This is a genomic window from Streptomyces sp. NPDC006430 (assembly GCF_040612395.1).
Classification (GTDB): domain Bacteria; phylum Actinomycetota; class Actinomycetes; order Streptomycetales; family Streptomycetaceae; genus Streptomyces.
The window spans coordinates 160,563-218,233 of the sequence record NZ_JBEXQA010000005.1 but is presented as its reverse complement, the minus strand read 5'-3'; the positions used below and the strand labels follow the sequence as shown (position 1 = coordinate 218,233).

Below are 57,671 nucleotides of genomic sequence, written 5' to 3'. Positions count from 1 at the left end.
GGTCGGAGCACCTGGCGCGTCCGACAAGATCCTGGAGCCGGGCTCCGAGATCCCGACCCCGATGGCCCCGCGCGAGTACGCCGGGATGAGCATCGGAGGCGGCACAGCCGGCCTCTACATCGGCATGCCGTACGGTCCGATCGAGGGCCGGGCGGTCTACCTGTTCCCGTGGACGATCAGCGGCACGGGCGGTGCGCCCATCGAGACCTTCAAGCCCGGACAGGGTGGCATCCCCGCCGAAGCCAAGACCTTCGGAGCGGTGGTCCGATGAAGGACGAGACGTACGACAAGATGCACGGTGACCTGCGTCGTACGGTGCTGCGACGCGCCTCGATCGCCGCAGTGACCGCCGGAGCCGTCATGGCCACCACGCTCGGCCTGGACCTGTGGGGCGGGACCGGCGCGGCCCGCTCCCCGGAGTCCGTAGCCGTCGGCACACCCGTCCAGACCGAGGCCGAGGCGCTTACCGCCGCCCGCACCAGCGGCAAGCAGGTCGAGGTCCTCGGCCTGCGCACCGAGCAGCGCGAGATCTTCGCCGCACCGGACGGCACGTACACGGCCCGCGAATACACCGAACCGGTACACGCCGTACAGAACGGCAAATGGGTCGACATCGACAAGACGCTGGTCAAGCGGGCGGACGGCAGCGTCGGCCCGAAGGCCGCCACCGTCGGCCTGACCTTCTCCGACGGGGCGGCGGGCAAGCCATTCGTCACGATGCGCCGTGGCACCCGTGAAATGGCGCTGACCTGGCCCTACGGCAAGCTCGCCGCGCCGGTGCTCGACGGCGACACGGCCACCTACCCCGACGCCCTGCCGGGCGTCGACCTCAAGGTGCGCGCCGAAGCGAACGGTTTCGGTCACCTGCTCGTCGTCAAGACCCCCCAGGCCGCGGCCGATCCCCGGCTCCAGCGACTGGACCTCGGCCTGAAGGCCAAGGGGCTGACGTACAAGAAGGACGTGAACGGCGCGGTCACCGCCGTGGACAGCGCGGTCGGCGGGACGGTCTTCCAGTCCGGTGCACCGAGCATGTGGGACTCGGCCGCCTCGCAGGAGGCCGCCGCCCGCGCCAAGGGCCCCAAGGCCGTCACCCAGTCGCTGTCCGCGGCCCGGGCCGACGCGCCCACCGGGAAGGACGCGGCTGCCGCACTCGCCCCCGCCCTGGCGGGCCCGGGCGGCGGCGGGAAGGCCGCGCCCCTCGGAGTCGAGGTGTCGGCGGACAAGCTGACCCTGGTCCCCGACCAGAAGCTGCTGCGCGACGGTGCCACCGTCTTCCCCGTGGTCATCGACCCGATCCAGAAGACCGCCGACCGCTCCGGCTGGACCGGCGTGATGTCGGGCAAGCCCTCGGTGGGCGAGTGGCAGTACTCCGGCAGCGCCGGCGTCGGCAAGTGCCCGACGGACTACAGTGCCGCGTCCTGCGCCGGCGTCGGCACCCGCCGCGTCGCCTTCCAGATCCCGCTGTCCTTCTACAAGGGAAAGCAGATCCTCGGCGCCACCTTCAGTGCCCGCGTCCAGCACGTGTACTGGGCCGACGCCCGTGCCGAACCCATCCAGCTCCAGCGGATCGGGGGCAGCACCGCCCACATCGACAGCGGCAGCAACTGGTCCAACACCCAGAACGGCACGCTGACGACACTGGAGACGCTCAACGAGAAGATCCAGCCCACGAGCTGCGAGTCCCAGGCCAACATGCACTTCAAGTCGGGTGCCAGCGGCGGCCTGACCAACAGCGTGCGCACGGCGGCCAACGAGGGCTGGCCCTCGATGCTCTTCAACCTCCGGGCCCAGGACGAGTCGAGCTTCGGCGGCTGGAAGCGGGTGTGCGGCAACGCGTACCTGAGCATCAGCTACAACACGCTGCCGGGTGTCATCAACGCCGGTGCCATGTCGTCCAACCCCGGCGGCGCCTGTGTCACCGGATCGGGTCGCCCCTACACCGACGTGCCGCCGACGCTCCGCGCTATCGCGAACGACGAGGACTCGGGCGAGCAGGTCAAGGTCCGGTTCAAGGTCGAATGGAAGGACGCGGCCGGTGCGGCCAAGTCCTACGAGCAGGACACGGACTACAAGGCGCCGACTTCCTCGACCCCGTTCGAGCACACGGTGCAGTCCGTCATCCCGGAGAACACCGTGATCTCCTGGAGCGTCGTCACCCATGACGGGGACGGCTGGGGTCCGTGGAGCGCCAAGTGCGAGTTCATGTACGACAAGTCCTTCCCGGGCAAGCCGAACGTCCTTTCAGCGCAGTACCCGGCCACGAAGGAGTACCACGACGGCGTCGGAGCCCCCGGCACGTTCGCCTTCTCGCCCAACCCGAACGATTCCGTGCCTGACACGGACGTCGTCAAGTACCGCTACTCCTTCGACGGTGAGCCCAACACGGAGATCGCCACTGCCACGGCGGGCGGCTCCGTATCGGTGAGCTGGACGCCCACGCGTCCCGGCCCGCACTGGGTCGACGTCACGGCGGTCGACAAGGCCGCGCACCCGAGCGCCGTCGCCCGGCACAGCTTCTACGTGGCCGCGGGGGCCTCCGCCGCCGCCCAGTGGAACCTCGCCGACGCGCCCGGCGGCAACGCGGCCGACGAGGAGACCGGCAAGTACCCGGCCGGCTTCGGCCCCGGCGTCACCTTCGGAGTCCCCGGACCGGGTGGTGCCATCGACTCGGCGGCCCACTTCGACGGCACCGGCGACAGCTGGGTCGATGCGGGCAGCACGGTGCTGGACACCCGGAAGGGCTTCAGCGTCAGTGCCTGGGTCCGCCCGTCGGACCTCACCCGTGACATGACGGTGGTCAGCCAGGACGGCACCGGCGAGCCGGGCTTCGTCCTCGGATACGACGCCAACGCCAAGACCTGGAAGTTCTCCGTCCCGGTCAGCGACGTGGACACGCTCGGCGAGTGGAAGGCCGTCTCCACCGGGGTCACCCCCGTCAAGGACGAGTGGGTGCTGCTGACCGGTCTCTACGACGGCACTGCGGGCAAGCTCCAGTTGTACGTCAACAAGGAGCTCAAGGGCGAAATGATCCGCCGCTCCACCTGGAAGTCGTACGGGCCGCTCCAGATCGGTCGCCACATCGACAAGGCCGGATACGAGGCCGCCTTCGCGGGTGATCTCGCAGAGGTCCGTGTCTTCAGCCGTCCGCTCCTCCCGGGGCAGATCGCCGAGATCACCACGGTCAAGCCGGACCGCAAGGGCTACTGGCAGCTCAACTCCGCACAGTCCGGGGTTTCCCCGAACCTGGTCACCGGCGGCCAGGGGCTGACGCTGGCGGGCAACGCCGCGCTCTACACCCCCGATCCGCTGGACCCGTTCCTGACCGCGCCCATGGTCGGAGCCGGCCAGCTGGTTCTGGACGGCAACGGGGACTACGCCTCGACGGCGAACGCCCCCGTGACCGGAGCCCAGAGCTTCACGCTCTCGGCGCGGGTCCAGATCAGTTCCCTCGACGCCACCGCCTCGCAGACGGTCTTCTCCCTGCCGGGGACGAACGCCAACCGTCTCCAGGTCCGTTACCAGGCCGCCACCAAGCGGTGGGAACTGGCCGTCGCCGGGACGGACACGGCAGGGGCGGCGGTGAAGACCTTCTCCGACGACCAGGCCCTGCCGGACACCAACCCCGTCGGCCAGCACCTGGCCGTCGTCTACGACGCCTTCGCCGGTCAGATCCGGCTCTACGTCAACGGCCAGTTGGCGGCCTCGGCGCGAGGTGTCGAGAACACCACGTGGGCCGCCACCGGCGGCCTCCAGATCGGCCGCTCGGCACTCGGCAACGCCGAGTACTTCGCCGGAGCCATCGACGAGGTCCGCGCGTACAACGGCGCCCTCGACTCCACGGCCGTGGTCCAGCTCGCCGGAACCGGAGAGCTGACCGACCGCTAGGCACTTTCTCGGACAGGTGTGCCCGCCCTGTGCAGGGCGGGCACACCTGTCCGCTCATGCAGTACCTTCCCGCCCCCTTTCTGTGGAGTGCACTGATGTCTCTACGCGGCCGATTGCTGAATCGGCGCATATCCCGACGGACACTGGGTTCCGTCGTCATCGGCCTGAGCCTGGCGCTGTCCGCCTCGTCCGTCCACGCCCTGGAAGCCGCCCCCGGCGGCACCAAGCGGCCCGGGGTCCAGAAGTTCGGCGACCCCGTCAAGGGGACGAAGGCCAAGGTCAAGGGCCGCCCGGCGAACGCCACGGCCAAGGCGGCCGTCAAGAAGTTGGACAAGCCCGTGTGGCCCGGCACGGGCAGCGCCGAGCTGGCCGTCCCCGCGGCCGGGGGCGCCCCCGCGGCCCAGGTGAAGGTGGGCGGCCTGCCCGTCACCGTCACCACCCCGAAGGACACCGCGGGCAAGGCCCCGGCCGCTTCCTTCAAGTCCGCGGCAGTCTCCGGCAGCAAGCAGCCCGGCAAGGTCCAGGTGGACGTCGTCGCCCCCGAACGGGCCGCGAAGCTCGGCGCGGGCGCGCTGCTGCGCGTCCAGCGGGCCGACCAGGCTGCCGACGGCGCCCAGGTCCGGGTCAACGTCGACTACTCGGCCTTCGCCGACGGCTTCGGCGGCAGCTACGGCTCCCGTCTGCGGTTCGTCGAACTCCCGGCTTGCGCCGCCATTGCCCAGCCGGGCAGCGCAGCCTGCCCCGAACTCCCCAAGCCGCTGAAGACGGTCAACAACCCGAACACGAAGACGGTCTCCGCGGACGTCACGGCTCCGGCGCGCCTGGCGGGCATGTCCACGATGGCGGCCGGCGATTCCGCGAGCGGCACCATGGTCGCCCTCGCGGCCGGTGACTCCTCCTCGCAGGGGAACTACGCGGCGACCCCGCTGGCCCCCTCCGCGAAGTGGAGCGTGGCCAACTCCTCGGGCGGCTTCTCCTGGTCCTATCCGCTGCGCACCCCGCCCACCCCGGGTGGCCTGGTGCCGACGGTCGGCCTGGGCTACTCCTCGCAGTCCGCGGACGGCCGCACCTCCGACACCAACAACCAGGGCTCCTGGCTCGGCGAGGGCTTCTCGTACGAACCCGGCTACGTCGAGCGCCACTACAAGCCCTGCGCGAAGGACGGCCAGAGTGCCTCCGCCGAGCAGTGCTGGGCCTTCGACAACGCCACCGTGATGCTGAACGGCACCTCCACCGAGCTGATCAAGGGTGACGCCGACGGCAAGTGGCGGTTCGCCGCCGACGACGGTTCGAAGGTCGAGCAGCTCACGGGCGCCGTCAACGGTGACAACGACGGTGAGCACTGGAAGATCACCACGACCGACGGCACCGAGTACTACTTCGGCAGGAACCGGCTGCCCGGCTGGGCCACCGGCAACGAGGAGACCTCCTCGGTCTGGACCACCCCGGTCTTCGGCAACAACGCGGGCGAGCCCTGCTACAACGCCACCTTCGCCAACGCGTCGTGCCAGCAGGCCTGGCGGTGGAACCTCGACTACGTCAAGGACCGCCAGGGCAACGTCATGTCGTACTTCTACGGCAAGGAGACCAACTCCTACGCCCTGAACGGCAAGACCGACGTCAACGGTACCCCGTACACGGCGAGCGGCTACCTCAAGCGCGTCGACTACGGCCAGCGCGAGGCCACCGTGTACTCGGCCAAGGCTCCGGCCCGCGTGGTGTTCACCACGCAGGAGCGCTGCCTGCCCACCGACACCTTCAAGTGCCTCCCGACCGACTTCAAGAAGGAGAACGCCGCCTACTGGCCGGACGTTCCGATGGACCGGTACTGCGCGGCGAACACCAAGTGCACCGCCACCCAGGTCGCCGCGTCTTTCTGGACCCGCCAGCGTCTGACCGGCGTCACCACGCAGATCCGCAAGGACGCCACGACCTACGAGGACGTGGAAGCCTGGACGTTCACCCACCAGTTCACCGACAACGGTGACCAGTCGAAGACCCTCTGGCTTTCCAAGATCGACCACGAGGGCCGCAGGGGCGGCACCGCCAAGGTCCCCTCGGTCGAACTCATGGGCACGCAGCTGGCGAACCGGGTGGACGGCCTGAACGAGTCCATCGCCCCGTTCTACCGCTTCCGCCTCTCCACCGTGCTCAGCGAGACCGGCGCGCAGCTCGACGTCAACTACGCCCCGACCGAGTGCACGAAGGACGCCCTGCCCAAGCCGGGCGAGTCCACCAAGCGCTGCTACCCGGTCGTCTGGTCCCCGCCGGGCTTCCTCGACCCGATCACCGACTGGTTCCACAAGTACGTCGTCTCGCAGGTCATCGAGACCGACCGCACCGGCGGCGCGCCGGACCAGGTCACCCAGTACGAGTACCAAGGGCCGGCGGCCTGGCGTAAGGCCGAGCCGGACGGCCTGACCGATGACAAGTACCTCACCTGGGGCGGCTGGCAGGGCTACGGCAAGGTCAAGGTGACCACCGGCGGCCGCACAGCGCAGCCGACCCGGATCGACTACACGTACCTCCAGGGCATGGACGGGGACAAGGACTCCGCCGGAGGCACCCGCTCCGTCCAGGTCACGGACTCCGAGGGCGGCACGTACACCGACCACAAGGAGTTCAGCGGCCACGAGCTGGAGGCCGCCACCTACGACGGCGACAAGCTCGTCTCCAAGGTCATCAAGACCCCGATGCGGCACTACACCGCGACGGACACCAATCCCTGGGGCACCAGCCACGCCTCGCTCACCAAGACCGTCAAGACCCGCGGTTACACGGTGACGGAGGGCGGCGACGGCCGCCGCGAGGCCGAGTCGAACGCGACCTACGACCTGACGAACGGGACCGGTCGCATCCTGGAGTCGGAGGACCTGGGCGACCTGTCGACCACGGCCGACGACACCTGCACCCGCACGTCCTACGCGGACAACGCGGCGGCCAACATCCTCTCCGTGACCTCGCGCGTCGAGTCCGTCTCGGTGAAGTGCGCCACGATTCCCGACCGCAAGACTCAGGTGATCTCGGACGAGCGCACCTCGTACGACGGCCTGGCCTTCGGCGTCGCCCCCACCGCGGGCAACGCGACCAAGACCGAGAGGATGACGTCCCACGACGGGACGACCGCGACCTACCAGGTCACCGGTACGACGACGTACGACGCCTTCGGTCGCCCGTCCTCCCAGATCGACGCCGTGGGCGCGGAGACCAAGACGGCGTACACCGACGTCAATGGCCTCATCTCCCAGGTCAAGGTCACCAACGCCCTCGGCCACGTCAACACGAGGGACTTCGATCCCGCCTGGGGCCTGTCCACCGGCCAGACCGACCCGAACGGCAAGCGCGGCGACCTCGCGTTCGACCCGCTCGGCCGGCTGGTCTCCGTCTGGCTCCCGGACCGCTCGAAGAGCGCGGGCCAGACGCCGAGCGTCAAGTACAGCTACAACTACCGGCTCGACAAGCCGGTCTCCGTGAAAACGGAAAAGATCGAGATCGACGGCTCCTACGGAGCCGAGTACGCCCTGTACGACAGCCTGCTGCGTCCGCGCCAGAAGCAGACGGAAGGCCCGTCCGGCACCCGCATGGTGGCGGACACCTTCTACACTCCGACCGGCAAGATCGCCAAGGTCAACGCCACGTACAACGCGGCGGGCGCGGCCTCCGACGAGCTGCTGATCGTCCGCAACGGCGACGTCGGCGCGCAGACCCTCTACGAGTACGACGGCCTGGGCCGCACCACCGCCCAGATCTCCGCCGTGGCGGGCGGTGAGCAGTGGCGGACCACGGTCGTCCACGGCGGCGACCGCACCCATGTGGACCCGCCGGTCGGCGGAACGCCCACGACCACGCTGACCGACGCGCAGGGCCGGACCACCGAGGTGCGCCACTACAAGGGCGCCTCCCCGGTCCCGAACGGTCCGGCCACGGGCTACGACACCACCAAGTACACGTACACGCCGACGGGCAAGCTCAAGCAGCTGACCGACCCGGCGAACAACGTGTGGACCTACAAGTACGACCAGCTCGACCGGCAGATCGAGGCGGTGGACCCGGACTCGGGCAAGCGCACGACCACCTACGACGAGGCCGACCGGCCGACGTCCGTCACGGACGCCCGTGGCAAGACGACCTCGACGGTCTACGACAAGCTCGACCGCGTCCTGACGACGTGGGACGGCCCCGCGAACACCGGGACCAAGCTCACCGAGCAGCGGTACGACAAGGCCGGCTGGCTGGGCTATGTGTGGGCCTCGCTGCGCTACGTCAACGCGACCGAGTACTTCGCCTCGATCACCCAGGCGATGGACGAGTTCTACCAGCCACTGAAGACGGCCTACACGGTTCCCGCCTCGTCGGGGGCGGGCCTGGCAGGCACCTATGTCTTCGCCTCCGCCTACAACCGTGACGGCACCAAGCAGAGCGACTCGCTCCCGGCCGCGGGCGGCCTCGACGCCGAGACCCTCGCCTACACCTACGACGACATCCAGCGCCTGAAGACCATGACGGGTGCGACCCCGTACGTCACCGACGCCATCTGGTCCGGCCGCACTCTCCTGCAGCAGCTGGAGCTGAACAACGGCGGCAAGAAGGTCTGGCAGACCTTCCAGTACGAGACCGGTACCGACCGGCTCCTGAACGAGAAGGTGGACGTCTACGGCTCCACCACGGGTCCGGTGAAGGAGTCGAGCTACTCCTACGACCAGATCGGCAACGTCCGGTCCATCGCCGACACCGCCGGCAGCGGCACGCCCGACCTGCAGTGCTTCGCGTACGACTACCAGGCCCGCATGACGGAGTCCTGGACCCCGTCGACCACCAAGGCCGCAGCCGGCGCGTCCGGCACGGTCGGCAGCCAGGTACCGGTCTCGGGCTCGGGTCCGGCGGCGTGCAACACGGCTCCCGGCGCTTCTGCGCTGGGCGGCCCGGCACCGTACTGGAACTCGTACACCTTCGACTCGGTCGGCAACCGCCTCACCGAGACGGCGCACGACACCGGCCTGACCGCCTCGAAGGACGTCAAGCGCACCTTCACGTACAAGGCGGGCAGCCACCAGGTCCAGAAGGTCGTGGAGAACACCCCGATCGGCGACCGCCAGTACACCTACGGCTACGACGCGGCCGGCAACACGACCACCCGCACGATCGGAGGCAACACCCAGACCCTGGAGTACGACGCCCTGGGCAACCCGGTCAAGAACAGTCAGCCGGACGACGTCACCACGCCGGGTAAAAACGAGGCCTCGGAAACGACGTTCCTCTACGGTCCCGACGGCGGCAGGGTCCAGCGCAAGGACGCCACTGGCACCACGGTGTACCTGCCGGGCATGGAGCTGCGGCTGGACGCGGGGACGACCACGGCGAAGGCGACGCGTTACTACGCCTTCGCGGGTCAGAGCATCGCGATCCGCACCCCGGACAAGAAGCTGTCGTTCCTGGCCTCCGACCACCACGGCACGGCCGAGCTCTCGATCGACGCCGCCACCGGTGCGATCACCCAGCGGCGCATGGACCCGTACGGCAACAGCCGGGGGACTCCGCAGGGCACCTGGAAGGGCGAGAAGGGATTCGTCGGCGGCACGATCGACGCGTCCACGGGTCTCACCACGATCGGCGCGCGCGAGTACGACTCGTTCCTCGGGAAGTTCATCACCCCGGATCCGGTCGTCGACACGAAGGACGCCCAGCAGCTGAACGCGTACGCGTACGCGCACAACCGCCCGGTCTCGGCGAGCGACCCGACCGGCCTGTACGACCCGGATGAGCGGAACTTCTGCAGGAACAACGACGCCTGCAAGAACGGCAAGTACATCGTCCAGACGGACGACGACGACCCGCCCCCGGTCACTGACGCCGAGAACGATCTGCGCAACGCAGAGGGTGAGCACAACCGCACCAAGGCGAAGATCAAGAACGCCGTCAAACAGATCACCAAGATCCTCATGGACGAGCTTGGTGTGACCGCGGCCCTTGACTGCTTCTCCAGCGGCGACCTGGGTGCATGCGGTGAAACGGCTCTCAACATCGCGAGCAGCTTTGCCGGCGGCATCGCCGGCAAGGTCCTCAAGAAATACGGGTGGCCGACCCAGTGGGAGAAGGCCGCGTCGCTCGTCAAGAAGTTGGGCGGGCTTGCGGTCGACCTGGTGTCAGGAGTCAAGGCCTGGTTCAAGACCTCGGAAAAGGTCGAGAAGGCCAAGGGCGCACTGGCGGCAGTCAAGGCCCGCCTCAAGGGATCCGGCGGCAGTTGTCCCATCCGAAAGCACAGCTTCCTGCCCGGCACCGAAGTGCTGCTTGACGATGGATCGACGAAGAAGATCGAGGACGTCGAGGTCGGAGATCGGATCACCACGACGAACCCGTCGACCGGTGAGACCGTGACGCGTGAGGTCGTCGGCACGATCGTCACTCGTGACGACAAGGACTTCGTCGACCTGACGATGGACACCGAATCGGGCGAAGTGGCACTCGTCTCTACCGTCACGCACCCGTTCTGGGTCGAGTCAGAACAGCGTTTCATCGACGCTGGTGACCTAAAGCCCGGGATGCGCCTGCGCACCCCGGCGGGCAACACGGTCGAGCTGTCGGGAATGCGATTCTTCAACGAGTTGCGCCAGACCCACGACCTCACCATTGAAGGCGTACACGCCTACTATGTGCTGGCCGGGGCGACTCCGGTGCTGGTGCACAACTGCGGTGAGGCATCCCTCGATGCACAGGCTGATGCGGGAGAAATTCGGGGGAGCGACTTTGCCGCCGAATATGAATCCCGGAGTGGTCATGTCTATCGGTCGGACAACAAAGAATCTGTCACGGCTCCGGATTATATGGCGGACGTGTTCGATGAGCTGGACCATCCGATGAATGGTGGATGCGCGGAGACGCAGTGCCTGAGCAAGGCATATGCCAGAGAAGGCGAGGCGGGAGTCCGAGGTGGGAACATGACCGTGGTGCATGTGAGCGATCAACCCAAGGGTGACCACGGTACACCTGCCGCCCCGTGCAAGGCGTGCCGACGAGTGATGGACAGTTTGGGGGTAAGTTACTAGTGAGCGGTGGACCTGCGGATTTCATCCCCCGATTGAATCCGACAACGGTTTCCGCCCTGCGCCTGGCTGGCTGGTATCCCGAGCGGAGAATCGATGTTTCCTCCGATATTCAGGCTCTGGAGATGCAGGGATACACCCCGAGTCCTGCGGCAATCGCGTTCCTTGAATCATTTCGGGGCTTGAAGATCGGGCCGGCCCGCGAGGAGGGTCCCAACTTCATCAACGGTGAACCGTTCTTCGTTGACGCCGTGGGTGTCGGCGGCCGACACATCGACGAATCCTTGGCGATCGGGTCGGCCATCGGAGGCTCGTGGTTTCCCGTTGGGTGGTGGCTCAGTTACTCGCATGTCTTCATGCGGCAGGACGGTGCTCTGGCCGCTTACGCGAACGGCCTGATCTGGAGTATCGGAAGCACGCCTTGCGAGGGCTTGGACCTCATGGTGAGTGCAGATCGGCCGTTGGTATGCGTTCATGCGCCCGCGGGGAAAAGGCCGTGGCCCAAGCAGTAGGGCTAACGCGGCACTGGCCCTCCGGTCGTCTCGGGCCCCGGTTTGACCTCTCAAACCGGGGCCCGTAACCTGGGTCGCTGGCGTGTCTATGTGCACGCCATCCACTGAGCACCTCACCTCCCGTACCGCCTCGCGGTGCGGGGGAGGCCGGCCTGCGGTTGACGCGGGGCCGGCTGGCTTCAGGGGTTTCCGATCGAGCGAGAGAGAGATCCGCGTGTACGCCATCGTGCGCAGCGGTGGTCGCCAGCACAAGGTTGCTGTTGGTGACATCGTTGAGGTTGACAAGATTTCCACTGCCAAGGTTGGCGACACGGTCGAGCTCTCGACCCTGCTCGTTGTCGACGGCGACGCCGTGACCAGCGACCCGTGGGTGCTGGCCGGGATCAAGGTCCAGGCCGAGGTCGTGGACCACCACAAGGGCGCCAAGATCGACATCCTGCGCTACAAGAACAAGACCGGCTACCGCCGTCGCCAGGGTCACCGCCAGCAGTACACGGCGATCAAGGTCACCGGTATCCCCGCGGCTGCGAAGTAAGAGGGACTGAGACATGGCACACAAGAAGGGCGCATCGTCCACCCGGAACGGGCGCGACTCCAATGCCCAGCGGCTCGGCGTGAAGCGCTTCGGCGGTCAGGTCGTTTCCGCTGGTGAGATCCTCGTCCGCCAGCGTGGCACCCACTTCCACCCGGGTTCGGGTGTCGGTCGTGGTGGCGACGACACGCTGTTCGCGCTGCAGGCCGGTGCCGTGCAGTTCGGCACGCACCGTGGCCGCAAGGTCGTGAACATCGTTCCGGCCGCCTGATCTTCTTGATCTAAGGCGTTCGTAACTTTCCGAGGGCGGATCTCAGCTCTTCCCGGCACAGCCGGGAAGAGAGGTCCGCCCTCGGCGCGTTTGCACGTACACACGTTTAATGGGCAGCAAGGCCTGCCCGGGACATTCCCGTATGTATCTGGAGGAACAACCATGACCACCTTCGTGGACCGCGTCGAGCTGCATGTCGCCGCGGGTAACGGGGGCCACGGCTGCGCCTCCGTTCACCGGGAGAAGTTCAAGCCGCTCGGCGGCCCCGACGGCGGCAACGGCGGCCGTGGCGGCGACGTGATCCTGGTGGTGGAGCAGGCGATCACCACCCTGCTGGACTACCACCACAGCCCGCACCGCAAGGCCACCAACGGCAAGCCCGGCGAGGGCGGCAACCGCTCCGGCAAGGACGGTCAGGACCTGGTCCTGCCGGTCCCGGACGGCACCGTCGTCCTCGACAAGGAGGGCAACGTCCTCGCCGACCTCGTCGGCCAGGGCACCACCTACGTCGCCGCCGAGGGCGGTCGCGGCGGCCTCGGCAACGCCGCGCTGTCCTCCGCCCGCCGCAAGGCCCCCGGCTTCGCGCTCCTCGGCGTCCCCGGCACCGCCGGCGACATCGTCCTGGAGCTCAAGACCGTCGCCGACGTGGCCCTCGTGGGCTTCCCGTCCGCCGGCAAGTCCTCGCTGATCTCGGTGCTCTCCGCGGCCAAGCCGAAGATCGCGGACTACCCCTTCACCACCCTGGTCCCGAACCTGGGCGTCGTGACGGCCGGTTCCACGGTCTACACCATCGCCGACGTGCCCGGTCTGATCCCTGGCGCCAGCCAGGGCAAGGGCCTCGGCCTGGAGTTCCTGCGGCACGTCGAGCGCTGCTCGGTGCTCGTGCACGTCCTGGACACCGCCACCCTGGAGTCCGACCGCGACCCCGTCTCCGACCTCGACGTCATCGAGGAGGAGCTCAAGCAGTACGGCGGCGGTCTGGAGACCCGGCCGCGGCTCGTCGTGCTCAACAAGGTCGACATCCCCGATGGCCAGGACCTCGCCGACATGATCCGCCCCGACCTGGAGGCGCGCGGCTACAAGGTCTTCGAGGTCTCCGCGGTCGCCCGCACGGGCCTCAAGGAGCTGTCCTACTTCCTCGCCGAGGTCGTCGCCAAGGCGCGCGCCCGCAAGCCGAAGCAGGAGGCGACCCGCATCGTCATCCGCCCGAAGGCCGTGGACGACGCCGGCTTCACGGTCACGTACGACGAGGTCGAGGACGTCTACAACGTGCGCGGCGAGAAGCCGGAGCGCTGGGTCCGCCAGACCGACTTCAACAACGACGAGGCCGTGGGCTACCTGGCCGACCGGCTCAACCGGCTCGGTGTCGAGGACGCGCTGATGAAGGCCGGTGCCCGTGCGGGCGACGGCGTCGCCATCGGTTCCGACGAGAACGCGGTCGTCTTCGACTGGGAGCCGACCATGATGGCCGGAGCCGAGATGCTGGGCCGCCGCGGTGAGGACCACCGCATGGAGGCCCCGCGCCCGGCCACCCAGCGCCGCAAGGAGAAGGAAGCCCGCCGCGGGGACGTGGCGCAGCAGGAGTACGACGAATTCCGGCCCTTCTGATCTGCTCTTTTTGCCGGACATGTGCTGCGGACGGTGGTGTTGAGGTGATGTTTACACGGGTCGCCTAGGATCCACGGGTGAGCAGCACCCATCCTCCCAGCGTTTCCGTCGTGGTGATCGCGTACAACGACGCCGTGCTCGTGGGCGAGGCCGTAACTTCGGCTCTCGCCCAGGGCCCGGTGGTCGCCGAGGTGATCGCCGTCAACGACGCCTCGACCGACGGCACCGCGAGGGTGCTGGACGAGCTGGCCGCATCCCATCCCCGTTTGAAGGTCGTGCACCGCACGGAGAACAGCGGCGGATGCGGTACTCCGCGCAACGACGGGATCGCGCTGGCGACCTCGCGGTACGTCCTCTTCCTCGACAGCGACGACGTCCTGCCCCCGGGGGCGGCCGACGCCCTGGTGCGCGCCGCCGAGGAGCACCGTGCGCCGGTGACCGTGGGCGCGTGCGTACGCCGGGAGCTGCCGCAGTACCACGACGTGCCCTGGATGCCCGGGCTGTACACCGGGGGCGATGTCATCGAGCGGCCCGCGGACCGGCCCGAGCTGGTCCGCGACACGCTGTGCGTCAACAAGCTGTACGACCGGTCCTTCCTGGAGAAGCACGCGATCCGCTTCCCCGACGGCCGGTTCGTCTACGAGGACTTCGTCTTCACCGCGCGGGTACTGGCCGCCGCGCCCCGCATCGCCGTCGTCGACGACCTCGTCTACGTCTGGCACGTGCGCCGCAGCGCCGCCCAGGTGTCGATCTCCCTGGACCGCAAGGACGTCGGCAACTGGCGCTCCCGGATCGAGGCCCACCGTGCGGCGTCCCGGATCATCGCCGAGTCCTCCCCGGAGCTGGGCCGCGCCTGCCAGGTGAAGTTCCTGGAGTACGACCTGCGCATGTACCTGCGCGAGCTCGGCAAGGACCCGGAGTACCAGGCCGCCTGGTGGACGCTGACCCGTGACTACCTCGCCGGGTTCGAGCGAGCCACCGTCGAGGCGGCCGGGGCGCACGCCCGCTGGATCGTCCGGGTGCTGCTGGCCACTCCGGCACCGCCCGCCGACGTGGAGCGGCTCACCCGCTTCGCCGCCGAACCGCCGCGGCTGCTGCCCCCGTACGCGACGGGCCCGGACGGGCTGCCCGTCTGGAGCGAGGCCCTTCCCGTCGTCCTGGACCGGTTGGCCGAGCTGCCGATCGCCGAACTGCCCGTCAGCATCGACGCCGAACCGGTGGGCGCAGGCGGCCTCCGGATCCGGGTGCGCGACCTGTACGGGCGACTCGCCGCGGCCGGACCGCGCACCGCCGGGCTGCGGTTCGTACCGCGTTCGGGCGGGGAGCCCGTCCTCGACGGGCCGGTGGAGCTGCGACCCGCCGCGGACGGCGACGGCTGGACCGCCGAACTGCCCTTCCACCTCACCCCCGTGGCATCCGCCGGACGCCGCCGGGGCCGCCGGGGGATGCAGTCGTGGGGCGTCCAGGTGGGTGTGGAGTTCGCCGACGGGAGCTCCCTGGTCACCTCGCCGCGCCCCCTCGACGCCCTGCTCCGCCGTCGCGCGCTGCCCAGCAGCAGGTACGGTGTTCTGCTGGCGCAGCCGTTCCGCACGGGCGGGGGATCACTGGCCCTGCGGCTCGCGCCGGGCGCCGAGGGAGCGCTGAGCCTCGTACGCAGCCGTCTCCACCGGGCCCGGGCAGGCCGCGGGGCGCAGTGAAGACAGCCGGCGATCGTCAGGATCGCCTGAGATTTCGGACAGTCCCCCAGACTCCGTCCGGGGGGACCCAGGGAGATACGCATGACTTTTCTGATCACTGGTGGCGCCGGCTACATCGGCTCCCACGTCGTCCGCGCGATGCTGGCCGCAGGTGAGAAGGTCGTCGTCTTCGACGACCTCTCCACGGGCAACGAGGCCCGCGTCCCGGAGGGCGTCCCGCTGGTGATCGGCTCGGTCCTGGACCGGCTGACCCTGGACGAGGCCTTCGCCCGGTACGAGATCACCGGCGTGGTGCACCTGGCGGGCAAGAAGCAGGTCGGCGAGTCCGTCGAGAAGCCGCTGTACTACTACCACGAGAACGTCGAGGGCCTGCAGGTCCTGCTGGGTGCCGTGGCCGCCGCGGGCGTCCGCAACTTCCTCTTCTCCTCCTCCGCCTCCGTGTACGGCATGCCCGACGTGGACCTCGTCACCGAGGAGACCCCGTGCGCGCCGCTGAGCCCGTACGGCGAGACCAAGCTGGCCGGCGAGTGGCTGGTCCGCGCCGCCGGCAAGGCGCACGGCATCTCCACCGCTTGCCTGCGCTACTTCAACGTGGCGGGCGCGGCCACCCCGGAGCTCGCGGACACCGGGGTCTTCAACCTGGTCCCGATGGTCTTCGAGCGCTTCGACAAGGGTGAGGGCGCCCGCATCTTCGGCGACGACTACCCGACGCCGGACGGTACCTGCATCCGCGACTACATCCACGTCGAGGACCTCGCCGAAGCCCACGTGGTGGCCGCCCGCAAGCTCGTCGAGTGGGGCGCCACGGGGGACTACAAGGACCTGACCGTCAACATCGGCCGCGGTGAGGGCGTCTCCGTACGGGAGATGGCGCAGCTGTTGAACGAGGGCACCGGTCACACCCACGAGCCCGTCGTCGTCCCGCGGCGCCCCGGTGACCCGGCGAAGGTGGTGGCCTCGGCCGACAAGATCGCCGCGGAGCTGGGCTGGAAGGCCAAGCACGACGTCCGCGAGATGATCACCTCGGCCTGGGCGGGCTGGGAGGCGAACCGCAAGGGCGCGCCGCAGCACGCCGAGCGCTGAGTCCGTACGCGTGAAGAAGCCGCCGCCCCCGGGACGTCCCGGGGGCGGCGGCTTCTTCACGCGCAGCGGCGGAGCGCAGCGGCGGAGCGGCGGTGCTCAGCGCTCCAGGAAACTGAACAACTCTTCCCAACGATCGGTGATCTCGGTGCTGGAGTAACGCTGCACGTTGCGGAAGGCGTTGTCGCCGAGCCGGTCGCGCAGTTCACGGTTTGACATCAGGGTGTCGAGGTGCCCGGCCAGCTCCATCGTGTTGCCCAGCCGGGCCAGCAGCCCGTCCTCGCCGTGCTTCACGATCTCCCGCACGCCCGGCGCGCAGTCGAACGCGGCTGCCGGCACGCCCGCGGCCATCGCCTCCAGCAGGGTGATCGGGAAGCCCTCGGCCCGTGAGGCCTGGGCGAACACCGAGGCACCGCGCAGGGCGCCCAGCACATCGTCCGTGCTGCCCATCCACTCCACGGAATCGTCCAGTCCGAGCGCCCGGGCGTGCGCCCGCAGCGCCGGCTCCTCCACGCCCGCACCGTAGATCCGCAGAACCCAGTCGGGGTGGTGCGGGGCGGCGTCCGCCCACGCGTCGAGCAGCAGGTCCACGCCCTTCTCGAAGGCGAGGCGGCCGACGCTGGCGACGACCTTCTCCGTGCGCGGGGCGGGGGAATCCGGCATGAACGGCAGCGGGTTCGGCATGCTGTCCACGTTCTCCATGCCGGCCCGGATCCACAGGTCCGCGTCCTCGGGGGTCAGCACCAGCAGCCGGTCCACCTCGGGGTAGTGGCGGCGGACCCGCTCGCCGCGGGTGGACTTCTGGCTGGCCTCGAACGACTCGTGGCTCATGCTGATGACGGTCAAGCCCTTGGTGTCGGCGAGCGCCACCCACTCCATCGCCCAGACCTGCGTGACGATCACGACGGCCCCGGGGCGGGCGGCGCGCAGCAGCGCGTTCAACTCCTCCGCCTTGGCCCGCATCTTCGCCCGCCGGGCCGCCTGGCGGCGTCGCTCGGGAGCGTTGAGCCGGCCCTTGACCCCGCGCAGGCGACGGGCCTTGGGCGGGTGGGCCTCGTACAGGGTGGTCGTCTCGTACGGCAGGTCCTGCGGCAGCTTCTGCCGGATCTCCTCGGCGACCGGGGCGATGCCCACGATGTGCACCCGGTGGCCGCGGTCGGTGAACAACCGGGCCATCTGGTGCGACCAGGTGGTCACGCCGCCGAGCTCGTCGACGCTGTTGGAGACGATGAAGATGTCACGGCCGCCAGGCTGCTCGGTGCCCGCTGCGGATCCGGCGGTCTGCTGGCTCACTTGCCGCTCCTGGTGAAGAACTTCTCGACGATCTGGCGGGCCGCGTCCCCGCGGTCGTACTCGCCGAACTCGGTGAGGAAACGCTGGCGCGCCTCCGCGTACTTGGCGTCCGCCTCGTCGAAGGCGGCGATGGCCTGGAGGAGTTCGTCGGCGGTGGCGACCACCGGGCCGGGAGCCTTCTCCTTCAGGTCGAAGTACGTGCCGCGGATGTCGGTCGCGTACTTCTCGTAGTCGTACGCGAAGAACAGCATCGGCCGGTCCAGGACCGAGTAGTCGAACATCACGGACGAGTAGTCGGTGATCAGCCCGTCGGCGAGCGCCAGCAGCGGGGTGACGTCGTGGTGCCGGGACACGTCGATGACCCGGCCCGCGACCGATGGCGGCAGCGAGACGCTGTTGAGGTAGTGGGTGCGCACCAGCAGCGTGAACCGGTCGCCGAGCCGCTCGGCGAACTCCTCCACGTCGAAGGGGAACTCGAAGCCCTCCACCGCGCCGTCCGCGTTCGCCCGGAACGTCGGCGCATACAGCAGCACCTTCTTGTCCGGGTCGATGCCGAGCTCGGTGGCGAGCGGTCCGCGCACCCGCTCCCCGCTCTGGGCCTCGGCACGGTGCGCTTCGACCAGGGCGTCGTTGCGCGGGTAGCCCGTGCGCAGCAGCACCTCGTCCCGCAGCCGGAAGCCCTTGGCGAGGGTGCGGGCGTCGTGCTCGGAGCGGATCAGGAAGTGGTCGAAGCGGTTGACGGCCGCCTGGAAGCGGTCCTGGCCGGCCTTGCCCTGCGCCTTGGTGCGGGGCTCGTGGAAGCCCATCCGCTTGAGCGCCGAGCCGTGCCAGGTCTGGATGTACGTGGTCCCCGGGCGCTTGGTCAACGCCAGCGGGAAGCCCTGGTTGTCGACCCAGAACTCGGCCTGCGCCAGTGCGCGCAGGTACGCCCAGCTCCAGCGCCGCACCAGGGTGGCTTCCTTGGGGAAGCCGGTGGGCTTACCGCCCGCGTACGACCAGATCGCCTCGAAGGGGACGCCCTGGCGGACCATCTCCTCGTAGATCGCCTTCGGGCTGTCGCTGTACTGCTTGCCCATGTGGCTCTCGAAGACGACCGTGCCCTTCTTGACCGGCAGCTTCGAGAAGACCTCGTGGTAGACCTTCACCTTCTGCTCACCCGAGCCGAGGTTGCGGCGGGCCCGCAGGGCCTTGCGCAGCCCCCGCTTGACCACGCCGGCGGCCTTGCCGTGCATCGCGTTGCTGATCAGCGTCTGGGTGCGGACGGCGGCTGCGCCCTCGGCGGTCAGGACGTAGGAGAGGTTGCCCTTCTTGGTCACCTCCGGCTCGAAGCGGTCGGAGACCAGCCGGGTCAGCCGCGGGCGCACGCGCAGGCGGGCCGCCGACTCCAGGTCGACGCCACCGACGGAGACGCGGGTGGTGATGCGGTCAGCGCCGGCCGTCAGCTTCAGGCGGACGTCCCAGACGGCGTCGATGATGCCGAGCGGTCGGACGGTGCTGCCGATGTCGGCCGTGGCGGTCCACTCGATCGTGTCACCGGCGTGGCGCACGGTTGTCGCCGGGAAGCTGAAGGACCGCACGCCGATCTGCCGGCGGGCCCGGAACTCCAGGGCCGCACTCAGTTCCGTTTCCGGGCTGATCCGGCCCAGCGGGTTCACGACGGCGCCCGAGAGGGTGACGGTGCCGCGCCCGTCGTCCGCGTACGAGGTCAGCCGGTTGCCCAGCGTGAGCGAGGTGAGCGGGGCGGTGTGGAAGCCCTGCTCGGTGACGTCCAGTATCCGGCGGGCCTCGACGTCGGCCGGATCGTCGATGTGCTCCGCGCACCAGTAGACGCGGCCGTCGCGCTCGGCGAGGGGTGAGGACAGTCGGCCCTTGTTGGTCATGGCGTCGGCGGCCGGGAGCAGGTTGTCCCAGTCCTCCTTGCCCAGCAGGTAGGCACAGATCGCCTGGAGGTAGGTGACGTTCTCGTACGCCGCCGGGTCGATGCCGGCCAGGTAGCCGTTGGCGAGCCGGGCGAACTCCTGGCGGTACGCGTCGCTCAGCAGGGGCAGGTCGCGCAGGTGCAGCACCAGGTCGTGCTTGAGGAACTTGGCGTCCTTCGCGGACTTGATGTCCGTGTGGCCCTTGGCGGCGAGCAGCTCGTCGACGCGGCGGTGGATCTCCATCCGGTGGACGAAGTTCGCGATCTCGTGGCGCCGGTTGCTGATCGACTTCGATGCCGCCTTCTCGACCACGTTCCAGTAGTAGACGTGGTTCGGGATCAGCGTGATGCGGCGGGCGGCGACGTACGCCTGCGCCGAGAACAGCAGGTCCTCGTAGTGGATGCCGACCGGGAACTCAAGGCCCTGCTCCAACAGGAACGCGCGCCGGTAGCACTTGTTCGTGGAGAGGGTGTCGTAGACCAGCAGGTCGGGGTCTTCGGTGATCGACTCCAGCGTGCGGGTGCGGGAGTAGATCCAGGGGTACCACTCGGTGGTCTTGCCCCACCGGTTGTCCAGGTGCACGCGGACGCACATGCCCGAGACCAGGTCGGAGCCCGTCCGTTCGGCGGCGGCCAGCATGTTCCGGCAGGCGTTTCGTTCCAGCACGTCGTCGCTGTCCAGGAACATGACGTACGTCCCGGTCGCCTGCTGGATACCGTGGTTGCGGGGCGCACCGCAGCCGCCGCTGTTCTCCGGCAGCTGGAATGCGCGCACCCTCCCCGGGTGGGCGGCTTCGAGCTCCTGCGCGACCGAGTACGACCGGTCCTTGCTGCAGTCGTCGACGATCACGACTTCGACCCCGTGCAGGGTCTGGTCCAAAACCGACTGGACGGCTGTCGGCAGACGCTCTGCGTCGTTGTAGACGATGACGACCACGGAGACGTCAGGCACGTGCACCTCGATCCCTTCGTTCCATTCCGCTTAACCCGTCAAAGCTACCGTGTGCCGCGCTCGACTCCGGCAGGCCGACCCCCGGCGTGCATACTTCTAAGGAAGAGGTGTGTGGCGGGTCCGGTCGCCGACAATCACCCGTTCGGACCCAGCAGGAAGTGTTCATGACGAAGCTGTCCGTAGTAGTTCCCTGCTACAACGAAGAAGCCGTGATCGACAGTTTCGACGTGGAGATCCGCAGGGTTCTGGACGCCCTGCCCGTCGAGTACGAGGTCTGCTACGTCGACGACGGCAGCCGCGACAGCACCCTCGCCAAGCTCCGCAAGATCGCCGCCGAGCACCGGGACCGTACCCGGTACGTCTCCTTCAGTCGGAACTTCGGCAAGGAGGCCGGCATGCTCGCCGGCCTGCGGGAGGCCACCGGCGATGCCGTCGTGATCATGGACGCCGATCTCCAGCACCCGCCGGAGCTCATCGCCACCATGCTCGACTACTACCGGCAGGGCCACGACCAGATCATCGCCCGCCGCACCCGCGAGGGCGACAAGAAGGTCCGCTCCGTGCTCAGCCGCCTCTACTACCGGGGCGTCAACCGCTGGGTCGACGTGGAACTCACCGACGGCGTGGGTGACTTCCGCATGTTGTCCCGGCCCGCCGTGGACGCGCTGCTGTCGCTGCCGGAGTACAACCGCTTCTCCAAGGGTCTCTTCTCCTGGATCGGCTTCGACACCGTCCACTTCGACTACCGCAACGCGCAGCGCGAGGCCGGCGAGACGAAGTGGAAGTTCGGCTCGCTGGTGAACTACGCCATGGACGGGCTCATCTCCTTCAACAACCGGCCGCTGCGCATCGGCATCTGGGCGGGCGTGTCGCTGGTGGCGCTGACCGGCCTGTACGCCCTCTACATCGCGATCATGGCGATGACCCACGGGGTCGACGCGCCGGGCTACGTCACCCTCGTGGCGATCATCGTCGGCATCGGCGGCGTTCAGATGATCATGCTGGGTCTGATCGGCGAGTACATCGGGCGGATCTACTACGAGACCAAGCGCCGCCCCCACTTCCTCGTCAAGGAAGCGCACGGCTCCGACCCCCAGGCGCTGCCGGCCGCGGACCCCGACCGGAGCGAACGAGAACGCGGCGGTCTCTCGGCCGCGAAGTCGACCGTCTCCGCCGAGCGCGACGGGCGCTGAGCGATGAGGGAACAGCTGGGCCAGATCTTCCGCTTCGGCCTCGTCGGGGCCGTTAACACCGGCACCTTCTTCGGCATCTACCTGCTCCTGCACCCGTGGATGCCGTACTTCCTCGCCTACACCCTCGCCTTCCTGCTGGCGATGGTCGGCTCGTTCTTCATGAACACCTATTTCACCTACCGCACTCGGCCGACGTGGAAGAAGTTCCTCCTCTTCCCGCTCACCAACGTCACCAACTACGTCATCCAGTCCGCAGGGCTCTACGCGCTGGTCACCTGGGCCGGCATGGACACCCGGATCGCACCGCTGGTCGCCGCCGTGGTGGCCATCCCGTTCACCTACCTGCTGTCGCGCAAGATCCTCGTTCCGCGCGGCGCCCCGGTGGGGGAGCCCGAACCGGTGCGCAGCACATCCGGCGGCTGAGCCCGTCCACAGTCCGAAACCCTTGCGCGCCCGCTCCGGGCCACCCCGTAGATTGAAGTGGCAAGCGAAGGAACACGCCGGGACCTCCCGGCAAGGGGCAAGGGGACAGACGTGTCAGCGGCTAGGCAAGGTGTCGTGGACGCCCGCAGGATCGTGGTCAAGGTCGGCTCCTCCTCCCTGACCACCGCTGCCGGCGGACTCGACGCCGACCGGGTGGACGCGCTGGTCGACGTACTGGCCAAGGCCCGCAGCGGCGGCGAGAAGGAGATCGTCCTCGTCTCCAGCGGTGCCATCGCCGCCGGACTCTCCCCCCTCGGCCTGCGTCGGCGCCCCAAGGACCTGGCCCGCCAGCAGGCCGCCGCCAGCGTCGGACAGGGGCTGCTCGTCGCCCGGTACACCGCCTCCTTCGCCCGGTACGGGGTCCGTGTCGGTCAGGTGCTGCTGACCAGCGACGACACCAGCCGGCGCGCCCACTACCGCAACGCGTACCGGACGCTGGACCAGCTCCTGGCCATGGGAGCCCTGCCCGTCGTCAACGAGAACGACACGGTTGCCACGGACGAGATCCGATTCGGTGACAACGACCGGCTCGCGGCCCTGGTCGCCCACCTGGTCCGCGCCGACCTGCTCGTCCTGCTGTCCGACGTCGACGGCCTCTACGACGGCGACCCCTCGCTACCCGGCACCACCCGTATCGGCGAGGTGCGCGGCCCCGAAGACATCGCGCACGTCTCGATCGGCAGCGCCGGCAAGGCCGGCGTGGGCACCGGCGGCATGGTCACCAAGGTCGAGGCGGCGCGGATCGCGGCGGCGGCCGGCATCCCGGTGGTCCTGACCTCGGCCAGCCAGGCCGCGGACGCCCTGGCCGGACGCGGTACGGGCACGCTGTTCCACTCGACGGGCCGCCGCTCCGCGGACCGCCTGCTCTGGCTCCAGCACGCCTCGACCCCGCAGGGCCACCTGGTCCTGGACGAAGGCGCCGTGCGCGCGGTGACCGAACGCGGAAGCTCGCTGCTGCCCGCCGGGATCGCCGCGGTCGAGGGCGAGTTCGTGGCGGGCGACCCGGTGGAACTGCGCGCTCTCGACGGTCGCGCCGTCGCCCGCGGCCTGGTCAACTTCGACGCCAAGGAGCTCCCGCAGCTCCTCGGCCGCTCCACCAGGGAGCTGGCGAAGGAACTCGGTCCCGAGTACGAACGCGAGGTCGTACACCGCGACGACCTCGTCCTGCTCCAGGGCTGAGGTTCGGTAAAACCGCCGCGCGGCGGCCCGGGGACTGGTCAACTGTGAAAGGCGGACAAGCGCGTGGCGCAGACAGGAGGCGGCTGGTGAGACGAGCGCTGACCAGCATCAACGGCGGCGGGGACGAGCAGGACGAAGCCTCCCGCCTGTGGCACGTCACCCTGAGCGTTTCGGGCAAGCCGGCGCCGCTGTCCGAGGTCCGGCGCGGGCTGGAACAACTGGCCCATGACCACCCCTTCCTGCTGACCAGCAGATATGCGGACGATCACGCGGAGATCCGGTACTGGGAGGAGGCCCGCGACCTGCATGACGCCGCGGCCGTCGCCCTGCGCCTATGGGGCGAACACCGCTCCACAGCGCAGCTCCCGCCGTGGGAGATCGTCGGCCTGGAGGTCATCGACCGCGCCACCTACCACCTCCGCGTGGCAGAGGGCTACGGCCCGCCCCCGGCCCACCCCGTCGGCGTCCACCCGTACTGAACCGCCGTGGCGGGCCCGGCGCGGGCACGTCCGCGAACCCGGTGACGGGAAGGGGCGCGAGGACGGCGGTGTCTCGCGGGCTGAAACCCCGACGGCCGGGGCGGAGCCGGGGACTACCCTGGGCGCATGACCTCGCTCGACGCCACCATCTCGCCCGTGATCGCCACTGCGCAAGCGGCCCGTACGGCCGCCGCGGCCATCGCCCCCCTCCCGCGGTCCGCCAAGGACACCGCACTCCTGGCCATCGCGGACGCCCTGGAGGCCCGTACGGCAGAGATCGTCGAGGCCAACGCCGTCGACACCGACAAGGCCCGCGCCGCCGGCACCAGCGAGACCGTCATCGACCGCCTCACCCTCACCCCGGAGCGCGTCCGCGCCATCGCCTCCGACGTGCGTGACGTCGCCGCCCTCCCCGACCCCGTCGGCGAGGTCGTCCGCGGCTCGACCCTCCCCAACGGCATCGACCTCCGCCAGATCCGCGTTCCGCTCGGCGTCGTCGGCATCATCTACGAGGCCCGCCCCAACGTGACCGTCGACGCCGCGGCCCTCTGCCTCAAGTCCGGCAACGCGGTCCTCCTGCGCGGCAGCTCCTCCGCCTATGCCTCCAACACCGCCCTCGTCGCGATCCTGCGTGACGCCGTCGAGAGCACGGGCCTGCCCGCCGACGCGATCCAGCTGGTCCCCGGCGAGTCCCGCGACTCCGTCCGCGAGCTGATGCGTGCCCGCGGTCTCGTCGACGTCCTCATCCCGCGCGGCGGTGCCTCCCTCATCAAGACCGTCGTCGAGGAGTCCATCGTTCCGGTCATCGAGACCGGTACCGGCAACTGCCACGTCTACGTGGACGCCCAGGCCGACCTCGACATGGCCGTGCAGATCCTCATCAACTCCAAGGCCCAGCGGCCCTCCGTCTGCAACTCCGCCGAGACGCTCCTCGTCCACCGCGACATCGCGGACGCCTTCCTGCCGCGCGCCCTCGACGCCCTCGCCGACGCCGGCGTGACCGTCCACGGCGACGACCGCGTCCTGGCCGCCGCCGAGAACTCCAAGGTGACCGCGCTCCCCGCCACCGACGAGGACTGGGCCGCCGAGTACCTCTCCTACGACATCGCCGCCGGCGTCGTGGACTCCCTCGACGACGCCGTCGCCCACATCCGCCGCTGGACTTCCGGCCACACCGAGGCGATCGTCACCACCTCGCAGGCCGCCGCCCGCCGCTTCACCCAACTGGTCGACTCGACCACGGTCGCCGTAAACGCCTCCACCCGGTTCACGGACGGTGGTCAGTTCGGCTTCGGTGCCGAAATCGGCATCTCCACGCAGAAGCTGCACGCCCGGGGCCCGATGGGCCTTCCCGAGCTCACCTCCACGAAGTACATCGTCACCGGCGACGGTCACGTTCGGTAGTCGAGGGGCGAACGCCGTGTGGCCGGATTTGGCGCACACCCTGCCCAAAGCAGTCCCCCAGGTCTAGGCTGTTGCTGTGCCGGACGACGTGGGGGGCAAGTTCCCGGACGACGGGGAGCCCGACGACGACCGCGGAGGCGCGGATCAGGACTTCGCCTCCGTGGTGTTCGACGAGGACTTCGTCCGGAGCGCCGAGATCCATGAACCGAGCGCCGCGGAGCGCCAGCGGGCCGCCGACCGGGCGCGCGCGGAGGCGGAAGCCGCCCGCGCCGTCACCGGCGGCTGGACGTCCGAAGAGGACTACGACGGCTACGGCTACGGCCGCCCCGACGGGTACGGCATCGACGAACCCGGCTGGGAGCACGGCTACGGCCACCGCTACGACGAAGGCCCGTACGGCGCCTACGGCGGCGCCCTGCGCCCCTACCGGGGCCGCTCGCCCTGGCTGCGTCCTGTCGCCTGGGTACTCGCCTTAGTGATGGGCCTCGGCATGATCGCCCTCGCCTTCAGCGCCGTCTACCGCAGCGCTTCGAGCGACGCCGACCACACTCCCGCCCCCGCCAGCACCCCGCTGATGGAAGTCACCGGCGCCGGAGCGTTTATGTACCCCGCCAGCCGCCAACCCTGAAGGTACGACCCCACTCGCGTTCGCCGGAGCTGGGGGCTTCTCTGAAGCGGGGACAGCGGGGAGAAGCAATGGCCGTGCCAGGAGATCCACCCGACGGCACCCCCGAGGGCATCGGCGGGGGCGACGAAGAGTTCCGGTCGGACGAGTACCGGTCGGTGGTGTTCGACGAGGACTTCGTCCGGGCTGCCCGGATACAGGAGTACTCCGCCCAGGAACGGATGGGCGAGCACGCGCGGGCCGTTCGCAGCCGTTCCCTGTGGTCCGCCGGCGGTTCCGTGCGACCCCGGACCAGCACCCCCGGCCGAGGAGCCCGGCAGGGCATGCTCCTCGTGCTGCTCATCGCCGTGGCCTTCGCGGCGGCCGTCTACATGGGGCTGAGCAACCCGGCCGTACCCCCGTCCGCCGGCCGGACCGAGCCGCTCGGCAGCACGGTCGTGCCCCTCGCGCCCACCACCGTGGTACCCGGCGGGCGGCCCGTCGACCTGTACGAGAAGAGCCCGGCGGCCGAATACCGCGTCGGAGCGGCCGGGATCGCCCTGCCGGCGGTCCACCGCACCCACCACTTCACCGACGGGCAGGTCGTCACCGCGCTGTCCATCGCCAAGGACTACCTGGTGCAGTCCTCGCTGGATCCGGACGTCCTGGCCGGTACCGCCACCCGCCCCGTGCGGGTCCTGCTCGACCCCGACCAGCTGGCGCAGTTCGACCGCAGCATGACCTCGCCCTCGGGCGACGGGCGCCACGCGGCCACCGGCTGGCTGGTCCGTTTCGACCCTGGCACGGCCGTCGTGGCCGACACCCGGGTCCGGGTGAGCGGAACCCTCGCTTTCGAGGAGGTCTCGGCGGACGTCCTCGAAGTGACCACCGACCACACCTTCGTGTACGCCGTGCGCGCCGCCACCGGCTCCCCGGCCGCGGCCGACGGAGCCTCGCTCTTCACCGTCCGGCGCGAGCTGCGGCTGCGTTTCGACCGGGACGATCTGGAGGCCCGGCGCGCGGAGCTGGTCACGGCCTACGTGATGGCCGGACCGCAGGACTGCTCCACCGAGCCGGCCGAAGGCTTCCGCCCGGTCCTGGCCGGAGCCGGGCCGACCACGGTCGGCCCGGCCGCGAGCGATCCGTACGCCAGCGGCAATCCGAGGCGCACCGCCGGGCTGTGCGGCGTACTCGCGACCCCGTCCGCCGCGACCACCTCCGTCAGTCCTGCTCCGTAGCTCCGCCACCCTTGTGCTCGGTGCCCGTGCTCGTGCCGGTGCCGCCGGCTCGGTCCGAGCCGCTCGCTGCGCCGCCCGCCGCGCCCGCGAACTTGTCCCGCAGCCTGCTGCCCACGTCGGCCGCGCCGCCCGCGATGTCGCCGACCAGCTTGAACAACGGGTCCTTGCTGCTGCGCACCGTGTCCGCGTAGTGCGAGGCCGACTCCCGGAAGGAGTCCGTCACCGAGGCGTCCTTGTCCTCGTCCCGCCGCGGGTAGTGGCCGTCCATGATCCGCTGGTAGTCCCGGTGCTGCGACCACTTCTTCAGCTCGGCCGCCCGGACCGTGGTGAAGGGATGCGTCCGCGGCAGGACGTTGAGGATCTTCAGGACGGAGTCGCGCAGATCGCCGCTCTCCTCGTACTCCTCGGCCTGGGCGAGGAAGGAGTCCACGTTCATCTCGTGCAGGTGGTTGCCGCCCGCGATCTTCATCAGACCCCGCATCGACGCCTGTACGTCCTGCCCCACCAGCAGCCCCGCCCGGTCCGCCGACAGTTCCGACTTGCGGAACCACTCCCGCAGCGCGGTCACGATCGCCATGATCGCCACAGTGCCCAGCGGGATCCACGCCACCCTGAGCGCCAGGTTCGTGAGGAAGAGCAGCACCGTGCGGTACACGGCGTGGCCCGACAGCGCGTGGCCCACCTCGTGGCCCACGACCGCCCGCATCTCCTCCTCGTCCAGCAGCTCGACCAGGCCCGTGGTCACCACGATGATCGGCTCGTCCAGCCCGATGCACATGGCGTTCGGCTTCGGGTCCTGCTGCACGTACATCTGCGGGACCTTCTCCAGGTCCAGGATGTAACAGGCGTCCCGGAGCATCGCGTACAGGTGCGTGAACTGCGTCTCGCCCACCCGCACGGAGTCCGACAGGAACAGCAGCCGCAGGCTGCGCTCCGGAAGCAGCCCGCTCAGGGCCTTGAACACGGTGTCGAACCCGCTCAGCTTCCGCAGCGCAACCAGGGCGGAGCGGTCCGCCGGATGCTCGTACGCCCGAGACGAAATGCCGGGGAACCTCCTGCGGTCCCGCGCCGGCGCCTTCTCGAATCCCGGCTGCGTCATAACGCCCTCCCCCTTGATCGGCCCTCTGGCTCTGCGTCTATCCTCTCCAACGCCTGAGTCGGCGTGAGCGTGCCCAGGCCCCCGCATACGATGTGAGCGAAGTCTCCGCCCGCTCCCCGACTCGATAGGTATCTGCCTGATGAGCCTCTCCTCCACCGCCCACAACCTGGTCGTTCTCGCATCGGAGGGCGCCGAGCAGAACGGCGGCAACCACGACAGCCTCAACCCCTACCTGACCGGTGGCGGCGCGCTCCTCATCCTGCTGCTGATGCTCTGGGTGACCACGCGCCTGAACCGCGACCGCTGAGCCGCGCTCGCGCACACGCTCGAAGGGCGGGTCCGCGCCGCTCCGCCGGGCCAGTAGGCTCTGCGCTCATGGGAGAGCAGGAAGTGCCTACCGGCCCGGTCAAGCGCCGGCTCGGCGTGATGGGCGGGACGTTCGACCCGATCCACCACGGACACCTGGTGGCCGCCAGCGAAGTGGCCGCCCTATTCCACCTCGACGAGGTGGTGTTCGTACCGACCGGCCAGCCGTGGCAGAAGTCGCAGCGCGCCGTGTCCCCCGCCGAGGACCGCTACCTGATGACGGTCATCGCGACGGCCTCGAACCCCCAGTTCTCGGTGAGCCGGATCGACATCGACCGCGGCGGGCCGACGTACACGATCGACACCCTGCGTGATCTGAGCGCGCTCAACAAAGACGCCGACCTGTTCTTCATCACCGGTGCGGACGCCCTCGCGCAGATCCTGACCTGGCGGAACGCCGCCGAGCTCTTCTCGCTCGCCCACTTCATCGGAGTCACCCGGCCGGGCCACGTGCTCACCGACGACGGACTCCCCGAGGGCGGCGTCTCCCTGGTCGAGGTGCCCGCGCTCGCGATTTCGTCCACGGACTGCCGCACACGGGTCGCCCAGGGGGATCCTGTCTGGTATTTGGTGCCCGACGGTGTGGTGCGCTACATCGACAAGCGTGAGCTGTACCGGGGAGCCTGAGCTTCCGGAGAGAGGGGCCCCGCGGTGAACGACCGACAGGAGCCGTACGACCCGTACGCCGCCCAGGAGCAGCAGCTCATCGGCTACGACGCGTACGGGCAGCCGGTGTACGGCCAGGTGTCCGCGCGGCCCGCCGCCGAGCCCGCTCCCGGGCAGCAGTACGAGCAGCAGTACGGGTACGACTACCAGGACTACGGACGGCAGCAGCCGTACTACCCGCAGCAGCCGGCCGCTCCCCAGTACGGGCAGCAGGAGTACCACCAGGCCCCGTCCTACGGCTACGACCCCCAGTACACGCAGCAGGCCCAGCAGGCCCAGCAGGCCCAGCAGTGGATTCCGCAACAGGCCGCCCCGGAACCCCCCGCCCCCGTGGCGGACCCGCCGCGCCCCGCCCCGGTCCCCGAGCCGCGCCGGGCCGAGGACGAGGAGTCCGCACCGGACTACCGCACCGAACAGTTCGCGTTCATCGACCAGCCGGACGAGGACTCCGAGGACGTCATCGACTGGCTCAAGTTCACCGAGAGCCGGACCGAACGCCGCGAGGAGGCCCGCCGCCGGGGCCGCAACCGGGTCGTCGCCCTGATCGTCGTCCTCGCCCTCTTCGTCGTGGGCGGCGCCGGCTACCTCTGGTACGCGGGCAAGCTTCCGTTCCTCGACGGCCCCGGGCAGAAGAAGGACGCCGCGGCAGCCGCCGGACCGCAGAAGCGGGACGTGATCGTCATCCACCTGCACAACACCAAGAAGGGCGGCACCTCCACGGCGCTGCTCGTCGACAACGTCACGACCAAGAAGGGCGCCACCGTCCTGGTGCCGAACTCGCTCGGCGTGCCGAAGGACGACGGCACCGGCACCGTCCTCGGCAAGGCGGTCGAGGAGGGCGGTCTGGGCGTCCGGGACTCCCTCGACTCGGTGCTCGGCACCCACATCGGCGGCACCTGGCGCCTGGACACCCCCTTCCTGGAGAACCTGGTTGAGCTGGTCGGCGGCATCGAGATCGACACCGACACCGCGGTCCCGGCCGACGAAGCCGCCAAGATCCCGGCCGTGTCCCAGGGCCAGAAGCAGCACCTCAGCGGCGCGATGGCCGTCTCGTACGCCACCTACCGCGCCCAGGGCGAGCCCGACGCGAAGCAGTTGGACCGCTTCGGCAAGGTGCTGTACGGGACCCTGCGCAAGATCCCCGGCGACCCGAAGTCGGCGGCCGTCACCGTCGAGAGCATGGGCCAGATCCTCGACCCCTCCCTGAACGCGCAGACCCTCGGCACCCTGCTGGCCAAGCTCGGCGAGCACGCCAAGGAGGGCGCGTACCGCACCGACGTCCTCGGGGTGAAGCCGGACGGCACGCTCACCGACGACGCCAACAAGAACGTCGTCAAGGAGGTGCTCGGCGGCAGCTTCACCGCGTCCCAGGCCGGCACCGCGCCGCGGGTCGGCCTCAAGGACGCCACCGGTGACGAGAAGACGCAGGTCGCGGCCAAGGCGGCGCTGCTCAACGGCGGCTACACCTTCGTGGACGGCGGAAAGGCCGACAAGACCCAGCCCGCCACGCAGATCACGTACCAGGACGACGCGCAGCGGGCCAAGGCGGTCGAGGTCGCCAAGACGCTGGGGCTGCCGGAGACCGTGGTGAAGAAGGGCGAGAACGCAGTGAACGCGGACGTCGTGGTGACCCTGGGCAAGGACTACAAACCATCCTGACGCGGACCGGCCCTGCCCTGCGGTGGGGCCCTGCGGCCGGGCCCCGAGCCCGCGCGGGTCGCACCGCGCGGGCGGGGTCGGCGGTACATGAGACCCTTGTAAGGATCTGCCCGCCAACCCGAAAGCATGGCCAGTGACCGCCACGGACCGCTCCATCGAGCTCATTACCGCCGCCGCCCAGGCCGCGGCCGACCGGCTCGCGCACGACATCATCGCGTACGACGTCAGCGACGTGCTGTCGATCACCGACGCCTTCCTGCTCGCCTCGGCGCCCAACGACCGCCAGGTCAAGTCGATCGTCGACGAGATCGAGGAGCGCCTGCTCAAGGAGTGCGGCGCCAAGCCGGTGCGCCGCGAGGGCGACCGCGACGCCCGCTGGATCCTGCTCGACTACATCGACATCGTCGTCCACGTGCAGCACAGCGAGGAGCGGGTCTTCTACGCGCTGGAGCGCCTGTGGAAGGACTGCCCCGAGATCGAGCTGCCCGAGGACGCCAAGCTCACCAAGGGCAAGGCCGAGGAGCACGCCAAGCTGCGCGAGGCGGCGGGCGACGACGAACTGGACGGTGATCTGTTCTGAGCGCGAGTACGACCACCGGCGCCGGCACCGGCGCCGACAGGGGAACGTCCGACCGGAAGATCGTCCTGTGGCGGCACGGCCAGACCGCGTGGAACCTGGAGCGTCGTTTCCAGGGCTCCACGGACATCGAACTGACCGCGACGGGTGTGGCGCAGGCGCGCCGCGCCGCCCGACTGCTCGCCTCGCTGAAGCCGGACGCCATCGTGGCCTCCGACCTGCGGCGGGCCTCCGCCACGGCGGCCGAGCTGGCCTCCGTGACGGGCCTGCCCGTGGCACACGACGCCGCGCTGCGCGAGACGTACGCCGGTGAGTGGCAGGGCCTCACGCACGACGAGATCCTCGGGAAGTACGGCGAGCAGTACGCGGCGTGGAAGCGCGGCGAGCCCGTCCGCCGCGGCGGGGGCGAGTTGGAGACCGAGGTCGCCGACCGGGCGGCGCCGGTGGTGCTGGAGCACGCCGACCGGCTGCCCGAGGGCGGCACGCTCGTCGTGGTCAGCCACGGAGGGACCATCCGGACGACCATCGGCCGGCTGCTCGGGCTGGAGGCTCACTACTGGGAGGGCCTCGGCGGGCTCTCCAACTGCTGCTGGTCCGTCCTCGGCGAGGGCGCGCGCGGCTGGCGTCTGATGGAGCACAACGCCGGCACGCTGCCGGAACCGGTGCTCGGCGACGACGACTGAGCCCGCCTCAGGGCGGCTCCCACCCGGATTTCACTTTCCGGCTGGTCACAGGCTAGAGTTCTTCTTGTTCGCAGCGCGGAACGCCGGAAACGGGGGGAGCGCGGCGGAGAGCGGGGCTATAGCTCAGTTGGTAGAGCGCCTGCATGGCATGCAGGAGGTCAGGAGTTCAATTCTCCTTAGCTCCACAATCAGGATCCCGTCCCCAACAGGGGGCGGGATCCTTCCGTTTGTTCCTCCGGTCCTAGCTGACCTGCCCTACGTGCGCGTGGCAGAATCGGACGGCCGGAGGGGGAGTCGACGGCCCGACGCGGGAGGGAGTCGCTGACGGATGGGTGCACACCGGCGGCGGTGCGACTGGTGCAACAACGGCACGCCGATCGTGCGTGACATGGAACCGATCAACCCCGACTACCAGTACTGGTGCGAGGAATGCGCGCGGGCGCTGATCATAAAAGGCGACCCGATCGAGACGTACCGCGAGCTGGAGGGGGAGCCGATCTACGGCAGGCTGCTCGACGAACACTGCACGCTCAAGCGGTTCTACCAGTTCGCCCGGGCCTAGCGCGCGCGGAGCGGAACGGGGCGAATCGGGCAAACCCAAACGCGTGGAAACCGATTTTTGGACCTGGGCCACGAGCGTGTAATGTTCTCGATGTCGCCAGGGGGAACCGGCAAGGGAAACCTAGCAGGGGCCCGGCGGCAGAGAAGCAAGGGGCTATAGCTCAGTTGGTAGAGCGCCTGCATGGCATGCAGGAGGTCAGGAGTTCAATTCTCCTTAGCTCCACAGAAGAGAAGCGGGCCACCCGAGTCGGGTGGCCCGCTTCTCGTTGTGCGGAACGGCCGAGCGGCTGCCGGGACCGCTGCGGTACCCTGGCGCCATGCGTGCCGTACGCCTTCTGCTTACCGAGCCGCGCTGATCAGTGCCGACCCTTCGAGACGGTCGGTATCGGCGCGGCGCCCCCTCCTGTGCGAGGGGTTTTTTCGTTTGGGCAGGCAGAGACGGCAGAGTCGATCGATGGAGCTTCAGGAATCATGAGCGAGACGAACACCCCGGCCCCCGAGGCGGCCGAGGCGCACCGTTACACGGCTGTCATGGCCGCCGACATCGAGGCACGCTGGCAGGACGTATGGGACGCCGAGGGCACCTACGAGGCCCCGAACCCGACCGGTGACCTGGCCGGGGACGATTCCCCGCAGGCGGCGGTGGTCGTCGCGCGGCCCAAGAAGTTCATCATGGACATGTTCCCGTACCCGTCCGGTGCGGGCCTGCACGTCGGTCACCCGCTGGGGTACATCGCCACCGACGTCTTCGCCCGCCACCAGCGGATGACCGGCCACAACGTCCTGCACACCCTGGGCTTCGACGCCTTCGGCCTGCCGGCCGAGCAGTACGCCGTGCAGACCGGCACGCACCCGCGCGTCTCCACCGAGGCGAACATCGAGAACATGAAGGTCCAGCTGCGCCGGCTGGGCCTGGGCCACGACAAGCGCCGCTCGTTCGCCACGATCGACCCGGACTACTACAAGTGGACCCAGTGGATCTTCCTGCAGATCTACAACTCCTGGTACGACGCGGACGCGGCCAAGGCCCGTCCGATCGCCGAGCTGGTCGCCGCCTTCGAGGACGGCTCCCGCGAGGTTCCCGGCGACCGCGCCTGGGCCGAGCTGACCGCGGGCGAGCGCGCCGACGTACTGAACGAGCACCGGCTGGCGTACGCCTCGGACGCGCCCGTCAACTGGTGCCCCGGGCTGGGCACCGTACTGGCCAACGAGGAGGTCACCGCGGACGGCCGCTCCGAGCGCGGCAACTTCCCCGTCTTCAAGTCCAAGCTGAGCCAGTGGAACATGCGGATCACCGCGTACGCCGACCGGCTGCTGGACGACCTGGACGGGCTGGACTGGCCCGAGGCCATCAAGCTGCAGCAGCGGAACTGGATCGGACGCAGCGAGGGCGCGCGCGTCGACTTCGCGGTGGGCGAGCACGCCATCACCGTGTTCACCACGCGTCCCGACACCCTGTTCGGTGCCACGTACATGGTGCTGGCGCCCGAGCACGAACTGGTCGGGAAGATCGTCCCGGCCGAGTGGCCCGAGGGTACCCACCAGGTGTGGACCGGCGGCGCTGCGACCCCCGGCGAGGCCGTGGACGCGTACCGCAAGCAGGCCGCCGCGAAGTCGGACGTCGAGCGGCAGGCCGAGGCCAAGGACAAGACCGGTGTCTTCACCGGCGCTTACGCGACCAACCCGGTCAGCGGCGACCAGGTCCCCGTGTTCATCGCGGACTACGTGCTGATGGGCTACGGCACCGGCGCGATCATGGCCGTCCCGGCGCACGACAGTCGTGACTTCGAGTTCGCGCGCGCCTTCGAGCTGCCGATGCGCTGCGTCGTGGAGCCCTCGGACGACCGCGACGCCGACCCGGCCGAGTGGGACGACGCGTTCTCCTCGTACGACGGCACCATCGTGAACTCGACGGGCGAGGGCATCTCGCTGGACGGCCTGGGCGTCGTCGAGGCTAAGGCCGCGATCACGGCATGGCTGGCCGAGCAGGGCATCGGCGAGGGCACCGTCAACTTCCGCCTGCGTGACTGGCTGTTCAGCCGCCAGCGGTACTGGGGCGAGCCCTTCCCGATCGTCTACGACGAGGACGGCGTGGCACACGCCCTGCCCGAGTCGATGCTGCCGCTGGAACTGCCGGAGGTCGAGGACTACTCGCCGCGCACCTTCGAGCCGGACGACGCCACGTCGAAGCCGGAAACCCCGCTGTCGCGCAAGGCGGACTGGGTCGACGTCGAGCTGGACCTGGGCGACGGCCGCGGGGTGCGCCCGTACCGGCGCGAGACCAACACCATGCCCAACTGGGCCGGTTCCTGCTGGTACGAGCTGCGCTACCTGGACCCGCACAACAAGTCCAAGCTGGTGGACCCGGAGATCGAGCAGTACTGGATGGGGCCGCGCGAGGGCGCGCCGCACGGCGGCGTCGACCTGTACGTGGGCGGGGCCGAGCACGCGGTGCTGCACCTGCTGTACGCCCGCTTCTGGTCGAAGGTGCTGTTCGACCTGGGCCACGTCTCGTCGGCCGAGCCGTTCCACAAGCTGTTCAACCAGGGCATGATCCAGGCGTACGCGTACACCGACGCGCGCGGCGTGTACGTGCCCGCGGCCGAGGTCGAGGAGCGCGACGGCCGCTACTTTTACCAGGGCGAGCCGGTCAAGCGTGAGCACGGCAAGATGGGCAAGTCCCTGAAGAACGCCGTCACGCCGGACGAGATCTGCGAGGAGTACGGCGCGGACACCCTGCGCCTGTACGAGATGGCGATGGGGCCGCTGGACGTCTCGCGCCCGTGGGACACCCGGGCCGTGGTGGGCCAGTACCGGCTGCTGCAGCGCCTGTGGCGCAACATCGTGGACGAAGAGACGGGCGCGGTGAAGGTCGTCGACGCCGAGCCCGGCGAGGACACCCTGCGCGCGCTGCACAAGGCGATCGACGGGGCCGGCTCGGACATGGCGGGGCTGCGGTTCAACACCGCCATCGCCAAGATCACCGAGCTGAACAACACGCTGACCAAGGCGGGCCGCCCGCTGGAGCGATCGGTCGCGGAGCGGCTGGTCCTGCTGATCGCCCCGCTGGCCCCGCACATCGCGGAGGAGCTGTGGCACCGCCTGGGTCACACCGACTCGGTGGTCCACCAGGACTTCCCGGTCGCCGACCCGGCGTACGTCGTGGACGAGAGCGTCACGTGCGTCGTCCAGATCAAGGGCAAGGTCAAGGCGCGCCTGGAGGTGCCGCCGTCGATCTCCGAGGGTGACCTGGAGCAGCTGGCGCTGTCCGACGAGGCGGTCGTGGCGGCGCTGGACGGTGCCGAAATCCGCAAGGTGATCGTCCGTGCGCCGAAGCTGGTCAACATCGTCGTCTGAGGCGCCGTGCTCCGGATCTAGGGGTATTCCCGTACGGGCAGGTTGGGGGTTCGTCGGGAACCCCCAACCTGCCCGTGGCGTTTACGGTGGAGGGGAACGAAACGGCAGGGGAAGGGAGCCTCGGATGGAGGCGGGCGCGTTGATCATCATCTTGTCCCTGTTGGTGTTGTTCGCCTTCCTGGGGCTGGGCGTGTGGGCCACGGTGAAGGTGGTCGGTGCGGCGAAGCGGGGAGTGGACCGCACCCTCACGCAGGCCCGCCGTACCGTGGAGGACACAACGCTCAAGGCGAAGAGCTTTGGGCAGGTCGGGGTCGCCGGGGCCCTGGCGCAGCTGCGCCTGGACCTGCGGATGTCTATGCGGGCCACGCAGCAGGCGCTGCACGAGGGGGTCCGCACGGATGCCTCGCTGAAGGAGTCGATCGGGCTGTTCGAGCGGCTGAGTGCGCACGGGCGCGAACTGGACGACGAACTGAAGCGGCTGGAGCAGGAACCGGACCGGGCACGCACCGCCGCGAGCCTCCCCGACCTGCGGGAACGGACGGCCCGGCTCACCCAGGCGGCCGACTCGCTGCGCTGGGCCGCCCGCGACCGGGCGCGGCGCTTCGCGGAGGACGACCTGTCGGTGCTGTCGGCGCAGATCGAGGTCGAGTCCGGGGCGCTGCGGGACTGGTCCCGGGAACCGGGCCCGGTCGACGACCTGGCCGCGGCGGCAGCGGCGTGGGACGCACAGCAGCCGGCTCCGTCCGATCCTCCGGCGCGCGCCCCGCAGCCCGGGCCGGCCGCCCTGAACCCGTCGGCTCCGCCGACCCGCTACTCCTGGCAGAAGGCCCCCCGCCCGGAGACGACCACCTGAGCCGCCGGAGCCGGCCGGGCGAGCGGCGGAGCAGCCACCCCGTGCGCCCTTGACCCCCGGCGGGACGGACGTCGGGCAGGGTCTGCGCCCGCCTTTCCGTCCCCGATACCCGAAACCCGGCCCACCTCGAACCCTGGCGGGGACGGGCGAGTGCCGAGGACCCCCGCCACCACGGCGAGGGGTCGGGCTGCCGTCGCACCCCCACGGGCGGTAACCTCCGGCTCATGTCCCGCCATGTCGCGATCGTCACCGATTCCACGGCCTACCTACCCCCACCGGCCATGACGCGGCACGGAATCACCTCCGTCCCGCTGACCGTGGTTCTCGGCGACGAGGCCCTCGAAGAGGGCACCGAGATCTCGGCCCGCAGCCTCGCCCTGGCGCTACAGAAGCGCCGCTCGGTCACCACCTCGCGCCCGAGCCCGGAGGAGTTCGTACGGGCCTACCGGGAGGCTGCGGAGGCCGGTGCGACCGGCATCGTCAGCCTGCACCTGTCCGCCGAGTTCTCCGGCACCTACGACGCCGCCGTGCTCGCCTCCAAGACCGCTCCGGTCCCGGTCCGCGTCGTCGACACGGGCATGGTCGCGATGGCCCTCGGGTTCTGCGCCCTCGCCGCCGCCGAGGCGGCCGAGGCGGGCGGCTCCGTCGACGAGGCCGTGGCCGCCGCCGAGAAGCGGGCCGCGGACATGTCCGCGTACTTCTACGTCGACACCCTCGACTACCTGCGCCGAGGCGGCCGCATCGGCGCCGCCCAAGCCCTCCTCGGCTCGGCCCTGGCCGTCAAACCGCTGCTCACGCTGGAGGGCGGGCGCATCGAGATGCTGGAGAAGGTGCGTACGGCCTCCAAGGCCATCGCCCGCCTGGAGGAGCTGGCCGTCGAACGCGCAGGGGCGGCCAGTGTCGACGTGGCCGTGCACCACCTGGCGGCGCCCGAGCGGGCCGAGAAGCTGGCGCAGCGGCTGCGGGAGCGCATCCCCGGCCTGGCCGAGCTGCACGTCAGCGAGGTCGGCGCGGTGATCGGCGCGCACACGGGCCCGGGACTGCTGGCGGCGGTCGTCTCTCCCCGCTGATCACCGGAACGAGTGGTCGCATTGTCAACAACGACCGGGATATCCACCGGAATTGATAACTCCGAACGGTAGCCCGGATTCGTCCTTACCGTCGTGGCATGAATCTTCGCACGCGTACCCCGCACCCTTCCGGAGCCACCGGCGGCCCCGGCCGGCTCCCCCTTTCCGACGGCCGGCTGCGCCACCGGCGCGGGCGTGCCCGCCCGCACCGCCCCGAGCCGGCTGCGGTGCGCCGTCGAGCCGAGGCCCTGCTCGGCGGCAGCGGACCGCCGCAGGCGCCCCTCGCTCCGGCTCCGTCGCCGTCGGTGCCGGTGCCGGTGCCGGTGCCCGTGCCGGTGCCGGTGCCTGGGGCGGGGGCAGGGGCAGCGGCGGCCTTGCCGTGGCCCGATCCGGTGCCCGAGATCCGGTCGGAGGCCGATCCTCCGCCGGAGGTGACCCCTCTGCCCGGCGGGGCCGTGCGCTGGCCCGCCGTACGGGAGCGGCTACCGCTGTGGCTGCAAGCCCGGTGCGGGGTGGAGCCGCGTACGGTCGGCGCCGTGGCGGTGGTACTCGTCGCCGCGGTCGCCCTCGGTGCGCAGCAGTACTGGTCGGCCCGCCCGCAGCCGGTGACCGCACCGTCGGTGGTCACCCCGGGGACGGCACCGCCACCGGCGCCGAGCCCCGGACCGCCGGGTACCGACGCGGGCGCCGGTACCCGGATCGTGGTGGACGTCAGTGGCAAGGTCCGCGACCCCGGCGTGCGACAGCTACCCGCCGGCTCGCGGGTCGAGGATGCGCTCGCCGCCGCCGGAGGCGTGCGGCCCGGGACGGACACCACCGGACTCAACCGGGCCCGGGTGCTGGTCGACGGCGAGCAGGTCGTGGTGGGCGGCCCGCCGCAGCCCGCCCCGGGCGGGTCGGGCTCGGCCTCCGGCCCCGGTTCCGGCGCCGGACCGCTGAGCCTCGGCACGGCCACGGTGGAGCAGTTGGACGGGCTGCCCGGAGTCGGCCCGGTGCTGGCGCGGCACATCGTGGAGTTCCGGACCGCCCGCGGCGGCTTCCGGTCGGTGGAGGAGCTCCGGCAGGTCAACGGCATCGGTGAGCGACGGTTCGCCGATCTGCGCAAGCTGGTCCGGCCGTGAACCGCCCCGAGCACCCGGGCCCGCTGGATCTGCGCCTCGTACCACCAGCGCTGGCCGCGTGGGCGGCGGCGGCCCTCGCTCTCGAAGCACCGGTGGGCTGGACCGTCGTGCTGGCCGGGCTCGGTGTCGTCGCGGCAGGGCTGCTGCTGCTGGCCGCGTGCTGGCATCCGGAGCGGCTGTGGAGGGTCGGGCCGGCCGTGGCCGCCGCCCTGCTGTGCGCGGCTGCCGGAGCGGGGGTGGCGGGTCTGGAGAGGGCCGAGGAGCAGGCCGGGCCGGTCGCGGGGCTGGCCCGTGGGCACGCCAGGGTCTTCGCCGAACTCACCGTCGACTCCGACCCGCGGACCGCCCGCAGCGGGAACGGCCCGCCGGCGGTGCTCCTGGACGCGGTGGTGACCCGGGTGACCGACCCCGACGGCAGGCGGACCCGGGTCGAGACCCCCGTACGGGTGCTGGCCGGACATCCGCAGTGGGCCCGGCTCCAGCCCTCCACCCGGGTGACGGTCGCCGCGCGGCTGGCCCCGGGCCGGGGCGGGGAGCGGGCCGTGGCAGTGCTCCGCCCGGCCGGGGACGACCCGCCGACGGTGACCGGCGGCCCCGTCACCGTCCAGCGGCTCGCCGGGAGACTGCGGGCCGGGCTGCGCGAAGCCACCGAGGGGCTCGCACCGGATGCCCGGGCCCTGCTGCCGGGGCTGGTGGTCGGGGACACCTCCCGGGTACCGCCCGATCTGGACGAGGCGTTCCGGTCCACCGACCTACTGCACCTGCTGGCCGTGTCCGGGTCCAACCTGACCGTGGTGCTGTTCCTGCTCATCGGATCCCCGGCCTCCGCGCAGCGCACCGAACGGGGCGGGCTCGCACCGCGCCTCGGGCTGTCCCTGCGGGCGACGGCCCTGTGCGGGACGGGACTGACGCTGGCGTTCGTGGTGGTCTGTCGGCCGGAACCGAGCGTGCTGCGGGCGGCGGCCTGCGGGGCGATCACGCTGCTGGCCCTCGCGACCGGGCGGCGCAGGTCCCTGGTCCCCGCCCTGGCCGCCGCCGTCCTGTTGCTGGTGCTCCACGACCCGTGGCTGGCCCGCAGCCCCGGTTTCCTGCTCTCGGTCCTGGCGACCGGAGCCCTGCTGACGCTCGGCCCGCGCTGGAGCGAGGCCCTGCAGCGGCGCGGGATGCGGACCCGGTTCGCCGAGGCGCTGGGGGCTGCCGCGGCGGCCCAGGCGGTGTGCGCGCCGGTGGTCGCCGTGCTCTCGGCCCGGGTCAGCCTGGTGGCGGTGCCGTGCAACCTGCTCGCCGAACTCGCGGCGGGCCCGGCGACCGTACTCGGCTTCGCGGCGCTCGCGGCGGCCCCGCTGTCCATGTCCGTCGCGGAGTTGCTCGCCCGGTGCGCGGGGGTGCCGGCCGGGTGGATCGCCGGTGTGGCCCGGGCCGGGGCACGGCTGCCGGGCGCGGAGCTGACCTGGCCGGACGGAGTCACCGGGGGACTGCTCCTCGCCGCCGCCACGCTGGCCGTCGTAGGGCTCTTCGCGCGGATCGGGCATCGGCCGTGGGCGTACTCCGCACTGTCCGTGTTGCTGCTCCTGGCCGTGCTGCGGCCGCCGCAGCTCACCCGTCCGCTCACCGGCTGGCCGCCGCCCGACTGGAGCTACGTCCAGTGCGCGGTGGGCCAGGGTGACGCCGCCGCGCTCGCCGTCGGCCCCGGTACGGCCGTGGTGGTGGATGCCGGCCCGGAACCCGGGCCGGTGGACGAGTGCCTGCGCTCCCTGGGGGTGCGCAAGGTTCCGCTGCTCCTCCTGACGCACTTTCACGCCGACCACGTCGGTGGCCTGTCCGGGGTGTTGCGGGACCGGACGGTGGGTGTGATTCAGACCACCGTGTGGGAAGAGCCGGCAGGTCAGGCCCGGTTCGTCCGGCGCGCTGCGGAGAGCGCCGGCGTCCCAGTCGTGCCGGCGGCGGTGGGGGAGCGGCGCCGGGCCGGACCCCTGGAATGGCAGGTGCTGTGGCCGTCGACCGACGGGCCGCGACCCGAGGGGCCCAACGACGCGAGCGTCGCCCTGCTGGTCCGGGGTGCGGGCCTGACCCTGCTCCTGTTGGGCGATCTCGAACCACCCGCGCAGCGGGCCCTCTTGAGGATGCATCCGGAACTGGGGCGGGTCGACGTACTCAAGGTCGCCCACCACGGTTCCGCGCACCAGGACCCGGGCTTGCAGGCCCGGGTCCGGCCCCGGCTGGCGATCGTGCCGGTCGGTGAGGGCAATCGTTACGGACACCCCGCGCCGGGTACGCTCGCGCAGCTGCGCGGCACGGGTGCGACGGTGCTGCGCACCGATACGGACGGCTCTATCGCGGTCGCTGGGAGCGGTTCGCGGATGCGGGCCGTCCCGTCGCGTCGACGCCGACGCCGACACGGGCATACCGGGCACGGTCCTTCTGTTTGCCCACAACCCAACAGCATGATCGAATGCGTCTTCGCCAGAGCGCTACAAGTCCACACAGCACGGGGGTGCATCAACCATGTTCGGTCGCCGACGGGGGATGGAGACGGCCGGAAGTGCCAGTCCACACACATCCGCGTCACTGACGCTGCCTCATACGGCGCGCCTGCTCAGCTGCCGTGTCCTCGACGCGGTGCACCAGCCTGTCCGGCAAGCCAAGTTCGAGGTGACCGATCCGATCGGCCGACGCGTCGTCAGCGGGGAGACCGACCCCTACGGAGGGTTCACCGCGGCCGTTCCGGAGGGGGAGTACCGCCTCTCCGTCACCGCCGAGGGCTACGCGCCGTTCCACGGGGCGACGCTCGTGGGGGACCCGGCACAGCCCGGCACCGGCGAGATCATCCTCGATGCGGTGGAGCCGCCACTGCTGCCGGTGCCCGGTCACTGGGAGCTCGACCCGACGCATTCGTCGATCGGTTTCACGGCCCAGCACATCGGCTTCGCCCGGATCCGCGGCCGGTTCAACACCTTCGCGGGTGCGGTGCGGATAGCCGACCGCATGGAGGACTCCTCCATGCACGTGATCATCGACGCGGCGAGCATCGACACCGGGCTGCGGCTGCGCGACGACCACCTGAGGTCCGCGGACTTCCTGGACGCGGCGCGGCATCCGACGGTCGAGTTCTACAGCGAGCGGTTCATCCACCGCAGCGGCAGCCGATGGGCCGTCGCGGGCGCCCTGACCCTGCACGGGGTCAGCCGCACGGTGACTCTGGACACCGAGTACCTGGGCCTCGGTACGGGGTTGGAGGGCGAACCGCGCGCCGCCTGCCGGGCGACCGCCGAACTCCACCGCGAGGACTTCACCCTGAACTGGCAGTCGGTGCTGGCCCACGGCATCGCCGCGATCGGTTCGAGCGTGGAAGTGACGCTCGACATCCAGATCGTGCACAAGGCCTGAAACGGGCCCACGGGGCACTACGGGGTCTCCAACCAGCCCTCGTACTCGGCGGCGAGGCCGTCCAGCACCGTGGCGTCGAGCCTTTCCTGCGGGTCCTCGACGACCACCAGCCACTGGGCGTCCTCGGCGTCGTCCTCGCCGGCCAGGGCGTCGCGGAACAGCTGCGGTTCTTCGGGGAGGCCGAAACGGTCCACGGCCTCCTGGGCCACCTCCTCGGCGGCATCGCGGTCGGGCAGCACCAGTACATGTCGCACGTTCACGCGACCATTCTCTGGTACGTGGCGCGGAAGGCTGTCAGTGCGGCGTGGGATGCTGGAGGCGATGGCCACCAGGAAGAACTCCACCGACGATCCGCTCGCCCCGCTCACCCTTGCGGTGGGGCAGGAGGATCTGCTGCTCGACCGCGTCGTACGGGAGGTGGTGGCGGCCGCCCGGGCCGTCGACGCCGACACGGACGTGCGCGACCTCGCACCCGAGCAGCTCCAGCCCGGCACGCTGGCCGAGCTGACCAGCCCGTCGCTCTTCTCCGAGCGCAAGGTACTGGTCGTGCGCAACGCGCAGGACCTGTCCGCCGACACGGTCAAGGAGGTCAAGGCGTACCTCGCGGCGCCGTTCGAGGAGATCATCCTCGTGCTCCTCCACGCGGGCGGCGTCAAGGGCAAGGGACTGCTGGACGCGGCCAGGAAGGCGGGGGCCCGGGAGCTCGCCTGCCCGAAGATGACGAAGGCGGCCGATCGGCTGGCTTTCGTACGGGGTGAGTTCCGCACGCTGGGCCGGTCGGCGACTCCGGAGGCGTGCCAGACGCTGGTCGACGCGATCGGGAGCGACCTGCGGGAGCTGGCGAGTGCGGCGGCGCAGCTGTGCGCCGACGTCGAGGGCACGATCGACGAGGCCGTGGTCGGCCGCTACTACACCGGCCGGGCCGAGGCCTCCAGCTTCACGGTCGCCGACCGGGCGGTCGAAGGGCGGGCGGCGGAGGCCCTCGAAGCGCTGCGGTGGTCCTTGTCCACCGGGGTGGCGCCCGTCCTGATCACCAGCGCGCTGGCCCAGGCGGTCCGGGCGATCGGCAAGCTGGCCTCGGCGCCGCGGGGTGCCCGGCCGGGTGACCTGGCCCGGGATCTGGGCATGCCGCCGTGGAAGATCGACCGGGTTCGTCAGCAGATGCGGGGTTGGTCCGCGGACGGGGTCTCCGAGGCGCTGCGCGCCGTGGCCGCGGCCGACGCGGGGGTCAAGGGCGGCGGCGACGACCCCGAGTACGCGCTGGAGAAGGCCGTCGTCGCGGTGGCCCGCGCAGCCCGCCCCGCACGCCGCTAGGCCCCGACTCCCACCCGCCCGAGGCACACCTACCCAGCTTCACCGGCCCACCCCATCCGCACCGCGCAGGCCTGCCGGTCTTGCGGTGCCGCCGGGCTGCTGCACCCCGGAGTTCCCGTCGGGCCGTTGGGTCCGACGCGCCGGTGTGCCCGGGGAGGCAAGACGAAGGCCCCGGCCGCCCCCCTGGGGAAGGGGGGAGGCCGGGGCCTTCGTCGTACTGATTTGGTGCGCCGCACCCGCGTGGCGAACGCAGGCCGCGTGCGGCGCGGAGTGCCGGTCAGGAGCGGAAGAGAGGGCCCGCTGGATCCCTACCCGGCGATCACATCAGAGCTCAGCCCTGCAGGGAGGCAACCTTGGAGGCCAGCGCCGACTTCTTGTTGGCGGCGGCGTTCTTGTGGATGACACCCTTCGAGACAGCCTTGTCGAGCGCACGCGCGGCGGCGCGGGAAGCCACGGTGGCCTTCTCGACGTCACCGGCGAGGACGGCCTCGCGGGCCTTGCGGATCGCGGTCTTGAGCGAGGACTTGACGGCCTTGTTGCGCAGGCGCGCCTTCTCGTTCGTCTTGTTCCGCTTGATCTGGGACTTGATGTTCGCCACGAAAGAGCCTTTTCAGGTTCAGAGTTTGATCTTCGGATTGTGTCCCGACAGCTGAGAGGGCATACGAGACACAGCTGCCCAGGCTACCAGGCGCGCTCCGACCGGCCCAAACCGAGCGCACTGCCCCGTCCATGGGACCATGGGAACTGCGTACAGATCCGACTTCGCGCCGACGAGAGAGAGCGGCGAGATCCGGACTGTCGCTCAGACCGACGCTCAGAACGCTTCCGACTGCGACCCGAGAATCAGGACACTGCGTGCCCGCGATCCCCAGCCACGTGCCCGAGCCGAGCCGTACCGACCCGGCGCTGATCCGCAACTTCTGCATCATCGCGCACATCGACCACGGCAAGTCGACGCTTGCCGACCGGATGCTCCAGCTCACCGGTGTCGTCGACCAGCGGCAGATGCGCGCCCAGTACCTCGACCGCATGGACATCGAGCGTGAGCGCGGCATCACGATCAAGTCCCAGGCGGTCCGCCTGCCCTGGGCGCCCACCACGGGCGACGACGAGGGCAAGACGCACATCCTCAACATGATCGACACCCCCGGGCACGTCGACTTCACGTACGAGGTCTCGCGCTCCCTCGCCGCCTGCGAGGGCACGATCCTCCTGGTGGACGCCGCCCAGGGCATCGAGGCCCAGACCCTCGCCAACCTGTACCTGGCGATGGAGAACGACCTCGCGATCGTCCCGGTCCTGAACAAGATCGACCTGCCGGCCGCGCAGCCGGAGAAGTTCGCCGAGGAACTCGCGAACCTGGTCGGCTGCCAGCCCGAGGACGTCCTGCGGGTGTCCGCGAAGACCGGTCTCGGCGTGGACGCCCTGCTCGACAAGGTCGTCGCCACCGTCCCGGCCCCGGTCGGCGTCAAGGAAGCCCCCGCCCGGGCGATGATCTTCGACTCGGTCTACGACTCGTACCGCGGCGTCGTGACGTACGTCCGTGTGGTCGACGGTCAGCTCAACAAGCGCGAGCGCATCCGGATGATGTCCACCGGCGCCACCCACGAGCTGCTGGAGATCGGCGTCTCCTCCCCGGAGATGACCCCGGCCGACGGCATCGGCGTCGGCGAGGTGGGCTACATCATCACCGGCGTGAAGGACGTCCGTCAGTCCAAGGTCGGTGACACCATCACCAGCCTGAGCAACGGCGCCACCGAGGCCCTCGGCGGCTACAAGGACCCGAAGCCGATGGTCTTCTCGGGCCTCTACCCGCTCGACGGTTCGGACTACCCGGACCTGCGCGAGGCCCTGGACAAGCTCCAGCTCAACGACGCGGCGCTCGTCTACGAGCCGGAGACCTCCGCGGCGCTGGGCTTCGGCTTCCGCGTCGGCTTCCTCGGCCTGCTGCACCTGGACGTGGTCCGCGAGCGTCTCGAGCGCGAGTTCGGCCTCGACCTGATCGCCACCGCGCCGAACGTGGTCTACCGCGTCGTCATGGAGGACGGCAAGGAAGTCACCGTCACCAACCCGAGCGAGTTCCCCGAGGGCAAGATCTCGGACGTGTTCGAGCCGGTCGTGCGGGCCACCGTGCTCGCGCCCACCGAGTTCATCGGCGCGATCATGGAGCTCTGCCAGACCCGTCGCGGCACGCTCCTCGGCATGGACTACCTCTCCGAGGACCGGGTCGAGATCCGCTACACCCTTCCGCTCGCGGAGATCGTCTTCGACTTCTTCGACCAGTTGAAGTCCAAGACGCGCGGCTACGCCTCCCTCGACTACGAGCCCACCGGCGAGCAGTCCTCCAGCCTGGTCAAGGTCGACATCCTGCTGCACGGCGACAAGGTCGACGCCTTCTCCGCGGTCTGCCACAAGGACGCCGCGTACGCCTACGGTGTGCGCCTCGTCGCCAAGCTGCGCGAGCTCATCCCGCGGCAGGCCTTCGAGGTGCCGATCCAGGCAGCCGTCGGCTCGCGCGTCATCGCCCGCGAGACCATCCGCGCCATCCGCAAGGACGTCCTCGCCAAGTGCTACGGCGGTGACATCTCCCGCAAGCGGAAGCTGCTGGAGAAGCAGAAGGAAGGCAAGAAGCGCATGAAGATGGTCGGCTCCGTGGAGGTCCCGCAGGAGGCCTTCATCGCCGTCCTCTCCAGCGACGAGTCCGGTGGCAAGAAGAAGTAGCCCCGACCGTGAACGGCATACGAAACGGGCCCCCGCACAGACGTGCGGGGGCCCGTTTCGTTATGAATCGGCGTCTCAAGGGCTCTTACGCGCCAGGCGGAGGGCCCCTAGTCTGATCACTACCCGTTGGTTACTCGCCAGTTACAAGCCTTGGTTGCAAGCCCTGTTGGAAGCCCTCATTCACCGCCTTGAATGACGGGCCCTGCCGCGTGGTCCGGAGGACGTCCGTGAGCGACACACAGACCTTGATCGAGAACCGCCCGCCCACCGTGGCGGCCCTCTTCCTTGAGCGCGTCGCCGCCACGCCGAACGTCGAGGCCTACCGGTTCCCGGTGCCCGCGGCCGGCGGCAGCGGCCCCGACGACTGGAAGTCGCTGAGCTGGGGCCAGGCGGCCGAGCGGGTCTTCGGCATCGCCGCGGGCCTGCTCGACCTCGGTCTCCAGCCTGAGGAGCGGGTCGCGCTCGCGTCCAACACCCGGGTGGAGTGGATCCTCTCCGACCTGGGCGTCATGTGCGCCGGCGGCGCCGTGACCACCATCTACCCCAGCACCAACGCCGAGGAATCGGCCTTCATCCTCTCCGACTCGGCCAGCCGGGTGCTGATCGCCGAGGACGCGTCCCAGCTGGCCAAGGCCCGCGAGCGCCGCGCCGACCTGCCCGAGCTCGCCCACGTGGTGGTCCTGGAGTCCGCCGACGCCGTGGCGGTCGAGGGCGACCCGGAGGGCTGGGTGCTCTCCCTCGCCGAGCTGGAGGCGCGCGGCAAGGAGTACCTCGCCAAGCACCCGGAGGCGATCAAGGAGCGGATCGCGGCCATCACCGCCGACCAGCTCGCCACGCTCATCTACACCTCGGGCACCACCGGCCGTCCCAAGGGCGTGCGCCTCCCGCACGACAACTGGTCGTACATGGCCAAGGCGACCGTGGCCACCGGCATGATCTCCAGCGACGACGTCCAGTACCTGTGGCTGCCGCTCGCCCATGTCTTCGGCAAGGTCCTGACCTCCGGCCAGATCGAGGTCGGGCACGTCACCGCCGTCGACGGCCGGATCGACAAGATCATCGAGAACCTGCCGGTCGTCCAGCCCACCTATATGGCGGCCGTCCCGCGCATCTTCGAGAAGGTCTACAACGGGGTCGCGGGCAAGGCCCGGGCCGGCGGCGGCGCGAAGTACAAGATCTTCCAGTGGTCGGTCGGCGTCGCCCGCGAGTACGCCAAGGTCACCCAGGACAACTACCGTCGCACCGGCCGGGCCACGGCCCCCTTCGGCCTCACGACCAAGCACAAGATCGCTGACGCGCTCGTCTACTCCAAGCTCCGCGACGCCTTCGGCGGCCGGCTGCGCGCCGCCGTCTCCGGCGCCTCCGCCCTGGCTCCCGAAATCGGCTACTTCTTCGCCGGCGCGGGCATCAACATCCTGGAGGGTTACGGGCTCACCGAGTCCAGCGCCGCCTCCTTCGTCAACCCGGGCGAGGCCTACCGCACCGGCACCGTCGGCAAGCCGCTGCCCGGCACCGAGGTCCGCATCGCCGACGACGGCGAGATCCTGCTGCGCGGCCCCGGCATCATGCAGGGCTACCACATGCAGCCCGACAAGACCGCCGAGGTGCTGGAGGAGGACGGCTGGCTGCACACCGGCGACATCGGCGAGCTCTCGCCCGACGGCTACCTGCGCATCACCGACCGCAAGAAGGACCTGATCAAGACCTCGAACGGGAAGTACGTCGCCCCGGCCGAGGTGGAGGGCCAGTTCAAGGCGATCTGCCCGTACGTCTCCAGCATCGTGGTGCACGGCGCCGACCGGAACTTCTGCACCGCCCTGATCGCGCTCGACGAGCCGTCGATCCTGGGCTGGGCGGCCGAGAACGGGCTGGAGGGCAAGACGTACGCCGAAGTCCTGGCCGCGGCGGAGACGAACCGGTTGGTCGAGACGTACGTCCAGACCCTCAACGAGGGCCTGCAGCGGTGGCAGACGGTCAAGAAGTTCCGGATCCTGCCGCGCGACCTCGACGTGGAGCACGGCGACCTCACGCCCAGCCTGAAGCTGAAGCGGCCGGCCGTCGAGCGTGAGTTCAAGCACCTCATCGACGAGATGTACGAGGGCTCCCGGGAGGCGTAGGGCCCGGTAGCGAGCCGGACGGGGCGGGGCGGCGGGCCGCCCCGCGCACCCCGCCGTACGCCTCCGGCCGGGCCTCCCGCCCACACCCGGCCGGCTCGCCCCGCCGGGTGCGGGAGAATGGTGGCATGCCTTCCGCACTGCCCGACGGTGAACCCATGCCCGCAGACGGCTCGCTGCCGTCGCACGCCCTGGCGGGGGCGGGGGACCGGCCGCTCGGCTTCTACCTGCACGTTCCGTACTGCGCCACACGCTGCGGGTACTGCGACTTCAACACCTACACGGCCACCGAGCTGCGGGGCACCGGCGGCGTGCTCGCGTCGCGGGAGAACTACGCCGACACCCTGATCGACGAGGTCCGCCTCGCCCGCAAGGTGCTCGGGGACGATCCGAGGGCCGTGCGGACCGTGTTCGTGGGCGGCGGTACGCCGACGCTGCTGCCGGCCGCCGACCTCGTCCGGATGCTCGCGGCGATCCGCGACGAGTTCGGCCTCGCCGAGGACGCCGAAATCACCACGGAGGCCAACCCGGAGTCCGTGAACCCCGCGTACCTGGCCGAGCTGCGGGCCGGCGGCTTCAACCGCATCTCCTTCGGCATGCAGAGTGCGAAGCAGCACGTCCTGAAGGTGCTCGACCGCACGCACACGCCGGGCCGGCCCGAGGCGTGCGTCGCGGAGGCGCGCGCGGCGGGCTTCGAGCACGTCAACCTGGACCTGATCTACGGCACCCCCGGCGAGTCGGACGACGACTGGCGGGCCTCCCTCTCGGCCGCGCTGGGGGCCGGGCCCGACCACATCAGCGCCTACGCGCTGATCGTGGAGGAGGGCACCCAACTGGCGCGCCGGATCCGGCGGGGCGAGGTCCCCATGACCGACGACGACGTGCACGCGGACCGCTACCTGATCGCGGACTCGGTGATGGCCGAGGCCGGGTACTCCTGGTACGAGGTCTCGAACTGGGCCACCTCGGAGGCGGGCCGCTGCCTGCACAACGAGCTGTACTGGCGGGGCGCGGACTGGTGGGGAGCGGGACCGGGAGCGCACTCGCACGTGGGCGGGGTGCGGTGGTGGAACGTGAAGCACCCCGGCGCGTACGCCGCCGCGCTCGCCGAGGGCCGCTCTCCCGGCGCGGGGCGCGAGCTCCTGTCGCAGGAGGATCGGCGGGTGGAGCGCATCCTGCTGGAGCTGCGTCTGGTGGACGGAGTGCCGCTGTCCCTGCTGGCCCCGGCGGGCCTCGCCGCCGCGGGCAGGGCCCTGGCCGACGGACTCCTGGAACCGGGCCCGTACGGGGCGGGACGTGCCGTGCTGACCCTGCGCGGGCGCCTGCTGGCCGACGCGGTGGTCCGCGACCTGGTCGACTGACGAGCGACCCGGCCGGAGGCGGCGCCCCGCGCGGGCTCCGCCGTCACGCCGTGACGTGGTCGATCAGATGCTCCACCGCTCCCAGCAGGGTCGGTTCCAGGTCCTTGTACGAGGTCACGCGGGACAGGATGTGCTGCCACGCGGCGCCGGTGTTCTGCGGCCAGCCCAGAGCCCGGCAGACGCCCGTCTTCCAGTCCTGGCCCCTCGGAACCACCGGCCACGCCCCGATGCCCAGTGCAGACGGCTTCACCGCCTGCCAGACGTCCACGTACGGGTGGCCGACGATCAGGACGTCCGGGGAGGTCACCGACGCCGCGATGCGGGACTCCTTGGAGCCGGGGACCAGGTGGTCGACCAGGACGCCCAGGCGGGCGTCGGGGGCCGGGGCGAAGTCCGCCACGACGGCGGGGAGGTCGTCGACGCCCTCCAGGTACTCCACCACCACGCCCTCGATCCGCAGGTCGTCGCCCCAGACCCGCTCCACCAGCTCGGCGTCGTGCCGGCCCTCGACGTAGATCCGCCCCGCCCGGGCCACCCGCGCCCGCGCCCCGGGGACGGCGATCGAACCCGAGGCGGTGCGGAGCGGGGCCCGTGGGCCGCGGGAGGGCCGGGTGAGGGTCACCACGGCTCCCTCCAGCAGGAACCCCCGCGGCTCCAGCGGGAACACCCGCCGCTTGCCGAAGCGGTCCTCCAGGGTCACCGTGCCCGCCTCGCAGGCCACCACCGCGCCGCAGAAGTCCGTACCCGCCACCTCGACCACCAGGTCGGGCTCGGCCGGTACCTCCGGGACGGCCTTGGCGCGCTTCCACTGCGGGGTCAGGTCGGGGGAGTAGTCACGCATCCGGCCGACAGTAGAAGAGAGCCCGCCGTCAGGAGCCCGACACGCCGAACTGCACCCGCAGTGTGTCCCGTTGCGCACGGACGAAAGCCGCGTCGACCACCGCTCCGTGACCCGGCACGTACAGCGCGTCGTCACCGCCCAGCGCCAGCAGCCGGTCCAGCGCGGCGGGCCACTGCGCGGGCACCGCGTCCGGGCCCACCGACGGTTCGCCCGACTCCTCGACCAGGTCGCCGCAGAACACCGCCTCGCGCCCGCAGGGAACGAACACGGCCAGGTCGTGCCGGGTGTGTCCCGGGCCCACGTTCGCCAGCAGCACCTGCACCCCGCCCAGGTCCAGTGTCCACTCGCCCGACACCAGGTGCCTCGGCGCCACCAACAGGTCCACGGACTCGGCGGCCTCGGCCTCGGCGAGCCCGTGCCGCACCGCGTCACCGCGCAGCTCGTCCCGGCCGACCGTGAGCAGCGCGTCGAGTCCGACCGCCCCGTAGACCTCGGCGCCCGCGAAGGCGGCACCGCCCAGTACGTGGTCGAAATGTCCGTGCGTGAATGCGATATGGGTCACGCGCCGGCCCGTCAGCCGCTCCGCTTCCGCCCGCAGCTGGGCGCCCTCCCGTACGCACGAACCGGGGTCGATCAGGAGTACCGAACGGTCTCCCACCACCAGTCCCACGGTGCAGTCCCACACCGGGAGCCGCCTCCGGCCGGTCCGCCCGGTCAACCGCTCCCAGCCCGCCTCTTCCCAATGCACGTCCATGCCGCGACGCTACCCTGGCGGGCCGCCCTTGCCAGGGGCTGACCGGCCGGCCGTACACTGGCCGGAGGCCTCTGGCACTCGAACGCGCAGAGTGCCAACGAAGCAGATGAAACCGACCACGACGATCGACGACGACCAGCTGGAGGTGTGCGCGATGCTCAGCGAACGCAGACTCGAGGTGCTGCGCGCCATCGTCCAGGACTACGTCGGGACGGAGGAGCCGGTCGGCTCCAAGGCGCTCACCGAGCGGCACCGCCTCGGCGTCTCGCCCGCCACCGTCCGCAACGACATGGCCGTGCTGGAGGAGGAGGGCTACATCGCCCAGCCCCACACCAGCGCCGGTCGGATCCCCACGGACAAGGGCTACCGGCTCTTCGTCGACAAGCTGGCGGGGGTCAAGCCGCTGTCGACGCCCGAGCGCCGGGCCATCCAGAACTTCCTCGACGGGGCCGTCGACCTCGACGACGTCGTGGGCCGGACCGTGCGGCTGCTCGCGCAGCTCACCCGACAGGTCGCCGTCGTCCAGTACCCGTCGCTGACCCGGTCCACGGTCCGGCACGTCGAGTTGTTGTCGCTCGCTCCGGCCCGGCTCATGCTGGTGCTGATCACCGACACCGGACGGGTGGAGCAACGGCTCGTCGACTGCCAGATCCCCTTCAGCGAGACCTCGCTCGCCGATCTGCGGGCGCGCCTCAACAGCCGGGTCGTCGGCCGCCGGTTCACCGACGTGCCGCAGCTCGTGCAGGACCTGCCGGAGTCGTTCGAGCCGGAGGACCGCGCCACGGTGTCGACCGTGCTCGCGACCCTGCTGGAGACGCTGGTCGAGGAGGCGGAGGAGCGACTGGTGATCGGCGGGACCGCCAATCTCACGCGCTTCGGACACGATTTTCCCCTGACGATCAGGCCGGTGCTCGAAGCACTTGAGGAGCATGTCGTGCTCCTCAAGCTGCTGGGCGAGGCCAATGAGTCGGGAATGGCCGTGCGGATCGGGCACGAGAATGCCTACGAGGGACTGAACTCCACGTCGGTCGTCTCGGTCGGCTACGGTTCGGGCGGCGAGACAGTCGCCAAAATGGGCGTGGTCGGACCGACCCGCATGGACTACCCCGGAACGATGGGAGCGGTACGCGCAGTGGCACGTTACGTCGGACAGATCCTGGCGGAGTCGTAAGTGGCCACGGACTACTACGCCGTCCTCGGCGTACGCCGCGACGCATCGCAGGACGAGATCAAGAAGGCCTTCCGCCGCCTCGCGCGTGAACTCCACCCGGACGTGAATCCGGATCCGAAGACGCAGGAGCGCTTCAAGGAGATCAACGCGGCGTACGAAGTCCTCTCGGACCCGCAGAAGAAACAGGTCTACGACCTCGGCGGCGACCCGCTGTCCTCCTCGGGCGGTGGCGGCGGCGCGGGCGGATTCGGTGCGGGTGGCTTCGGCAACTTCTCCGACATCATGGACGCCTTCTTCGGCCAGGCCTCGCAGCGCGGACCGCGCTCGCGGACCCGGCGCGGCCAGGACGCCATGATCCGCCTCGACCTGGAGTTGGACGAGGCCGCCTTCGGCACGACCAAGGACATCCAGGTCGACACGGCCGTCGTCTGCACCACCTGCTCCGGCGAGGGGGCGGCCCCCGGCACCTCGGCGCAGACATGTGACATGTGCCGTGGCCGCGGTGAGGTGTCGCAGGTCACCCGGTCCTTCTTGGGCCAGGTCATGACCTCGCGCCCCTGCCCCCAGTGCCAGGGCTTCGGCACCGTGGTCCCCACCCCGTGCCCCGAGTGCGCGGGCGACGGCCGGGTCCGCTCCCGCCGCAGCCTCACGGTCAAGATCCCGGCCGGTGTCGAGAACGGCACCCGGATCCAGCTCGCGGGCGAGGGCGAGGTCGGCCCCGGCGGCGGCCCCGCCGGTGACCTGTACGTGGAGATCCACGAGCTGTCGCACCCGACGTTCCAGCGGCGCGGGGACGACCTGCACTGCACGGTGACCATCCCCATGACGGCCGCGGCCCTGGGGACCAAGTGCCCCCTGGAGACGCTGGACGGTCTGGAGGAGATCGACATCCGGCCCGGCACCGGCTCGGGCCAGTCGATCCCGCTGCACGGGCGCGGCGTCACGCACCTGCGCGGCGGCGGCCGTGGCGACCTGATCGTCCACGTCGAGGTCACCACCCCGAGCAAGCTGGACGCCCAGCAGGAGGAGCTGCTGCGCCAGCTCGCCAAGCTGCGCGGCGAGGAGCGGCCCATGGGCCAGTTCGCGCCGGGTCAGCAGGGCCTGTTCAGCCGCCTGAAGGACGCCTTCAACGGCCGCTGACCTGCGGGTGAGTGCGCTTACGAGCCCGGTCCGGGGATGCCCCGGACCGGGCTCGGCGTTGTGATCCGGACGCCTCCGGTGAATCCGACTATGCCAAGCGAATGTGTGATTCGGCCCCATGAGCGGGACGTGGCACGATGCAGTCCATGTCCTCCGCACCGAACGGTCTCTCCCCGTACCCGATCGTGCAGGCTCCCATGGCGGGCGGTGCCTCCTGTCCGCCGCTCGCCGCCGCCGTGTGCGAGGCGGGCGGGCTGGGCTTCCTCGCCGGCGGCTACAAGACCGCCGACGGCATGTACCAGGAGATCAAGCGGCTGCGCGCGCTCACCCGGCGCCCGTTCGGCGTGAACCTCTTCATGCCGCAGACGGGTTACGTGGACCCGGCCGCCGTGGAGGCGTACCGCGGGCAACTGGCCGGTGAGGCCAGCTGGTACGAGATCTCCCTGGCCGACGAGGACATCATCGGCACCAGCGACGACGGCTACGACGCCAAGCTCGCGATCCTCCTCGAAGACCCGGTTCCCGTGGTCTCGTTCACCTTCGGTTGCCCCTCGCCCGTGGTCCTCGCCGCCCTGCGCAAGGCGGGCTCGTCCTCCGTCGTCACCGTCACCTCGGTCGACGAGGCCCGCGCCGCACAGGCGGCGGGGGCCGACACCGTCTGCGTCCAGGGCGTGGAGGCGGGCGGCCACCAGGGCACCCACCGGGACGACCCGCAGACCGACGGCACGGCCGGCGTGGGCCTGCTGGCGCTGGTGGCGCAGGTGCGCGAGGCCGTGGCCCTGCCGATCATCGCGGCGGGCGGCCTGATGCGGGGCTCGCAGATCGCGGCCCTGCTGGCGGCGGGCGCGGAGGCGGCGCAGCTCGGCACCGCGTTCCTGGCCTGCCCCGAGTCGGGGGCGCACCCCCTGCACAAGAAGGCGCTGACGGACCCCCTGTTCGCCCACACCGAGCTGACCAGGGCGTTCTCGGGACGGCCGGCGCGCGGCCTGGTGAACCGTTTCATGCGGGAGCACGGGCCCTACGCCCCGGCCGCCTACCCACAGGTCCACCACATGACCGCCGGGCTGCGCAAGGCAGCCGCCGCGGCCGGCGACCCGCAGGGCATGGCCCTGTGGGCGGGCCAGGGGCACCGGCTGGCACGGGCGCTGCCCGCGGCAGAGCTGGTGGAGGTGCTGACGGCCGAACTGGCCGAGGCGCAGAGCGCGTTGAAAGAAATGCAGAAGAGGAGTACGTCATGACCGCCCCCGTGTTCGTGGTCGAAGGGGTCCCCGCCGGGCCGGAGTTCACCCTGGACGGCCCGGAGGGTCGGCACGCGGTGTCCGTGAAGCGGCTGGGCCCCGGCGAGGCGGTGGTCCTCACGGACGGCCGCGGCGGCTGGGCGGAGGGCGTGGTCAAGGCGGCGGAGGGCAAGGACCGGCTGGTCGTCTCCGTGTCCGCCACGGGCCGGGAACCGGAACCGGCCGTCCGGATCACCGTCGTCCAGGCCCTCCCCAAGGGAGATCGCGGAGAGCTCGCGGTCGAGACCATGACCGAGACGGGCGTGGACGCGATCGTCCCCTGGCAGGCCTCGCGCTGCATTACCCAGTGGCGCGGCGACCGTGGTGCCAAATCCCTGGCCAAGTGGCGGGCCACGGCCCGGGAGGCGGGCAAGCAGTCCCGCAGGGTCCGCTTCCCGGACGTGGCGGAAGCCGCGTCCACGAAGCAGGTCGCAGCGCTGCTGGCCGACGCCGACCTCGCGATGGTCCTCCACGAGGACCGGGACGCCCCCTCGGGGGCGCTGGCCTCGGCCGACCTCCCGACCGAGGGCTCCATCGTCCTCGTGGTCGGCCCGGAGGGCGGAGTATCCCCGGACGAACTGGCGACGTTCGCAGCGGTCGGCGCCCACCCCTACCGGCTGGGCTCCTCGGTCCTGCGCACCTCCACGGCGGGCACCGCTGCCACGGCGGTCCTCCTGGCCCGCACCGGCCGCTGGTCCTGAAACGCACGTGAGGCCGTATCCGGCGCCGGATACGATGCCCGGGCTGATCAATGCGGCGTCGACGGACCCGTCGACGCCGCCGTCACGGAAGGCGGAGCAATGGCCGGGGAACCGCAGGCGGACTGCCTGTTCTGCAAGATCGTCGCGGGGATCATCCCGGCGACCGTGGTCCAGGAGACCGAGACGACCTTCGCCTTCCGGGACATCAACCCGCAAGCGCCCATGCACGTCCTGGTGATCCCCCGGGTGCACTACCCCGACGCCGGCTCGCTCGCCGCCGCCGAGCCGACCATCGCCGCCGACGTACTGAGCGTGGCGGCGCAGATCGCAGCCGACGAGAAGGTCGACGACTACGGCTACCGGATCGTGTTCAACACCGGCACCGGCGCCGGCCAGACCGTCTTCCACGCGCACGCGCACGTCCTCGGCGGGCGCGGCCTCGAATGGCCCCCCGGATAGATCGTGTCCGCAAGAGAGTTCGTGGTGCTGGGCACCGCCAGCCAGGTGCCCACCCGCCACCGCAACCACAACGGCTACCTCCTGCGCTGGGACGGCGAGGGCATCCTCTTCGACCCGGGCGAGGGTACCCAGCGCCAGATGCTCCGCGCCGGAGTGGCCGCGCACGACATCAACCGGATCTGCATCACCCACTTCCACGGTGACCACAGCCTCGGCCTCGCCGGTGTGATCCAGCGCATCAACCTCGACCGGGTCCCGCACCCCGTGACTGCGCACTACCCGGCCTCGGGTCAGAAGTTCTTCGACCGGCTCCGCTACGCCACGGCCTACCGGGAGACCGTCGCGCTCCGCGAGGAACCCGTGGCCGGGGACGGGACGCTGGCCCAGGGGCCCCCGTACGTTCTGGAAGCCCGCCTGCTCTCGCACCCGGTGGAGTCCTTCGGCTACCGGCTCACCGAGCCGGACGGACGCCGCATGGTGCCCGAACTGCTCGCGCGACACGGGATCAAGGGGCCCGACGTGGGCCGGATCCAGCGCGAGGGGGTGCTCGGCGGGGTCACGCTCGACGACGTCAGCGAGCACAAGCCGGGGCAGCGCTTCGGGTTCGTCATGGACACCCGGCTCTGTCCCGGGGTGCACGCGCTCGCGGAGGGCTGCGACATGCTGGTGATCGAGTCCACGTTCCTCGACGCGGACGAGGCGCTGGCCACCGACCACGGGCACCTCACCGCGGGTCAGGCCGCCCGGGTCGCGCGCGACGCGGGCGTACGGCACCTCGTGCTGACGCACTTCTCGCAGCGCTACACCGACCCGTGGGAGTTCGAACGCCAGGCCCGCGCGGCCGGCTTCGAGGGCGAGCTGACGATTGCCGCGGACCTCGCCCGGGTCCCCCTGCCGAAGCGCGCCTGAGCCCCAACCGCGCTGCCGCCGCCCCTGGCGTCGCCACACCGGCCCGGGCCTGAGCCCCAACCGCGCTGCCGCCGCCCCTGGCGTCGCCACACCGGCCCGGGCCTGAGCCCCAACCGCGCTGCCGCCGCCCCTGGCGTCGCCA

At 70.6% G+C, this 57,671-nt stretch carries 44 protein-coding genes, 2 tRNA genes and 1 pseudogene (1 of these 47 only partly in view); 40 read left to right on the top strand and 7 right to left on the bottom strand.

Annotation, left to right across the window (positions count from 1 at the left end):
* The 9 genes from ABZZ20_RS10780 to galE all read left to right on the top strand — a co-directional run.
* Positions 1–271, top strand: the end of a protein-coding gene (locus ABZZ20_RS10780; RefSeq protein ID WP_356868956.1) for a VCBS repeat-containing protein. The gene continues 1,301 nt to the left of window position 1, outside the view; 271 of the gene's 1,572 nt are visible here — the last part of the coding sequence; its start codon lies beyond the left edge, outside the window; it ends in the stop codon at positions 269–271.
* Positions 268–3,885, top strand: a complete 3,618-nt coding sequence (locus tag ABZZ20_RS10775; RefSeq protein ID WP_356868954.1) for a LamG domain-containing protein — start codon at positions 268–270, stop codon at positions 3,883–3,885. Before ABZZ20_RS10780 ends, ABZZ20_RS10775 begins: the two co-directional genes overlap by 4 nt.
* 95 nt (positions 3,886–3,980) lie before the next feature.
* Positions 3,981–10,928 (top strand): RHS repeat-associated core domain-containing protein, encoded by a 6,948-nt coding sequence (locus ABZZ20_RS10770; RefSeq protein ID WP_356868952.1) that lies wholly within the window; start codon positions 3,981–3,983, stop codon positions 10,926–10,928.
* 32 nt (positions 10,929–10,960) lie between these two features.
* Positions 10,961–11,437 (top strand): SUKH-3 domain-containing protein, encoded by a 477-nt coding sequence (locus ABZZ20_RS10765; protein WP_356868950.1) that lies wholly within the window; start codon positions 10,961–10,963, stop codon positions 11,435–11,437.
* A 214-nt stretch (positions 11,438–11,651) separates the two neighbouring features.
* The gene (gene rplU / locus ABZZ20_RS10760; RefSeq protein ID WP_042812502.1) at positions 11,652–11,972 is read left to right on the top strand and encodes a 50S ribosomal protein L21; all 321 of its coding nucleotides are present in this window, start codon (positions 11,652–11,654) and stop codon (positions 11,970–11,972) included.
* 13 nt (positions 11,973–11,985) lie between these two features.
* Positions 11,986–12,240, top strand: a complete 255-nt coding sequence (gene rpmA / locus ABZZ20_RS10755) for a 50S ribosomal protein L27 (protein ID WP_030027134.1) — start codon at positions 11,986–11,988, stop codon at positions 12,238–12,240.
* Between the two features lie 162 nt (positions 12,241–12,402).
* Complete coding sequence (gene obgE, locus ABZZ20_RS10750; protein WP_356868948.1) at positions 12,403–13,848, top strand: GTPase ObgE; 1,446 nt, start codon at positions 12,403–12,405, stop codon at positions 13,846–13,848.
* Positions 13,849–13,925: 77 nt separating this feature from the next.
* A complete protein-coding gene (locus ABZZ20_RS10745) occupies positions 13,926–15,545 on the top strand; it encodes a glycosyltransferase family 2 protein (protein WP_356868946.1) in 1,620 nt (539 codons plus the stop codon).
* An 81-nt stretch (positions 15,546–15,626) separates the two neighbouring features.
* A complete protein-coding gene (galE, locus tag ABZZ20_RS10740) occupies positions 15,627–16,628 on the top strand; it encodes a UDP-glucose 4-epimerase GalE (RefSeq protein ID WP_356868944.1) in 1,002 nt (333 codons plus the stop codon).
* A gap of 96 nt (positions 16,629–16,724) precedes the next feature.
* Here galE and ABZZ20_RS10735 read toward each other — a convergent pair whose 3' ends face one another.
* A complete protein-coding gene (locus ABZZ20_RS10735; RefSeq protein ID WP_356868942.1) occupies positions 16,725–17,918 on the bottom strand; it encodes a glycosyltransferase in 1,194 nt (397 codons plus the stop codon).
* Complete coding sequence (locus tag ABZZ20_RS10730) at positions 17,915–20,794, bottom strand: bifunctional glycosyltransferase family 2 protein/CDP-glycerol:glycerophosphate glycerophosphotransferase (RefSeq protein WP_356868940.1); 2,880 nt, start codon at positions 20,792–20,794, stop codon at positions 17,915–17,917. Before ABZZ20_RS10730 ends, ABZZ20_RS10735 begins: the two co-directional genes overlap by 4 nt.
* A 158-nt stretch (positions 20,795–20,952) precedes the next feature.
* Here ABZZ20_RS10730 and ABZZ20_RS10725 point away from each other — a divergent pair, with 158 nt between their 5' ends.
* From ABZZ20_RS10725 to ABZZ20_RS10695, 7 genes are all read left to right on the top strand, one after another.
* On the top strand, positions 20,953–21,981 hold the full coding sequence (locus ABZZ20_RS10725; RefSeq protein WP_356868938.1) for a glycosyltransferase family 2 protein: 1,029 nt from the start codon (positions 20,953–20,955) through the stop codon (positions 21,979–21,981).
* Positions 21,982–21,984: 3 nt separating this feature from the next.
* Complete coding sequence (locus ABZZ20_RS10720; protein ID WP_356868936.1) at positions 21,985–22,404, top strand: GtrA family protein; 420 nt, start codon at positions 21,985–21,987, stop codon at positions 22,402–22,404.
* Between the two features lie 111 nt (positions 22,405–22,515).
* Positions 22,516–23,643 (top strand): glutamate 5-kinase, encoded by a 1,128-nt coding sequence (gene proB / locus ABZZ20_RS10715; RefSeq protein WP_356868934.1) that lies wholly within the window; start codon positions 22,516–22,518, stop codon positions 23,641–23,643.
* An 83-nt stretch (positions 23,644–23,726) separates the two neighbouring features.
* On the top strand, positions 23,727–24,122 hold the full coding sequence (locus tag ABZZ20_RS10710; protein WP_356869146.1) for a hypothetical protein: 396 nt from the start codon (positions 23,727–23,729) through the stop codon (positions 24,120–24,122).
* A 126-nt stretch (positions 24,123–24,248) separates the two neighbouring features.
* On the top strand, positions 24,249–25,526 hold the full coding sequence (locus ABZZ20_RS10705; RefSeq protein ID WP_356868932.1) for a glutamate-5-semialdehyde dehydrogenase: 1,278 nt from the start codon (positions 24,249–24,251) through the stop codon (positions 25,524–25,526).
* Positions 25,527–25,602: 76 nt separating this feature from the next.
* Positions 25,603–26,154, top strand: coding sequence for a hypothetical protein (locus tag ABZZ20_RS10700; RefSeq protein WP_356868930.1), 552 nt, complete (start codon positions 25,603–25,605; stop codon positions 26,152–26,154).
* A 68-nt stretch (positions 26,155–26,222) separates the two neighbouring features.
* Positions 26,223–27,368 (top strand): hypothetical protein, encoded by a 1,146-nt coding sequence (locus ABZZ20_RS10695; protein ID WP_356868928.1) that lies wholly within the window; start codon positions 26,223–26,225, stop codon positions 27,366–27,368.
* Here ABZZ20_RS10695 and ABZZ20_RS10690 read toward each other — a convergent pair.
* A complete protein-coding gene (locus ABZZ20_RS10690) occupies positions 27,352–28,467 on the bottom strand; it encodes a M48 family metallopeptidase (protein ID WP_356868926.1) in 1,116 nt (371 codons plus the stop codon). The two genes, ABZZ20_RS10695 and ABZZ20_RS10690, sit on opposite strands and share 17 nt — an antisense overlap.
* 139 nt (positions 28,468–28,606) lie before the next feature.
* On the opposite strand from ABZZ20_RS10690, the gene ABZZ20_RS10685 reads away from it, so the two are divergent.
* From ABZZ20_RS10685 to ABZZ20_RS10620, 14 genes and pseudogenes are all read left to right on the top strand, one after another.
* Positions 28,607–28,774 (top strand): hypothetical protein, encoded by a 168-nt coding sequence (locus tag ABZZ20_RS10685; protein ID WP_356868924.1) that lies wholly within the window; start codon positions 28,607–28,609, stop codon positions 28,772–28,774.
* A 68-nt stretch (positions 28,775–28,842) separates the two neighbouring features.
* A complete protein-coding gene (gene nadD / locus ABZZ20_RS10680) occupies positions 28,843–29,460 on the top strand; it encodes a nicotinate-nucleotide adenylyltransferase (protein WP_356868922.1) in 618 nt (205 codons plus the stop codon).
* A 24-nt stretch (positions 29,461–29,484) separates the two neighbouring features.
* A complete protein-coding gene (locus ABZZ20_RS10675; RefSeq protein ID WP_356868920.1) occupies positions 29,485–31,158 on the top strand; it encodes a LytR C-terminal domain-containing protein in 1,674 nt (557 codons plus the stop codon).
* Between the two features lie 133 nt (positions 31,159–31,291).
* Positions 31,292–31,738, top strand: coding sequence for a ribosome silencing factor (gene rsfS, locus ABZZ20_RS10670; protein ID WP_356868918.1), 447 nt, complete (start codon positions 31,292–31,294; stop codon positions 31,736–31,738).
* Positions 31,735–32,418, top strand: a complete 684-nt coding sequence (locus ABZZ20_RS10665) for a histidine phosphatase family protein (protein ID WP_356869144.1) — start codon at positions 31,735–31,737, stop codon at positions 32,416–32,418. The genes rsfS and ABZZ20_RS10665 overlap by 4 nt, the downstream gene beginning before the upstream one ends.
* Before the next feature lie 112 nt (positions 32,419–32,530).
* Positions 32,531–32,603 (top strand) — tRNA-Ala (locus ABZZ20_RS10660).
* A 143-nt stretch (positions 32,604–32,746) separates the two neighbouring features.
* Positions 32,747–32,980, top strand: a complete 234-nt coding sequence (locus ABZZ20_RS10655; RefSeq protein WP_112446589.1) for a hypothetical protein — start codon at positions 32,747–32,749, stop codon at positions 32,978–32,980.
* Positions 32,981–33,129: 149 nt separating this feature from the next.
* Positions 33,130–33,202: transfer RNA gene (locus ABZZ20_RS10650), tRNA-Ala, on the top strand.
* Positions 33,203–33,450: 248 nt separating this feature from the next.
* The gene (gene leuS, locus ABZZ20_RS10645; protein WP_356868916.1) at positions 33,451–36,336 is read left to right on the top strand and encodes a leucine--tRNA ligase; all 2,886 of its coding nucleotides are present in this window, start codon (positions 33,451–33,453) and stop codon (positions 36,334–36,336) included.
* A 124-nt stretch (positions 36,337–36,460) separates the two neighbouring features.
* Positions 36,461–37,189: a hypothetical protein gene (locus ABZZ20_RS10640; RefSeq protein WP_356868913.1), complete on the top strand. Its 729-nt coding sequence runs from the start codon at positions 36,461–36,463 to the stop codon at positions 37,187–37,189.
* A 224-nt stretch (positions 37,190–37,413) separates the two neighbouring features.
* Positions 37,414–38,259, top strand: coding sequence for a DegV family protein (locus tag ABZZ20_RS10635; RefSeq protein ID WP_356868911.1), 846 nt, complete (start codon positions 37,414–37,416; stop codon positions 38,257–38,259).
* Between the two features lie 98 nt (positions 38,260–38,357).
* A complete protein-coding gene (locus tag ABZZ20_RS10630; protein ID WP_356868909.1) occupies positions 38,358–39,380 on the top strand; it encodes a ComEA family DNA-binding protein in 1,023 nt (340 codons plus the stop codon).
* Positions 39,377–41,752 (top strand): annotated as a pseudogene (locus ABZZ20_RS10625) (ComEC/Rec2 family competence protein); the annotation flags it as partial. The gene ABZZ20_RS10630 and the pseudogene ABZZ20_RS10625, both read left to right, overlap by 4 nt.
* A gap of 154 nt (positions 41,753–41,906) precedes the next feature.
* The gene (locus tag ABZZ20_RS10620) at positions 41,907–42,767 is read left to right on the top strand and encodes a YceI family protein (RefSeq protein WP_356869143.1); all 861 of its coding nucleotides are present in this window, start codon (positions 41,907–41,909) and stop codon (positions 42,765–42,767) included.
* Positions 42,768–42,784: 17 nt separating this feature from the next.
* Here the strand turns inward: ABZZ20_RS10620 and ABZZ20_RS10615 are convergent, their stop codons facing one another.
* Entirely contained in the window at positions 42,785–43,027 is a 243-nt protein-coding gene (locus ABZZ20_RS10615; RefSeq protein ID WP_037635347.1) for a hypothetical protein, read from the bottom strand.
* A gap of 61 nt (positions 43,028–43,088) precedes the next feature.
* On the opposite strand from ABZZ20_RS10615, the gene holA reads away from it, so the two are divergent.
* The gene (holA, locus tag ABZZ20_RS10610; RefSeq protein ID WP_356868907.1) at positions 43,089–44,081 is read left to right on the top strand and encodes a DNA polymerase III subunit delta; all 993 of its coding nucleotides are present in this window, start codon (positions 43,089–43,091) and stop codon (positions 44,079–44,081) included.
* 331 nt (positions 44,082–44,412) lie between these two features.
* On the opposite strand, the gene rpsT is transcribed toward holA, so the two are convergent.
* Positions 44,413–44,679, bottom strand: a complete 267-nt coding sequence (gene rpsT / locus ABZZ20_RS10605; RefSeq protein ID WP_356868905.1) for a 30S ribosomal protein S20 — start codon at positions 44,677–44,679, stop codon at positions 44,413–44,415.
* A gap of 257 nt (positions 44,680–44,936) precedes the next feature.
* Here rpsT and lepA point away from each other — a divergent pair, with 257 nt between their 5' ends.
* The 3 genes from lepA (at position 44,937) to hemW (ending at position 50,277) form a co-directional block, all read left to right on the top strand.
* A complete protein-coding gene (gene lepA / locus ABZZ20_RS10600) occupies positions 44,937–46,802 on the top strand; it encodes a translation elongation factor 4 (protein WP_356868903.1) in 1,866 nt (621 codons plus the stop codon).
* 227 nt (positions 46,803–47,029) lie between these two features.
* Positions 47,030–48,919: an AMP-dependent synthetase/ligase gene (locus tag ABZZ20_RS10595; protein WP_356868901.1), complete on the top strand. Its 1,890-nt coding sequence runs from the start codon at positions 47,030–47,032 to the stop codon at positions 48,917–48,919.
* 125 nt (positions 48,920–49,044) lie between these two features.
* Entirely contained in the window at positions 49,045–50,277 is a 1,233-nt protein-coding gene (gene hemW, locus ABZZ20_RS10590; protein WP_356868899.1) for a radical SAM family heme chaperone HemW, read from the top strand.
* Between the two features lie 43 nt (positions 50,278–50,320).
* Here the strand turns inward: hemW and ABZZ20_RS10585 are convergent, their stop codons facing one another.
* Both ABZZ20_RS10585 and ABZZ20_RS10580 read right to left on the bottom strand, forming a co-directional pair.
* Entirely contained in the window at positions 50,321–51,118 is a 798-nt protein-coding gene (locus tag ABZZ20_RS10585) for a DUF3097 domain-containing protein (protein ID WP_356868897.1), read from the bottom strand.
* A gap of 28 nt (positions 51,119–51,146) precedes the next feature.
* Positions 51,147–51,872 (bottom strand): MBL fold metallo-hydrolase, encoded by a 726-nt coding sequence (locus ABZZ20_RS10580; protein ID WP_356868895.1) that lies wholly within the window; start codon positions 51,870–51,872, stop codon positions 51,147–51,149.
* A gap of 154 nt (positions 51,873–52,026) precedes the next feature.
* On the opposite strand from ABZZ20_RS10580, the gene hrcA reads away from it, so the two are divergent.
* From hrcA to ABZZ20_RS10550, 6 genes are all read left to right on the top strand, one after another.
* Complete coding sequence (gene hrcA, locus ABZZ20_RS10575; protein WP_356869141.1) at positions 52,027–53,043, top strand: heat-inducible transcriptional repressor HrcA; 1,017 nt, start codon at positions 52,027–52,029, stop codon at positions 53,041–53,043.
* Complete coding sequence (dnaJ, locus tag ABZZ20_RS10570) at positions 53,044–54,183, top strand: molecular chaperone DnaJ (protein ID WP_356868893.1); 1,140 nt, start codon at positions 53,044–53,046, stop codon at positions 54,181–54,183.
* Positions 54,184–54,329: 146 nt separating this feature from the next.
* Positions 54,330–55,421: a nitronate monooxygenase gene (locus ABZZ20_RS10565; protein WP_356868891.1), complete on the top strand. Its 1,092-nt coding sequence runs from the start codon at positions 54,330–54,332 to the stop codon at positions 55,419–55,421.
* Positions 55,418–56,161 carry a 16S rRNA (uracil(1498)-N(3))-methyltransferase gene (locus ABZZ20_RS10560; protein ID WP_356868889.1) on the top strand — a complete coding sequence of 248 codons (744 nt, stop codon included), beginning with the start codon at positions 55,418–55,420 and terminating at the stop codon, positions 56,159–56,161. The genes ABZZ20_RS10565 and ABZZ20_RS10560 overlap by 4 nt, the downstream gene beginning before the upstream one ends.
* Before the next feature lie 99 nt (positions 56,162–56,260).
* Positions 56,261–56,620, top strand: a complete 360-nt coding sequence (locus ABZZ20_RS10555; protein ID WP_356868888.1) for a histidine triad nucleotide-binding protein — start codon at positions 56,261–56,263, stop codon at positions 56,618–56,620.
* 3 nt (positions 56,621–56,623) lie between these two features.
* Positions 56,624–57,529 carry a ribonuclease Z gene (locus tag ABZZ20_RS10550; protein WP_356868886.1) on the top strand — a complete coding sequence of 302 codons (906 nt, stop codon included), beginning with the start codon at positions 56,624–56,626 and terminating at the stop codon, positions 57,527–57,529.
* The last annotated feature ends 142 nt before the right edge of the window (positions 57,530–57,671 follow it).

Excerpts from the sequence above, each read along its gene's own strand:
- ABZZ20_RS10775 (WP_356868954.1), top strand. The coding sequence starts at position 268 with ATGAAGGACGAGACGTACGACAAGATGCACGGTGACCTGCGTCGTACG.
- ABZZ20_RS10770 (WP_356868952.1), top strand. The coding sequence starts at position 3,981 with ATGTCTCTACGCGGCCGATTGCTGAATCGGCGCATATCCCGACGGACA.
- rpmA (WP_030027134.1), top strand. The coding sequence starts at position 11,986 with ATGGCACACAAGAAGGGCGCATCGTCCACCCGGAACGGGCGCGACTCC.
- obgE (WP_356868948.1), top strand. The coding sequence starts at position 12,403 with ATGACCACCTTCGTGGACCGCGTCGAGCTGCATGTCGCCGCGGGTAAC.
- galE (WP_356868944.1), top strand. The coding sequence starts at position 15,627 with ATGACTTTTCTGATCACTGGTGGCGCCGGCTACATCGGCTCCCACGTC.
- ABZZ20_RS10725 (WP_356868938.1), top strand. The coding sequence starts at position 20,953 with ATGACGAAGCTGTCCGTAGTAGTTCCCTGCTACAACGAAGAAGCCGTG.
- ABZZ20_RS10720 (WP_356868936.1), top strand. The coding sequence starts at position 21,985 with ATGAGGGAACAGCTGGGCCAGATCTTCCGCTTCGGCCTCGTCGGGGCC.
- ABZZ20_RS10705 (WP_356868932.1), top strand. The coding sequence starts at position 24,249 with ATGACCTCGCTCGACGCCACCATCTCGCCCGTGATCGCCACTGCGCAA.
- ABZZ20_RS10695 (WP_356868928.1), top strand. The coding sequence starts at position 26,223 with ATGGCCGTGCCAGGAGATCCACCCGACGGCACCCCCGAGGGCATCGGC.
- ABZZ20_RS10690 (WP_356868926.1), bottom strand. The coding sequence starts at position 28,467 with ATGACGCAGCCGGGATTCGAGAAGGCGCCGGCGCGGGACCGCAGGAGG.
- ABZZ20_RS10685 (WP_356868924.1), top strand. The coding sequence starts at position 28,607 with ATGAGCCTCTCCTCCACCGCCCACAACCTGGTCGTTCTCGCATCGGAG.
- nadD (WP_356868922.1), top strand. The coding sequence starts at position 28,843 with ATGGGAGAGCAGGAAGTGCCTACCGGCCCGGTCAAGCGCCGGCTCGGC.
- ABZZ20_RS10655 (WP_112446589.1), top strand. The coding sequence starts at position 32,747 with ATGGGTGCACACCGGCGGCGGTGCGACTGGTGCAACAACGGCACGCCG.
- leuS (WP_356868916.1), top strand. The coding sequence starts at position 33,451 with ATGAGCGAGACGAACACCCCGGCCCCCGAGGCGGCCGAGGCGCACCGT.
- ABZZ20_RS10640 (WP_356868913.1), top strand. The coding sequence starts at position 36,461 with ATGGAGGCGGGCGCGTTGATCATCATCTTGTCCCTGTTGGTGTTGTTC.
- ABZZ20_RS10635 (WP_356868911.1), top strand. The coding sequence starts at position 37,414 with ATGTCCCGCCATGTCGCGATCGTCACCGATTCCACGGCCTACCTACCC.
- ABZZ20_RS10630 (WP_356868909.1), top strand. The coding sequence starts at position 38,358 with ATGAATCTTCGCACGCGTACCCCGCACCCTTCCGGAGCCACCGGCGGC.
- ABZZ20_RS10620 (WP_356869143.1), top strand. The coding sequence starts at position 41,907 with ATGGAGACGGCCGGAAGTGCCAGTCCACACACATCCGCGTCACTGACG.
- holA (WP_356868907.1), top strand. The coding sequence starts at position 43,089 with ATGGCCACCAGGAAGAACTCCACCGACGATCCGCTCGCCCCGCTCACC.
- hemW (WP_356868899.1), top strand. The coding sequence starts at position 49,045 with ATGCCTTCCGCACTGCCCGACGGTGAACCCATGCCCGCAGACGGCTCG.
- ABZZ20_RS10585 (WP_356868897.1), bottom strand. The coding sequence starts at position 51,118 with ATGCGTGACTACTCCCCCGACCTGACCCCGCAGTGGAAGCGCGCCAAG.
- ABZZ20_RS10580 (WP_356868895.1), bottom strand. The coding sequence starts at position 51,872 with ATGGACGTGCATTGGGAAGAGGCGGGCTGGGAGCGGTTGACCGGGCGG.
- hrcA (WP_356869141.1), top strand. The coding sequence starts at position 52,027 with ATGCTCAGCGAACGCAGACTCGAGGTGCTGCGCGCCATCGTCCAGGAC.
- ABZZ20_RS10565 (WP_356868891.1), top strand. The coding sequence starts at position 54,330 with ATGTCCTCCGCACCGAACGGTCTCTCCCCGTACCCGATCGTGCAGGCT.
- ABZZ20_RS10560 (WP_356868889.1), top strand. The coding sequence starts at position 55,418 with ATGACCGCCCCCGTGTTCGTGGTCGAAGGGGTCCCCGCCGGGCCGGAG.
- ABZZ20_RS10555 (WP_356868888.1), top strand. The coding sequence starts at position 56,261 with ATGGCCGGGGAACCGCAGGCGGACTGCCTGTTCTGCAAGATCGTCGCG.